The organism is Methylobacterium sp. J-090 (genome assembly GCF_022829345.1).
GTDB lineage: Bacteria > Pseudomonadota > Alphaproteobacteria > Rhizobiales > Beijerinckiaceae > Methylobacterium.
Map to the genome: position 1 here is coordinate 279,593 of NZ_JAKSXV010000106.1, position 54,155 is coordinate 333,747.

The window sequence follows — 54,155 nt, forward strand, 5'->3', positions numbered from 1 at the left end:
GCTCCAGCGCGAGCATCGGCTCTACCAGGGCGACTGGCTGCTGCGGTATTATGGTTTCACGCCGGACGACGTGGCCGACGCCACGGAGGACGGCATGTTCGCCCTCGACGTCGATCCGAAGCTCGCCTGGGCCCTCAAGCACCGTTCCCACTTTCCCCTCGACGTGAACCGGGCCGACCGGGAATGGTTGCTGCGGGTGCCGGGCCTCGGGGCGCGCGCCGTGGACAAGATCGTGCGGGCCCGGCGCCACACCCGCCTGCGCTTGGAGGATGTGGCCCGCCTCACCTCCGGCCTCAAGCGCGCCCGGCCGTTCCTCATCGCGGAGGATTACCATCCCAGCGGCGGCCTCACCGACCGCCTCGATCTGCGCGCCCGGCTCGCCGACCCGCCGAAGCAATTGAGCCTGTTCTGAGCATGGAGTCGGGCGGCGACCTGTTCGGAACCGGGCCGCAGGCGGTGTTCCTCGGCCCCGGCGCGGACGGGACCGGGTTCCGTGCCGCCGTCCGGCGTCTGGCCGCCGCTGCGGTCCCGCCCGAGCGTGTTGCCTGGTCCGTCGGCGAGGCGCCCGGCCTGTTCGGAGCCTCGGCTGAGACGACGGACGCCCCGCCGCTGGCCCTGCCGCGCGGCGTCGCCGACCTCGTCGCCCGCGTGGTGCCGCACCGCGACCCCGAACGCTACGCCCTGCTCTACACCTTGGTTTGGCGCGTCCTCCACGGCGAGCGCCGCCTGCTCGAAGTGTCGAGTGATCCCCTGGTCCATCGCCTGGAACGCATGGCCAAGGCCATCGCCCGCGATCTGCACAAGATGCACGCGTTCCTGCGCTTCCGCCGCGTGGAGGGGGCGGAGCCCGAACGGTTCGTCGCCTGGTTCGAGCCCGATCACCACATCCTGGAGGCGGCCGCGCCCTTCTTCGTCGGCCGGTTCCGGGGGCTGCACTGGACGATCCTCACCCCCGAGGGCTCGGTCCGGTGGGATACGGAGACGCTCAGCTTCGGCCCATCCGGACGGCGCGAGGACGCGCCGCCAAGCGACGGGTTCGAGGCAGGCTGGCGCGATTACTACGAGAGCACCTTCAACCCCGCCCGCACCAATCTCGCCGCCATGCGGGCCGAGATGCCGAAGAAGTACTGGCGCAACATGCCCGAGACCGCCGCGATTCCGGGCCTCGTCCGGGCGGCGGCCTCGCGCACGGAGACGATGATCGAGCGGGCGCCGCGGAAGGCGATCAAGCGCGACCCCGTCCGGGCCGTCGCCGCCATGGTGGATCAGGCCCCGGACTCCCTCGACGCCCTGAACGCCATCATCCGCCGTTCCGAGCCCCTGGTGCCGGGCGCGACGCAGGCGGTGCTGGGCGAAGGACGGGTGGGCGCCGCCATCGCCTTCGTCGGTGAGCAACCGGGCGATCACGAGGACCGCCAGGGCCGCCCCTTCGTCGGGCCGGCGGGCCAGCTCCTCAGCCGAGCCATGGCGGAAGCCGGGATCGTGCGCGGCGACGCCTACCTCACCAATGCGGTCAAGCATTTCAAGTTCGAGCAGCGCGGCCAGCGCCGCATTCACCAGAACCCCACCGCCGGCGAGGTCAGCCATTACCGCTGGTGGCTGGAACGCGAGCTCGACTTCGTCGCCCCCCGCCTCGTGGTGGCACTCGGCGCCACCGCCGTCCTGGCCCTCGCCGGCCGGGCGATCCCCGTCACCCGGGCACGCGGGCCGGCGGAGTTCGGCAAGGGTTACGCGGGGTTCATCACCGTGCACCCGTCCTACCTGCTGCGTCTGCCGCATGGGGCGAAGGACGAGGCCTACGCGGCCTTCGTCGCGGATCTGCGGCGGGTCGGCGAATTCGCGACGACTCTGGCCGCCTGAGGCTGCCGTCTCACCGCCGCCGCGTCAGCCCGAACAGCGCGAACCCCGCCAGGGCCGCGAGTCCGAGTGCGAGGCCGCGATTGGTGTTGACCGCCGCCACGACGGAATCGCCCGTCCGGCGCAGGTCGTCGGCGAGCGGCGAGCCGGTGAGGATGCGCTCGGCCCGGGCCTTGTTCTCGGGGCGGGTGTTGATGGCGACGGAGAAGTCGTCGTCGTGGCGGATGATGTCGATGCTGTTGCGGGCGAACCCCGCCCGCGCGAGGCGGTCGCGCGCCGAACGGGCGAGGCCAAGGGAGGGAAAGGCAACCGAGGCAAGCACGCTGTCCGACATGAATTTTCTTCTCCGCTGAGTTCGAGCGAAACACGGTGGCGTGAGGGGGAGTTCCGTGGGGCCGCCTTAAGGCCTCTGCAACCCGGGGTGCTTAGGCCCGGTTCGAGCCCGACCGGACGGCCGTCACAGGAGATGCCCGCCTTGCGCGATCCCTTCGTTCCCGACGCCCTGGCCGAGCGCCTGCGCGCCAAGCGGCGCAACATCCGGCCGGTGGAAGCCCTCGCCTACGAGCCCGCTAAGCCCCTCTTCGCCGAATTGCTGGATGGACGCGGCCATGGCACGGGGCAGTTCGTGCGCCTGTCGCAGGGGATGGTCGAGCGCATCACCCGGGTGGTGCGCGGCAGCGAATAAGCGGGCCGCACCGTCCCGGTATTCCGCATCCGCGCGAAGCGCCGTAGAGACCGGCGATGGAGCTCAGACCCTACCAGCGTGCCAGCCTCGACGCCCTCTACGCGTCCTGGCGCAGCGAGACCGGCGACGGCCTCATCGTCCTGCCCACGGGGGCCGGCAAGGCCTTCGTCATCGCGGCCCTGGTGCGGGAAACGATCGCCCGCGAGGCCGGCGCGCGGATCGCCATCGTCACCCACACCCGCGAGCTCATCGCCCAGAACCACCGCGAACTCCTCGCGTATTGGCCGGACGCCCCGGCCGGCATCTACTCGGCCGGCCTCAATCGGCGCGAGACGGCCACGCAGATTCTGTTCTGCGGCATCCAGTCGGTCTGGAACCGGACCGAGGCCATCGGCGCCTTCGACCTCGTGGTGGTGGACGAGGCCCACCTGATTCCGCGTGCCGCCGAGACCCGCTACGGCCGCTTCCTCGCCGCCCTGCGGGCCGCCCGGCCCGACCTGCGCGTCGTCGGGCTGACCGCCACGCCCTACCGCCTCGACAGCGGCCGCCTCGACGAGGGCGCTGGCCGGCTGTTCGAGCGCATCGTCTACGAGGCGAATGTCGGTGATCTCATCCACCAGGGCTACCTCGCGCCCCTGATCTGCAAGGCCACCGCCACGGCGCTCGACGTCTCGGGCGTGGGCAAGCGCGGCGGCGACTACATCCCGAGCGCCCTGGAGGCGGCGGTGAACCAGGACTGGATCACCCGCGCCGCCGTGGAGGAGATGGCCGGCTACGGCCGTGACCGCCGGGCTTGGCTCGCCTTCTGCGCCGGCGTCGCCCACGCGGAGGCCGTGCGCGACGCCGTGCGGGCGGAGGGCTTTTCCTGCGAGATGGTGACGGGCGAGACGGGCAAGCGCGAGCGCGACCGGATCGTGCGCGACTTTCGCGCCGGGCGGGTGCGCTGCCTCACCTCCGTGGGCGTGCTCGCAACGGGCTTCAATGTGCCGCGCGTCGATCTCATCGCGCTCCTGCGCCCGACCCAGAGCACGGGGCTCTACGTTCAGCAGGTCGGTCGGGCGCTCCGCACCGCGCCGCGCAAGACCGACGCCCTCATCCTCGACTATGCCGGGCTGGTGCGGATGCACGGGCCCGTCGACATCGTCACGGCCCGAAGTGCCGCCCTCATCAAGGGCCGCGAGGGGGAGGTGCGGGCGAAAGCCTGCCCCGGCTGCGGCGCCCTCATTCCGCTCAACGCCAGCACCTGCGAGGGTTGCTGGGTCGAGCCGGAGGACGAGGCCGACGACGGCCCGAGCCACGAGGCGGCGGCCGAGGACGAGCACCCGATCCTGTCGCGGGCCGTGCCGGTCTGGCGCGGCGTCCGGGGCTGGCAGCTCGCCCGCCACATCGCTTCCGGCAGCCTCGACGTGGTGTTCCGCACGGAGGACGGGCTGATCCACCGGGTCCGGATCGGCCTCGAACAGACGGGATATCCCCGCGAGAAGGCGGTGCAGTGGTGGCGCCAGTTCGGCGGCGGGCGCGACGTCCCCATGAGCGTCGCCGAGGCCCTCGACCGGGCCGACGACCTCACCCGCCCCGCCGCGATCCTGATCCGCACCAACGGCCGCCTGTCCGAGAGCGTGATCTACCGCTTCGCCGATGGGCGCACCTTCGTCGACACGCGGCGCCTCGACGGGGCCGGCGCCTGATTTCGGAATCGGTGATTTCCGGGAACACGCGCGGCCTGGCCACGGTTGCACCGTTCGGCTCCCCATGGACCTCACTGAGCATGGGACCACAACGAGGACCATGATGCGAGATCCGTCGGCGAAAGGTGTTGGCGCCCTGTTGGGCGACAGTGTGCGCCATGCCGCCGATCTCGTCGGCGGTGAATTCAAGCTCCTGCGCCGCGAGACCGACGGCAACATCCGGGCGATCCTCGGCCTCGTCGCCGCGTTCGGCACGGCCGCGCTCCTCGTCCTCGCCGCCCTGATGCTCTTCGTCGTCTTCCTGGTGAAGGGACTCGGCGCCCTGCTCGGCTCGGAGATCGCCGGGGCCCTCGTCGTCGGCGGGCCGTTCGCCCTCGCGGCCCTCGCCCTCTTGGTGCTGGGGATGCGGCGCATGTCCCGCGACAATCTCGCGCCGCGCCGGTTCGAGCGGCAGGTGGCCCGCGACGCCGGTATGGCGACCCGCCCGCGCGGCTGAGAGGTCGAGGAACCGGCTCGTCTTGAATCGAAGACCCGGGAGCGGTACCGCTCCCGGCGATGCCGGATTCGCGCGACGGGGTTACACGCCATGACCGAGATTCGCCCCCGCCGCAGCGTACTGTCCATGCCGGGCTCCAATGCCAGGGCCCTGGAGAAAGCGGCGAGCCTCCCCACCGACGTGGTGATGATCGACCTCGAGGACGCGGTGGCGCCCGAGGCGAAGGACGAATCCCGCCGGGCCGTGGCGGGGGCCGTGGGCCAAGGGCGATTCGGCCGGCGCGAGGTGGTGGTCCGGATCAATCCCCTCGACACACCGTGGGGCGAGACGGATCTTGCGGCCATCGCACCGGCGGGCCCTGACGCCATCCTGGTCCCGAAGGTCACCGGCCCCGACGCCCTCGTGGCCGTCGGCTCCCGCCTGCGCCGCCTCGGGGCGCCCGAGCGCACCCGCGTGTGGGCGATGATCGAGAGCCCGATGGCGCTCCTGCACATCGCCGAGATCGCGAGTTCGGCCCGCGACGTCGACACCCGGCTCGCCTGCCTCATCGTCGGTCCCAACGACCTGGCCAAGGCCAGTCGCGTCCGCCTCGGCGTGCCGGGTCGCCCGGCCCTGATGCCGTGGCTGATGAACGTGGTCGCCGCCGCCCGCGCCTACGAGATCGACGTCATCGACGGCATCTACAACGCGTTCCGCGACGCTGCCGGGTTCCTGGCCGAGTGCGAGCAGGGCCGCGATTGCGGCTTCGACGGCAAGATGCTGATCCACCCGGGCCAGATCGACCCCGCCAACGCGGTGTTCGGACCCACGATGGAGGCCATCGCCGAGGCCCGCGCCATCCTGGCGGTCTTCGCCGATCCCGCCAACGCCCGGCGCGGCGTGGTCGATTTCGAGGGGCGGATGATCGAGCGCCTGCACGCCGTGGAGGCCGCCCGCGTTGTGGCCATGGCCGACGCCATCGCGGCGCGGGCGGCGTGAGTGCGCCGCCCGAACTCGCCGTCGATCTGCGCCTGCTCGACGATCGCCTGACCGGCTGGGGTTTCCCCCACTGGGGCTCGGCCGGGGCCGCCGGCCTCGACCTCCACGCCTGCCTCGACGCGCCCCTGACCCTGGCGTCGCAGGACCCGGCGGTCCTGATTCCGGCGGGGTTCGCCCTGGTGATCCGCGATCCGTCCTGGTGCGGGCTGATCTACCCGCGCTCGGGGCTCGGCCACCGCGACGGCCTCGTGCTCGGCAACGGCGTCGGGGTCATCGACGCCGACTACACCGGCCCGCTGATGATCTCGGCCTGGAACCGCAATCCTGCGCCCGGGGCGCCCCTGGTGATCGCGCCGGGCGATCGCATCGCCCAGCTCGTCTTCACCCGCATCACCCGCCCCGGCTTCACCGTCGTGGACGGACCGGCGGAGGCCGGGTCCGGGCGCGGCGCCGGGGGGTTCGGCTCGACGGGGGTGGGGATCGGACGGACCCAAACGCCCTGAGCCGTGTTCACCCCTCGGACAAGAGCTGAGCGAGGTATACCCATGGCATTCGTATCGCAGACGGTGATGGAAGAGGGCTTGGCCGCCAAGCGCGCCGGCCAGTCCGACGAGGCCAACCCGTATCCGGCCGGTTCGCAGAACAGCGCCGACTGGCTCGAAGGCTACACGGCCGACGAGGTGGAGCAGAACGTCGACCGGCCGGAATCGGAAGCCTGACGACACCGGACGGGGGAGCCCCCAGGGGCGCCCCCTACAGGCGCTGCTGGCCCGACGGCAGGCCCGCTTGCGTGACCTCAATGCGGATCGTCGCCCGGCGGACCTCGCCCTCGGCGGTCTCGACCTCGATCTGGACCTCGTCGGGGCCGCTGTAGCTGGTGTTGGCCTGATAGACCACGACCTGTCCGGACACCTTCTGATCCGGACAGCGGTTCTTCTTGCCCGTGGCGATCTCGGCCGTGGTGGCGATGACCCGGCCGTGCTTCGGCAGGCCCGGCACGCGCAGGGTCGGCGCCGCGCCCGGGCTGCAATCGCGCTTCAAGGGGTTGAGCACGGCGATCTGCACCGGCTTGCCGGGGGCGACGCTCACCTGGGATTTGACGGAATCCGGGTTGTCGGCGCCCTGGCCGAGGGCGGCCGGCGCGGCGAGGAGAGCGGCGGCGAGAGTGAGACGCTTGGCGCGACGGGCGGCGATGCCGGGCATACGGGTCTCCGGTCGGGCACCCCGAAGGCGGGGCGACGGGAACGGACCCTATCGCGGGTCGGCCATTGAATGAAGGTCCCTAGATCTCACCGCGCCGCGACGGCATTCACCGCCGCAGCATCGCGATCCAGGACGAGACCGGATCGACCACGTAGGCGGCCATGGAGGCGGCCCATTCCCGGGCACGCGTCGCCATGGTCCGATTGCCGTCGCCGGCCGCGCGCTCGGCCATGAGGGCGGCGACGTAGGCGTCCTCGCGCTCCTTGCAGGCATCGAGGGCATTCCGCTGGGCGCCGGCCTTGCCCTGGATCGCCGGCTGCTCGGCGAAGGACTCGCGCACGCACGCCGTCCAGGCCCGCTCCAGGGCCGGCACGTCGGGGGCGGCCACCGCCTCGCCGAGGGGCAGGCAGAGGACCAGGCTGAGAACGAGTCGCGCGCGGATTCGCATGGCACCGATATCGCCGATTCGGCCGGTCCCTGACAAGGCAAGGCGGGAGCCTGCAACCGCCCCGCCCCGCGGCACGTTGCAGTGGCGCCTTGCGGACGTAACGCCGCGATTTCCAGGAGTCCGAACCCACGGATGACCCTTCAGGGCCTGCCCATCCGGCGCGAGCTGGTCTTCCTCGCCCTCGCCATACTCCTCGCGTTCGGGGCGGCGGGCGCCTTCTACGTCTCCCGCGCCACCACCCTGACGGTAGCCGTGGCCCCCAGCGACGGCACCGAGCCCGCCCTGATCCGGGCCTATGCCGACGCCCTGAAGGCGGGCCACAAGGAGATCCGCCTCAAGGTTCTGCCCTTCGACGATGTGCGCGATTCCGCCGCCGCCCTGCAGACGGGCAAGGCGGATCTCGCCGTGGTGCGCCCCGACGTCGCCCTGCCGGAGAACGGCCTGACCCTCGCGATCCTGCGCGATCAGGCGATGATCATCGCCTCCCCCGAGCCGTCGGGCATCACGGAGTTTGCCGGCCTCGATCGAAAACGCCTCGCCATCCTGGCCCATCGGGATGCCGACCACACCCTGATCAAGGGCCTGGTGGAGCATTACGGCCTCACTCTCCTCGACGACGCTTCCGATGGCCCCGTGCCAGCCCGCCACGTCGCCCTGGTGCAGTTGGAGGAGAAGGACCTCGCCCAGGCCTTCGCGAGGAAGCGGGTCGATGCCGTCGTCTCCGTCATCGCGCCGGCGGCACCGACGGCGCTCCGCATCGTCGGGATCGTCCAGGCGGCGAGCCGCACCCGCAAGGTCGCGTTCATCGATGTGGCCGACGGCACCGCCATCATCGAGCGCATGCCCCGCCTTCAGGCGGTGACGATCCCGGCGGGTTTGTTCGGCGGTGCTCCGAAGGTGCCGGCCGAGGATGTCCGCACCATCGGGGCGTCCTACCGCCTCATGGCCCGGGCCGGCCTGTCGCGCACGGTGGCGGCGGATGTGACCCAGCACCTGTTCGAACTGCGCAGCGGCCTCTCCAACGCCACGCCGGCAGCCGATTACATGCTGGCCCCGAGCTACGAGACCACGGCCGCCGCCACCAGCGCGCGCCTGCCGATCCATCCCGGCGCCATCGACTTCTTCGAGCGCGAGCAGCAGGGCTTCATCGAGCGCTACGAGACCTGGATCTACCTCGTCGCCTTCCTCGGCGGCGGCTTCGGCTCGGCGCTGGCCTGGATTCGCCAGCGCCTGTCGCGGGTGCGCCGCGAACGCGTCGAGGAGGCCACCGACCGGCTCCTCGCCATCCGCGCCGGGGTGCGGGATGCGCCCGACCGGAGGAGCCTCGACGCCCTCGCCGCCGAGATCGACGATCTCGCCGGTGAGATCGCCCGCCATGCCCTGGAGCGGCCGACGGAGGCGCGCACCATGAGTGCAGCCGCCATCGCCATCGATGCCGCCCGCTCGACGGTGCGGCGCGCCACCCGGACGGGTCCGCCGGAGGTGCGGGCGGCGGAGTGATCCGGGGACGGCCCGTTTCCTGCTGAGCCGGCCGGGGGTCCGGTGTCGGTCCGGCGTGAATCGGCGTAGGACGCCGGGACCGGCCCCCTGTCGCCCGAACGGACCCCGAGCCGATGATCAGCGCCTTCGACCTCTTCAAGATCGGGATCGGCCCCTCGAGCTCGCATACCGTCGGGCCGATGGTCGCGGCGCGCCGGTTCCGCGAATGGGTCCGGGGCGGAGTGGGCGCGGCGCGCATCCGCGCCGAGATCTTCGGGTCGCTCGCCTGGACCGGGCGCGGCCACGGCACCGATGTCGCCATCGTCCTCGGGCTGCTCGGCCATGCGCCGGCCACCGTCGATCCCGACGCCGTCGAGGGACTGGTCGCGGATCTGAGGCGTGACAAGCGCCTGTGGCTCGGTGGCCCGGCCTTCGACCCGGACCACGATCTCGTCTTCAACTTCACCGAGGTCCTGCCGCTGCACACCAACGGCATGCGGTTCACCGCCCTCGACGCAGCGGGCGGCATCCGCGACACCCAGGTGTTCTACTCCGTCGGAGGGGGGTTCGTGGTATCGGAGGCGGGACCCGAGCCGGGGCCGGAGGCGGCGTTTCCGCTACCCTATGCGAGTGCCGCCGAACTCCTCGCCGTCTGTGCCCGCACGGGCCTGTCCATCGCCGCCGTGCAGCGGGCCAACGAGGGCGCCACCCGCGGCCCGGAAGCGGTGGATCAGGGTCTTGACGCCATCGCGGAGGCCATGTTCGCCTGCATCGAGCGGGGCCTGCGCCAGGGCGGCGAACTGCCGGGCGGCCTCAAGGTCCGGCGCCGGGCGCGGCGTCTGTACGAGGACCTGACGGCCGGGCGCCTGCGCAACGCGCGCCCGGCCCACGAGGTCGTCGATTGGATCAGCCTCTACGCACTCGCCGTCAACGAGGAGAACGCGTCCGGCGGCCGCGTGGTCACGGCGCCCACCAACGGAGCGGCCGGCATCGTGCCGGCGGTCCTGCGCTACGCCCGCGACTTCTGCCCCGACTGGTCGGAGGCGCGCGGGCGCGACTACCTGCTCACGGCCGCCGCCGTCGGGGGCCTCATCAAGACCCGCGCCTCGATCTCGGGGGCCGAGGTCGGCTGCCAGGGCGAGGTCGGCTCGGCCGCCGCCATGGCGGCCGCCGGGTTCGCCGCCTTCCTCGGCGGCACGCCGGCCCAGGTCGAGAACGCCGCCGAGATCGCCATGGAGCACCATCTCGGCATGACCTGCGACCCCATCGGCGGCCTGGTGCAGATCCCCTGCATCGAGCGCAACGCCTTCGGGGCCAACAAGGCTGTGGTGGCCGCCTCCTTGGCGCTGCGCGGCGACGGCATCCACCGCGTCTCCCTCGACGAGGTCATCGAGACCATGCGCCAGACCGGCGCCGACATGCAGGACAAGTACAAGGAGACCTCGCTCGGCGGTCTCGCGGTGAACGTGGCCGCTTGCTGAGGGTCGGCTACGCGACGCGGATCGGCTCGGCCTTGCGCAGCGCGCCGCCGAGGTCGATGTGAAGGGTGAAGACCGCGCCGTCCCGCGAGGCCGGAACCTCGAAATGCTTCGGCTTGCGCTTGGCCTCGCCGATCGGCGTGTAGCCGGCCTCGCGTGCGGTGGCGAGGGCGGCTTCGGGATCGACTGGAGCATGATCGGGCTGCTCGGGCTTGGCCGGCCAGGCGATGGGGCGGGCCGTGCCGTCGCCGCGGGTGAGGCTTCTCACCTTGACCTCGGTGGGCTTCCGGTCACCGTCACCGTGTCGCCGGGCGTCAGGGTCAGGCCTTTGGCCCCTTCGGGACCGAGATCGGCGAGGAACCGCCCCTGCGGTCCCTCGACGGCGAAGCGGTGGCCGAACACGGCCCAGACGGTGCCGGTGGCGGTTTGAAGCTCTTTCATATGGATGTCCTGACGGTCTCGGAAGCGCCCTTTCGGGCTGGGACCGATTTACGGGATGGCTCCGGACCGGAACTGAACGGGGCGGTTCAGTCCCGGTTCAACGGTCCGGGCCCGGTCGGCGTCCCCCCTGTCACGGCCGCCGGTTTGCGAGCACCCGTGGCTGTGCCATGTCTCGGGCGGGACATATGCCGAGGGGAATCGATCGTGAGCGTGGGACTTCTGGCACTTCTCGACGATGTCGCGGCCCTCGCCCGGGTGGCGGCGGCCTCCCTCGACGACGTGGTGGCCCAAGCCGGCAAGGCCGGCACCAAGGCGCTCGGCATCGTCATCGACGACGCCGCCGTGACTCCACGCTACGTCGTGGGCTTCGCCGCCGCGCGCGAACTGCCCATCGTCTGGCGCATCGCCGTCGGGTCGCTGAAGAACAAGCTCCTGTTCCTGCTGCCGGGGGCGCTGTTGCTGAGCTATCTCGTGCCGTGGGTGATCACGCCCCTGCTCATGCTCGGCGGTCTCTATCTCTGCTACGAGGGGGCCGAGAAGATCCTCCATGCCCTCGTGCCCGCCCCCGCGCATGCCCCCGAGGCGGCGGTCGCCACCGGCCCGCAGGATGCGCAGGCCCAGGAAGACCAGCGGGTGCGCGGCGCGATCCAGACCGACTTCATCCTCTCGGCCGAGGTGATGGCCCTGACGCTCGCCTCCCTCACCACGGAGTCGACGGTGACCCAGGCGGCGATCCTCGCCGTGGTCGGCATCGGCGTGACCCTCTTCGTCTACGGCGTCGTCGCCCTCATCGTGAAGGCGGACGATGCCGGCGTGGCGCTCGCCGGCAACGACCGCCCGGCTTCCACCCTCCTCGGCCTGCGCGACGACACGCCGGGGGCGGCGGCTTCCGGCACGGATCGGGCCCTGCGCCCCGTGACCCAGGGCTTCGGACGGGCGCTGGTCGTCGGCATGCCGTACTTCCTCAGCGGCCTCGCCATCCTGGGCACGGCCGCGATGCTGTGGGTCGGCGGCGGCATCCTGCTGCACGGCCTGGAGCATTTCGGCGTCACCGCCCCGGCCCATCTCGTCCACGATGCCGCGAAAGGGATGGCGGCGGCGGTTCCGAGCCTAACGGGCGCCGCCGAATGGCTCACCACCGCGACCCTGTCGGGCCTCGGCGGGCTCGTGGTCGGCGGCCTGACGATCCCGGTGGTGCAGTTCGTCCTGGCGCCGATCACCCGGCGGGTCCGGGCCCTGTTCGGCTCGACTAAGGCGCAGGCGGCACCCGCTGGACACTGATAGATGCGCCGTTGCCTCAGGCCGGTGTGGCGTGGCCGGCGCGTGCGAGGGCCCGCTCGAAGCGTGCGCGCGTCGTGGCCTCGAGCCGCGACAGGCCCAGGGCGCGCGCCATGAGGCGGACCCGGTCGGCCTCCTGGGTTCGGGCGGGGAGCGTTTCGGCGAGGCCCACGAGTTCGGGCATCGGCGTCTCGGCGTGGCTGCGCACGCCAGGGTCGGCGGGACGATGGGGGCGGCTCGCGCATGGTGCCTCGCCCGGGGGCCACAGCAGGGCGCGCCCCTCGTCGTCCGTGCGGGCGATGGCCGGATCGACCCCGTCGAGGATCGCATCGCGGACGGGCGGGCTGACGCGCGCGATCCCGTGGGCGCGACTGACGCGGCGCACCAGGATCTCCTCGTAGATCGGCGCCTCGACGGCGAGGACGTGCGCGATCATCGCGGCGAGGACCGGCCGGTACGCGGCTTCGTGGAATCGCGCCGGTTCGAGGGACACGCCGAGATCGGCCGGGTCGGCCAAGCGGTAGCCGGACGGCACCGGGACCGCGGCCGTGACGGGCGCCGCCGCGAGGTCGGCATAGGGCCGCGCCGGTTCGACAGCCTGGGGTTGTTCGGGCAGCGGATCGTTGGCGGACTCGGGGCTGGGTTCCTCGGCCGGTGGCTCCGCATCCGCCGGGCCGATCTCGGGCGGGATGATGGGGGCGGCGTCCTTCGTCTCGACGGCCTGCCGGCGGTCCGTCTCCAGATCCTCGCGCAGACGTCCGTCGAGCTTGTCGAGGGCATGGCCCGCGTCCATCCACCAGTCCGTGCTCCAGACCCGGCGGATGCGCCAGCCGAGATCGACGAGCACCTGTTCGCGCAGGCGGTCGCGGTCCCGCGCCGTGGCGGAGCGGTGGTAGGTGGCGCCGTCGCACTCGATGCCGGCGAGGTAGCGGCCCGGCGCGTCGGGATGGACGATGCCGAGGTCGATGCGAAAGCCCGAGACGCCGATCTGCGTGTGGACGCTCCAGCCCCTGGCCTCCAGGGCCGCCATCACGGCGGCCTCGAACGGCGATTCCACGTCGCCGCCCGTGGGCGCGAACGCCTCGGCGAGGGCCCGGGGCCCACGCTCGGCGAATTCGAGGAAGTGCTTGAAGTCGCGTACCCCGCGCGATCCCGTGCGGCCGAGGTCGATCTGCTCCGGCCGGAGCGAGGCGAACACCACGAGTTCGCGCCGGGCCCGGGTGATGGCGACGTTCAGGCGCCGGTAGCCGCCCTCCTTGTTGAGGGACGACACGGTGCCGCCCACCCGCCCGGTGGCGTCGGGTCCCACCGCCACGGAGAACAGGATGGCGTCGCGCTCGTCGCCCTGCACGTTCTCGAGATTCTTGACGAAGACCGGCTCGTGCCAGTGCGTCCGGTCGAAGTACGGCTCCAGCTCCGGATGGGCGCGGCGCTGCTCGTCCAGCAGGTTCTCGATGAGGTGCTGCTGCTCGCCGTTGAAGGTGACGATGCCGAGCGACCGGCGCTCCCCGGCGAAAGCGGGCTCGCGCAGGCGCCGCACGATCTCCGTCACGACGGCCCGCGCCTCGGGCCGCTTCACCCGTCCCGCGCCGCGCTCGTAGAGTCCGTCACGCACCAGGGTGAGACGGACCGCCCGGTCGTCCGTAACGGGGGAGGGGAACGTCACGAGCCGCCCGCCGTAATAGCGCGCGTTCGAGAACGCGATCAGACTCTCGTGGCGGCTGCGGTAGTGCCAGTCGAGGTTGCGCCGGGGGATGTTGGCGGCGAGGCACTCGTCGAGGATCGATTCCTGATCGGCCACGTCCGACCCGTCCTCGATGGCGTCGACGCCGCGGTCGCCGACATTGGTCGGCGGCAATTGCTCGGGGTCGCCGACGATGACGACCTGTTTGCCGCGCGCGATGGCGCCGATGGCATCCCAGGGCGAGATCTGCGAGGCCTCGTCGAAGATCACCACGTCGAACGGCGTCGAATCCGGCGGCAGGTACTGGGCGATGGAGAGCGGGCTCATCATCACGCAGGGCGTCAGCCGGGTCAGGGCCGACGGCATCCGGGCGAACAGCTTGCGGAGCGGCAGGTGCGCCGTCTTCTTCGTCAGCTCGCGCGACAGGGTGCCCCATTCGGGATCGGCCCCGAAGGCGGTGGGAGCCGGGACGCCGCCGCCGAGGCGGGCGCGCACCACGCGCTTGGAGAGTTCGGACACCCGGATGTCGGCGGCGCGGAAGCGCGCGATGGAATCCTCGTGGCGCTCGGGCAGGAAGCGGGCGAGCACGGGATCGTCGGAGACGACCCGGTCGATCCACCACCGCGCATACGCCGCCTCGAACGCCGCCTCGGCCCGTTCGGGGGCGACGCGGCCCGCCTCCAGGCCGGCGATGAGCGGCCCGAGGCCGGCGTCGCGGGCGGTCCGGACGGCGGCCTGCCACGCGCACCAGGCCTGTGCGCGGCCAAGGCCCGCGGTCCAGCCGCCGATCCGCTCCAGGCTCCCGGCGATCCAGTCCGGGCCCGGTTCGATGGGCTCCTGCGGATCGTCGCGGCCGGCGAGGCACGCCAGTGCCGCTCCGGTCTCGGTGACGGCGGCGCGGTCGCGACTGAAGCGCCCGTAGGCGCGTGCGATGTGTCCACCCTCGGCGAGGGCCCGCCCCTCGGTCCGGACGAGGCGGACGAGGTGGTCGCGCAAGGTGTCGGTCCCCAGCGTCTGGGGGGCGAGGATGGCGACGAGTTTTTCGATTTTCTCGGCCCAGTCGAGGGGCGCCCGGAAGGGGTCCCCTCCGGTCTCGGGCAGGTTCCAGGGCGCGCCGAGGCTGGCGAGCCGCGCGTCCTCCGGACAACCGGCCCGGATGTGGCGGGCGACCTCGATGAGACCGATGAGGTCCGGGCCGAGATCGGCGGGCGCCGGTCCCTCGACGTAGGGCTGGACCCGGGCCTGGACCCGTTTGAGCCGGCCGCCGCGCACGAGGAAGTTCGCGCCCTGCGCGGCGACCCATTCGGCAAGCAGGGCGGGGAGATCCTGATCGAGCAGGCTCGCCCGGTAGCGGCCGGCGAGGCGGGCGAGCCCTTCGTCCCGGACGGTGCGGAAGCGCTCGCGCGCCGCCACCGCCCGGCGCAGGTCGCCGGCGGTGTCGGCGAGGAAGGCGGTGCCGCAAGGGGCTTCCGGTCGCACGAGATAGGCGTCGAGCACCACGAGGCCCCGCGTCCCGGCCGGGGTCGCGAGCAGATCGCCGAGGCCGATGGCGTCCGCGAAGGCCCGGCCGCTGGCGCGGAGGGCGGTGAGCGCGTCCGCGTGCGCCGCGATGGCCGCCGCCATTCCGGCGCGCCAGACCGGCGACCACTGCGTCGCCGCGATCCCCCGCAGCGGATGATCGACGGGTGAGCCGAGGGCGGCCAGGACCGGGCGCAGGTCGCGGCAGGCGGCCCGCAGCCGCGCGAGGGTGCCGGCATCGTGGGCGCTGTGGTCGGGCCACGCCAGGGCGATGGCCGGCTCCGTGGCCCCGGCGGCGACCACGTGGCCGAACCCCTCGTAGGCGCTCATCCCGTTCTCGCGCCGGCGATGCAGGGCGGTGACGAGGCGGTTGAGCTCGTCGCGCAGGGCCGCGAGGTCGCCCGCGGCCTCGTGCCAATCCGCCTGCGGCGGGCTTGCGCGCTCGTGCCACGCCTTGCGCAGCTGGGCGAGCACGCTCGACTTCTGCGCCTTGGTCGAATGCACTTCGAGGCAGTGATCGCCGAGCCCGATCTCGTTCAGGCGGCGCTGCACCACCTCCAGGGCGGCAGTCTTCTGCGAGACGAACAGCACCGTGCGCCCCTGCGCCAGGCATTGGGCGATCATGTTGCCGATGGTCTGGCTCTTGCCCGTGCCGGGCGGCCCGAACAGCACGAAGTCCTTGCCCGCCCCCGCCGCGATGACGGCCGAGAGCTGTGAGGAATCCGCCGAGAGCGGCGCGAACACCGTCTCGGGCGGGTGCTCGGCGTCGAGGCGGCCGGGCTCCGGGAAGGGCGCACCGTCGCCGTAGGCGTGCTTGGGCGTCTCGATGAGGTGGCGCACCACCGGGTTGCGCTTCAGGAGGTCGGCCCGATCGACCAGATCCTTCCACATCAGGTACTTGGTGAAGGAGAAGGCCGAGAGGACGATGTCGGGCACCACCTCCCAGCCCCTGAGGTCGCGGACATGGCCGCGCACGATGCGAAAGATGCCCTCGACGTCGATGCCGGAGGCGTCGCGGGGCAACTCGCCCTCGAGTTCGGGCAGCCGGAGGCGAAAATCCTCCCGCAGCAATTCCAGCAGGGTCGGGTTGATGCGGATCTCGTCGTCGTGGAGGGCGAGGCGGAAACCGGCGCGCACGCTCGACCGCTGGAGGGCGACGGGGATGAGGAGGAGGGGCGCGCGGTGGATGGCCTCGCCGGGCTTTCGCGTCCACGACAGGAAGCCGACGGCGAGGAACAGGATGTTGGCCCCGCCCTCCTCGAAGCCGTTGCGGGCGAGCCGGTAGAGGTCGAGGAGGCGGCGGTCGAGCTCCCCTTCCGTCGCCGTCGTGTGCACCTCGCCGCGGGCCAGCGCGGCGGCGAGGTCCCGGCGCCGGACGTCGTCGAGGGGGCGCCGGGCAAGGAAGTCGCCGCTGCGAACCTCCGCCCCGTCCGGCCCATCGGATGACGGGAGCAGGCGGAACGCGTGTCCGGCCGCGAGCCGGTCCTCCAGGGCGCCGGCCTCGCTGCAGTCGAGGATCACCGAGCCCTTGCCGGGTTTGAAGTTCAGGAGCTTGTTGCGCAGGGTCAGGTCGAGAAGCTTGCGTTTCCACGTCTCGAGACGGTCGACGGGCCCGGCCACCGGGGGCTCCACCCGGCCGACCTCCTCGTCCTGGAACCGGGGCGGGACCGACAGGCCCTGGTCGAGGGAGGCCGTCTCGGCGGGCGCCAGCGCCGTCGGGCCGGCATTGCCGAGATCCAGCGGGCGGATGCCGCGCCGGCGACAGCGCCGGACATCGATGGCGACGTCGAGGGCGGCGGGGGCCGTCTCCTCGACCTGGGCGCCGCCTTGGCTCGTGGCCGCCGCGAACAGGGCCGGCGGCGTGTGGGTGAGCAGCGTCGTCTCGACGAGGATCACGTCCTCGAGGTCGCGGCGCTTGCGCAGGGTCTGCATGTCGTCGATGAGGGCGCTCGTCCCATCTTCGTCCTTGAGCCATAGGCCGACGAAGGCGTGTCCCGTCGTGAGCACGAGGAGCGGGTGGAGGCCGGCCTGTTCGAGGCACGCGGCGTAGAGGAGCGAGAGGTCGAGGCAGGTGCCGACCCGGCGTTCCAGCACGTCGGACGGCCCCCGAACCTTCTGGCCGGTCTGCTCGAAGCTCGCCGGTGGCAGCACGTAGGCGATGCGGCGGTCGGCGAGCGCCGCCCAGATCGCCTCGGCGAGCTCCCAGACCCGCGTCTTGGTGCCCGTCGTGTAACCGTCGAGGCCGGTCGCGCGGCCGGCCTGCGCGAGCTTGGTCGCGGCGTCGCGCAGGATCACATCGACGGCCGGGTCGTTGGGCCGGACGAAGGCGGCGAGCAGTTCCGGGGCGCTGCGGCCGCCGCCCCAATGCGAGGGCGGCAGCAGGCGCAACGCGGCCACGGTCTCGGCCCGTGCCCCGCCCGCCTCCGTCAGGGTCACGGCGAGGTCGAGGCGACTCGCCTCGGTGAAGCCGGCGAGAACCGCCGCATCGAGGCGCAGGTCCGGCGTGGCGATGTGGTGGCTGGCGCCGGCCGCGATCCGGTCGAGGCGCAGGGTGAGAGCCCGCACCGCCGGCGGCCGGCTCTCGATCCGCACCGCGACGTCGCGCAGCTCCGCCGCCGACCCGTTGCGGATGACGATCTCCCGGACCACGGGAGTCGCGTTCTCGTGGTAGGCGAGGCTGACGTGCTCGGTCGCCTCGCAACCGATCTCGATGGTCCCGTCCCGCACCGTCCGCCCCCTCGCCGGGGAAACCTTAGGGGCTCACCTTCAGGTTGCGCAAGCGGCGCCGGATGTCCGGCTTTGACGAACCGGGGGTTTCGAGACCGTCGCCCCTGCGAGGCATGTCGGAAACAGTTTGGATAGTATTCTAGCTTTAAAGGCAGGCCTATTCATTGGATATTTACATATATAAGATAAATTCCTCATATGTGGATTGCTAAGAAGTATCTGTATGACGATCGTGGCGCGGTGGCCGTCGAATTCGCCATCGTTTCGCTGGTCGCGATCCTGGTGATCGTCTTCACCCTGAGCGCCGGCCTGGTCCTCTATCTCAATCAGGCCCTCGACTACGCGACGGCCCAGGCATCACGGCAGATCATCACCGGATCCGCGCAAGCCACGTCCCTGAACAGTTCGAATTTCAGGACCAGCCTATGCGGTTATCTTCCAAAGGCGATGATCTGCGACAACGTCGTGATCAATTTGTACGTCGTTCCGAAAGCCGCGGGTCCGGCCGGCTACTATGCCTTCGCGAATGCGGACATGAGCGGGTTGGCGATTCCGGATCTGTCCAGTGGTTCGGGGCGATACACGCTCGGCATCAGAGGCGACTTCCAGTACCTGCAGGTCATCTATCCGATCACGCTCCCGCCCGCGGCGATCATGTCCTGGCTGAGCGGCAGGGCGACGTACAAGGGTGTGCCGGCCTACCTCGCCGTCTCGACGGCGGCGTTCCGCAACGAACAATTCTGATGACCCGCCGGGTGCCATCGCTCGCGCGACGCTTCCTCCGCGATGGGCGGGGCGTCTCCGCCGTCGAGCTCGCGGTCATCCTGCCGGCTTTCCTGGCCCTGATGGCCGGCGGCATCCAGCTGGTCGCCTACATCAACGCAACGCGAAAAATCGACCTCGTGGCGAATTCGATCAGCCAGATGATCTCCCAGGCCGTACCGCCCCAGGGTTCGACGGTCGCCACGGTCAACAGCCTCGATCTGCATTTCAGCTACGATTCGGCCCTCGTCCTGTTCCCCTACCTCATGAAGGACGGTCCCCGGCAGGGCCTGCAATGGTGGCAGGACATCTCCATCAACTTCGCGAGCATCGCCTTCACGCCGAAGATTCCGGCCTGCGGGAGCAATGCGGCCCCGGCAGACTGCTACCTGGCCACCGTCGCCTGGACGAGCGTGGGAACCTACGGTGGGAACGCCCGCCCCTGCCTGACCCCGCAGAGCCCTGCGGCCGACACGGCTGCCCCCACCCGGTTCACCCTGCCGCGTTCCGCCTACGGACCCGGCTCCGTCATCGTGGTCGACGTCGTGTTCCTGTTCAAGCCGACCTTCGGCTCGGCGTTCGTCTCGCCCATACGGATCGCGCGCTCCGTCTACCTGCAGCCGCGCTACGCCACGCTGATCACCTACGACACCACGAACGACGATGGGATCGCAGCGAAATGTCTCGGCTTCTGAACAGGCTCCGCGCACAGGCGGCCGCCCTTCGCGCGTCGCGCCGGGGCAGCATCCCCCTCCTGTTCGGTCTCAGCCTGATCCCCCTCATCGGCATGATCGGACTGGCGGTTGATTACGGGATCGCGACGACCAACAAGACCAAGCTCGACCTGGCCGCCGACGCCGCCGCCATCGCCGCGGTCGTCACGGCCAAGGCCTACATTTCCGACAATGCCGGCCAGACCAACGTCTCGGCCAACGCCCTCGCGGCCGGAAGCGCCAAGGCCATCAACGCCTTCAACGTCAACACCGGGAGCATCACCTTCGGACAGGTCACCCTGGCGACGCCGCAGGTGACCCGCACCGCTCAGACGCTGACGGCGGTCGTGAGCTACAGCGCCACCGTGAAGAACACCTTCGGCCCGATCTTCGGCTCGCCCACGACAGTGCTTTCCAATTCGGTCACGGCTTCGGCCGACGTGGCCGGATATCTCGACTTCTACCTCATGGTCGATGTCTCGGGCTCCATGGGCCTGCCGTCGACGCCGAGCGCCATGAACGATTTGGCGAAGCTGAACTTCGACATGTTTTCCGACTATAAGCAGGGTTGCCAGTTCGCCTGCCACTTCCCGGCTACTCGCGATATGCCGGCTTCTAAAGGGTGGAGCACCGCCGTCCAGTACAAGATACCGCTGCGTTCCGACGCCGTGAACGCGGCGGTGTGTTCTCTTATCCAGAGGGCCTCCACGCCGGTGGTGCCGAACCAGTACAGGATCGGGATCTATCCGTTCATCAATCAGCTCGCGACGCTGGTCGGCATGACGAGCAGCATCGCCAGCCTGCGCACGGCCGCCCAATGCGCGTCGAACCCGCCCCTCGCCTTCACGAACCTGCTCGACACCGGTGTCACGCAGCTTTCGGTCAACGGCGACCCGAGCACGGGCACCGGAAGCGGGGGCACGCATTTCGAAACCGCTATGCCGACGATGAAGGCGACGATCACGAGTTTTGGGGACGGTTCCTCCGCCCTCACGCCGAAGCCTTTCGTATTTCTCGTAACGGATGGAATGCAAAACAGTCAGTATTTTTATAATATCGATAAAGGAAGAAATGACTACACTGGGTATCCGTCGAAGTTCAATGGCTATGCGAGCTCGAACTGGAGCGCCGGTGGGTCGAAGCCCGCGGCCATGGACCCTTCCTCTTGTGAGAAACTTAAAAGTTCAGGGGCAATCGTTTCAGTCCTGTACATTCCCTATAACCTCATCGCCTTCGAAGACAAGGGTGGCGGGATTGCGTATGAGAACAATGTCGTCAACAGGTTAAGCCCTGACCTTGCGACGCCGTTGAGAACCTGCGCTTCCCCGGGCTTCTTCTACACCGCGAACGCCCCCGCCGACATCACAGCGTCGCTCAACGCGATGTTCGATCAGGCCCTGCGGGTGGCCCGCCTGACCCAGTGAAACGGGACGGGGGGCCGTGACGCCCATGGGTCCCCGCTGTGCCATCGTGACCGATCCCCTCCGTCGGTTGACGTCGGATTGATCCGGCCTGTCCGGAGGTCTCGGCCATCGGCAACGCTTCCCGGGCGGCGGACGTTTCCCGTGCCAACTGATCAATGGGGAGGGACGTCGGTGGACACCAGGCTCGCGAAAGACATGGCGCGCGCGGCCGACCACGCACGGCGTCGGGCGTCGGCTTTCCCCGGCTCCGTCAGCGGGGACGCTCTGCCCTGGGCGGTGGTCGAGGCCTTCGACGCCGAGATCCGGGGCCATGTCGAGCGCGACCGGCGCATCGAGGAGGAGCGCGACCGCGTCCTGATCGCGGCGGTCGGACTGGCTGAGACCCGGCCCGAGGACGGGCCTGAGGCCCTCGCGGCCGCACGGACCCATCTCGCGGACGCCATCGATTATCTCGAACAGGCGGTCCTGCGCTTCGGCATCGTGAATCGACGGGGGGCGCAGCGCGGGCTCGGCGAGTCCGGCCAGCACGTCACCGCCAAGGTATGACCCGGCACAAGGCGTGACCGGGTCGAGGGCGGCACGAGGCCGCCCCCGGGCCTTCAGCCGACGACCTTCAGGTCGTCGACGGACACGTCGCCGTTCTGGCTGGAGAAGCGCGGGGCGCTGCCGTTGGACTGCTGGACGCCGGAGATCCGGTGGTCGCCGCTGTCGTAGGTGGTGAGCTTGCCGTCGGTCTCCACGAGGAGGCGATGGGCGTCGGGGAAGAAGGCGTAGCGCATCCCGTTCTGGGAACCCGTGGTGGAGGGCTGGCCGAGCTCCTGCGGCCACCAGGGCTCGGAGCCCTTCATCGGTTCCATGGGCTTCATCGGTTCCATGGGCTTCATCGGCTTCATCGGTTCCATGAGGGGGCGTCTCCGCGCGTCGGGGAATGAGTCGGGGCTACGCCCGAACGCCGCGATGGTTGCGCCGCTCGGCGGCCGGCATTGAATTCCTTGCCCCCCACGCGCATATCGCGCGCATCCAGCGAAAAAACCTTCGGAGGCGGACCCTTGAGCGACACCGTGGAGCGGCACGAATTCGGTGCCGAGGTCGGGCGCCTGTTGGACCTCGTGGTCCACGCCCTCTATTCCGACCGCGAGATCTTTTTGCGGGAACTGGTGGCGAATTCCGCCGATGCCATGGACCGGCGCCGCTTCGAGGCCCTGACCGACCAGGCCTCCGCCCTTCCGCCCGACGCCAAGGTCCGCATCACCCCCGACAAGGCGGCGCGCACCCTGACCCTGTCGGATGCCGGCATCGGCATGACCAAGGCCGAACTCGCCCAGAATCTCGGCACCATCGCCCGCTCCGGCACCCGCGCCTTCAGCCAGTCCCTGAGCGACGCCAAGCCGGAGGACAAGCCGAGCCTCATCGGCCAGTTCGGCGTCGGCTTCTACTCCGCCTTCATGGTCGCCGACCGGGTCACCGTCACCTCGCGCCGCGCCGGGTCCGACGAGGCCTGGACCTGGGCGTCCGAAGGCCAGGGCAGCTACACCCTGGAGCCGGCGACGCGGCCCGAGCCCGGCACCGACATCGTGCTCTACCTCAAGGAGGATGCCGGCGAGTACCTCGAGGGCTACCGCCTCGATCACGTCGTGCGCAAATGGGCCGACCACATCACCGTTCCCATCGCGCTGGTCGAGGACGGCAAGGAGGAGGCGGTCAATCAGGGCACCGCCCTGTGGCGGAAGTCCAAATCCGAGATCACGCCGGAGCAGTACACGGCGTTCTACCGGCACGTCGGCATGAACTTCGACGAGCCGTGGGCGACCCTGCACTGGCGGGCCGAAGGTGCGCTCGAGTTCTCGGCGCTGCTGTTCGTGCCCGGCATGAAGCCGTTCCAGGCGGTGGAGAACGAGCGCGCCAGCAAGGTGCGGCTCCACGTGCGGCGCATGTTCATCACCGACGAGGCCGAGCTGCTGCCGACCTGGCTGCGCTTCGTGCAAGGTGTGGTCGACACCGAGGACCTGCCGCTCAACGTCTCCCGCGAGATGCTGCAGGCGACGCCCGTCCTCACCAAGATCCGCCGGGCGGTGACCGGCCGGGTGCTCACCGAGCTCACCAACCGGGCCAAGGACGAGACAAGCTACACCCCGTTCTGGGAGAATTTCGGCCCCGTCCTCAAGGAGGGTATCTACGAGGACCACGAGCGCCGGGCCGAGATCGCCCCGCTCCTGCGCTTCCACTCCTCGGCCGTGGAGGGCTGGACTTCGCTCTCCGACTACGTTGCGCGGATGAAGGACGGACAGGAGGCGATCTACTACCTCGTCGCCGACGATGCCGACGCCCTGAGGAGCTCGCCCCAGCTCGAGGGATTCCGCGCTCGCGGTGTCGAGGTCCTGCTGCTGTCCGACCACGTCGATGCGTTCTGGCCCGAGACGCTGGGGCGTTTCGACGACAAGCCCCTGCGCTCGATCACGCAAGGGACCATCGACCTCGCGAAGGTCGCGGGCGAGGCCGACGGCGCGGACGCTCCGGCCTCCGTCGAGGCTCTGGTCGTTGCCCTGAAGTCCGCGCTCGCGGCGGACGTCTCCGACATCCGCGCCACGGACCGCCTCGTCGAGAGCGCCGTGGTGCTGTCCGCGCCCAGCGGCGGGCCGGACCTGCAGATGCAGCGCCTCCTGCGCCGGGCCGGGCGCGGCGGCGCCAGCCTGCCGGTGTTGGAGATCAACCCGCGTCATCCCCTGATCCGCTCCCTCGCCGATCAAGTCGAGGCGGGGGCGGATATCGCGGAATCCGCCGGTATCCTCGTCGACCTCGCCCGGGTCCAGGACGGCGACACCCCGCGCGACCCCGTGGCCTTCGCCCGCAAGGTCGCCGCCGCCCTGGCCGTCGCCCCGGCCACCGACGCGTGAGTGCTGCCCGCGTCCCGGTCCGCATCCCCGTGCGGGCCGGGACACCATGAAGATCCTGCTGCCCACCCTCTACGACACAAGCGGCGGCTCGACCCGGGTGCTGCTCGCCGCCGCCGAGGCCCTGGCGCCCGTCCACGCCGTCACGGTCCGGGCGCCTCTGGCCGAGGCCGACGAGCCCGTCCCCGCCCTGTTCCCGTCCCGTCCGCTCACGAGCCTGGGGCGCAAGCTCGCCGTGCTGCCGCGCCTCGTCCGTCTCCTCGCCCGCGAGACGGTGGCCCTGCGCCGCCTGAGGCCGGACCTGATCCACGTCCACGACGAGCCGTCCCTCTACGTCTACGGCCTCGCCGCCCGGGCGTTGCGCCCGCGCCCGTTCGTGCTCTGGCACCTGCACGCCGACGCGGGGGCGGGGCGCATTGCCCGCCTGCGCGTGGCGCTGGCGGATGCCTGCATCCTCATCAGCCCGCACGTGACCCCGCCGCGCGGCCTGCCCGCGACCCTGATCCCGAACCCGCTCCCGGCCCTCGCGCCGCTGCCCGTCCCCGATGGCGATCCCCTCGGCGCCGATCCTCTGGCCGCCATGGCGGTGGTCGGCGCCGTGGTGCCGCGCAAGGGCCAGGATCTCGCCGTCGCGGCCCTGGCGCTCGTGCGCGCCCGCCACCCCACGGCCCACCTCACCCTCGTCGGCCCGGAACTCGATCCCGCCTACGCCGCCGCCCTGCGGGCCCGGATCGCCGCCCTCGGCCTCGACGACGCGGTGCGGTTCGCCGGCGCCCGCCCGGCCGCGACGGTGTTCTCCGGCATCGCCCTCGCGGTCTGCCCGTCCCGGGCCGAGGCGCAGCCCTTGGCCCTGGCCGAGGCGCTGGCCCGTGGTCTCCGCATCGCCGCGACCGACATCCCCGCCCACCGCGCCATGCTGGAGGCGATCGACGCCGACCCCGCGACCCTCGCCGCTCCGACCCCCGCCGCCCTCGCGTCCGCCATCCTCTCCGCCGCCCGCACCCCACCCATTCCGGGCCTCGCCACACGTACCCGCCACATCCACGACCCCAACCGCTTCACGGCGGCCCTGCGCGCCTCCATCGATACCCTGGCCCGGCCCCCACCGTGAGCCGCCCACTTTTCTCCTAGGGCCGGCTTGTGAGACCGCCCTACCCCATGCTAAGCCGCGCTCGTCTCATCGAGGCCCCCGCGGAGAGGTGGCAGAGCGGTTGAATGCACCGCACTCGAAATGCGGCATGCCTGCAAGGGCATCGGGGGTTCGAATCCCCCCCTCTCCGCCAGTTGTCTAGCCTAGGCGCCTGTTAATTAAGCAATATTTAGCTTGGCGTGTTTGGCCAGCCCCCAGTTTTATACCACATTTTGTAGCGGCTTGTAGCGCACCCTGTCGAACCTTGCTGGATGACTGCCGTGCCGGTGAACGGCATCGCTATGGACAAACGCTTTCGATATACGCCGCTCGGCCGAGCTCACTCGGCCACCCCAGTTTAAGAGTGCGGCAACGATCTCGTCCTCTCACGTATCGTCGGTACGGCGGGCGGGGGACCCTCCAAACCGACGATGCACTAACTTTGAACTGGGACCACCGCGTGGGGCCGATCAGTTGTAGCGATGGAACGCCGTGTCAGAGACGACCGTCTCGGCTTCGACTGTGACGTCGAACAGCGGGGCGAGGCTGGCGATCCAGGCGCGGCGGCGGCGGCCGTCCTCGGCGATGTGCCCGAACCGATGATCCAGGATCACCGGGAAGGCGACGTCGAGTGAGAATGGTCGCGGCGCCGTTCATCGGCACGTCGTCGCCAACGCAAACAAACGACGGCTCTGGCCGGCATCCCGCCTCGCCCAGGCCAGCCGACTCAGGTCGTCGGCGCTGAAGTCACACGCAGTGGCACGCAAGCCGATATGGCAAACCCTCCTGATCCGCCTCATCGAATCACGACGGTCGCGCCGAATAAGCCCCGTGAGTCGCTCTCACCGCCGAGTGGTAGGAGGCTTCGATTGACCCCATGGCGAAGGACGGGCAGAGGGGCGGCGGTCCGAGCCCACCACCGCCCCGCCGCGCCGCCCCCCTAAGAGGATAGCCCGCCATGACCGAGCCGCGCGGCTTTCCGACACCCTGGCTCGTCGTCGAGAAGGTGGAGAGCTTCTGCGTCGAGGACGCCGTCGGCATCGCCGTCGCCTGGACCTACTTCTCCGAGGACGCGACCGCGCGGGCGGCGCGGGGCCTGATGACCCGCGACGAGGCGCATCGGATCGCCAAGGCGGTGGCGATGATCCCGGAGATGCGGACCATCATCCGCACCCTGCAGGACGGCCTGTCCGAGGCCGGGGCGTCGGAGGGCTGATGCGGGTCAGCCGCCCGCGAGCACCAGGGCCCAGAAGCGCTTGTAACGGGTGCCCGGCGCGTCGACCCGGGCGATGCCGACGCGTTTGAGCTGCGGCATCAGCATGTTCTTGTTGTGCTCCGGCGACGCCTTCCAGCGCGCCAGGACCTCGTCGAAGGTGTTCGAGCCCGCACTGAGGTTCTCCGCCGCGTAGGCGCGGCCGAACCCGGCCTCCGCCATGCGCGCATTGAAGGTTCCGCCGATCTCGTGGCTCAGGCGGCCGGCCTTGGCGTTGGAGGCGGCCTGATACGAGGCGGCGCGGATCAGGCTCGTGTCGATCGCCACCGGCCCGAGGCCGTGCTGCGCCCGGTACCGTGAGATGGCGACCGCCGCTGCCTGCTCGTCGAGGATGACGACCTGAGTTGATGTCTCGGGGGTGAAGAGGCTCGGGCTTCCGCAACCGGCGAGGATCAGCGTCAGGACGGTGGCGCAGACACCGGCGGCGGATCGAGGATGGGCGTGCATGGGCTCGGGCGTCCGGAGCGGTCTGAAATCGTCCCAGCCCATCCGGGCCCGATGCGGCAAAAACGCGGCATCCCCGCATGGCGGGTCCGGTTCGTCCCCTCGCGTGGCGGACGGGCCACGCCTCGGCTTGAAGCTCCACTTGCGCGGACCGGGAGCGGGACGGGACGGGGAATTTGGTGAGGCACCCTTCGCCCGCCTTCGGTCCTTCGGGGCGCATGGCAGACGGCGTGGAGCCAGGGCATCCCATACCCCAAGCGTTCGTGAAAGTCGCGACACCACCATTTTGGACCAGGAAATCGGGTTCAATGCGGATCTGAAGACCGCACAGGCGGCTTACCAGCCGGGCTTTCTCCTCACCGAGGCCATATCGGAATCAAGGAGAAGGCGCCCGTCGAGGCGCCCTTTGAGGTTCAGCACGAACTCGAAGGCTTCATCCATGTGCGAGCGCATCCGCTCGCGAACCAGCTCGGCGTCGCCGGCGCGCGCGGCTTCCAGAATACCCGTGTGACAGCGAACGTTCGCGCACCCGAATCGCGCATGCTCATCGTGCGGCGTATCCGTGCTGTATATGACAAGTTTTCGCAGGAGCGCGTTGATGAACTCACAGTTGAAACGAAGAAATTCATTCGGGTTTGCCGACGCCAGGATGTCGTGAAAATCCAGATCCGTCTGCCTCTGGCTGACGATCGTTTCGATCCCCTCGGAATGAGAACTGCACGCCGCGATGTTCCGGTCCAGGAGTCGGAAATGCTCATCCGTCAGGTAAGGGACGGCGCCAGCCGCCAGTTCCGGTTCGAGCAGACGACGCGAGGCGTAGATGCCGCGCATGTCGACATTCTTGAAGAACAGATAATTCTGAACGAACTGAACCGTTCGGTTCAAAGGGACCTCGACCAGCGTCGCGCCGCCCCGCGGCCCGGTGCTGATCCGGACCAGACCTTGGACTTCGAGGGACTTGAGCGCCTCGCGGATCGTGCCTTTGCTGACGATGAAATGGTCCTGCAGTTCACGCTCCGTCGGCAATCGGTCGCCGACACTCAGGTTCTTCTGCGTCATCAGCAGTTTGATATCCTCGGCGACCATGTCGGCCCGCTTCTGCGTCCGTACACGTCGGCCGCCGGGCTGAAGGTCTGCTTTTTCACTCATCGAACATCTTTCACGCCTGCAGATCGTATCGTTCGGGATCACCCGCTCACGCGGCCTAGCTGAAGCTTCCGAGGCTGCCTGGCAACAGCGCCAGTCCATAGGCCTGCCGAGAACATAGGCATCGTGCCACCGAAATCGACTTGCTCAGTCTATTTATAATGATAAATATGAAAAATACCGATTCGGCCTTGAAACGGGCGAACCGCTTTCGGCTCAGATCATCCAGGTGCACCGATGGTTGATGTTTCCTCCGAGGGGGTTCCGGTCTGGGCGGCGATCCATACGCCGTTCACGAAGACCGGCGCCGTCGACAACCCCGGGATTCGCTCCAACGTCCGTCGCTACATCGAACTCGGCTTGGCCGGCATCTTCTGTAACGGCCTGATCGGCGAGGTCTGGGCGCTCACGGTCGCGGAACGCCGGCACGTTCTCGAGACGATCCTCGACGAGGCCTCGGGGCGGCTCAAGGTGTCCGTCGTCGTGACGGCGACCTCGATCCCGGAGACGCTGGAATTCGGGGCGCATGCCAGGTCGGTCGGCGCCGACAGCGCCGTCCTCATGGTCCCGACCTCGGGGCCCCGCTCCTCCCTCCAGCAGGTTGCCTATTTCGAGTATGTCTGTCCTCGCCTGGAGATGCCGGTGGTGCTCTTCAACGCCGCGACGGCGGCCGGCAGTGCCCTCGATCCCGCCGCCTTCGCGCGCATCTCCACCCTGCCCAATCTGACGCTTCTGAAGACGACCGCATCGGCGGCGGAGAACAATGCCCTGCGCAACGTCGCACGGAGGGGCGTCGCGGTGTCCGATCCGCTCGAGGAGAATTTCTTCGGCAATTATCGCGACTTCGGGCAACGCGTGCTGTTCGCGGATCCCGAGCCCTACCTCTACCAGGTCGGGACGGCGCGACCGATCGCGGACTACATCGCTCTCCTGGCCAGCGGCCGGACGGAGGAGGCCGAAGCTATGGCCGCGCGTCTCTCCGACATCCGCGCTGTCTTCAACGCCTGGATCATGGACCCGCTGCGGCGGGGCCACATGCCCGGAGCCGCCGTGAAGGTCTGGTGCGACCTGATCGGCATGGCGGGTGGCTCGGTCCGTGCTCCCCTGACACCCCTGACCGAGTCCGAGCGCGGCCGCCTCAGGGCGGATCTCGACCGCTGCGGTCTGCTCACTGCCTGATCCCATCCAGGGCCTGAACACCGTGCGTCCGGCACGCTCCGCGCGCGCATCCCGTCCGTTTCGACATCGCAGGAGAGCCCTATGACCCATCGGATCGATCGCCGTGATCTTCTCGCGCTTCTGGGCGCCGCCGGCACCGCGACCTGGCTGGGAGCCGGGCGCGCCCTCGCCGCCGAGACGCCGATCACGGTCGGCATCCTCTACTCGGGATCGAAGCAGGATTACGGCTACAACCAGTCGCATGCGAACGCGGCGGCGGCCCTGCGCAAGCTGCCGGGCGTGAAGGTCATCGAGGAGGAGCGCGTGCCCGAGACCATCGCGGCCCAGCGCTCGATGGAAGGCATGATCAATCAGGACGGCGCGAAGCTCATCATCGCGACGTCCTTCGGCTACTTCGATCCCCACGTGCTGAAGATCGCCGCGAAGTATCCGGACGTCACCTTCGCCCATTGCGGCGGCATCTGGAAGCCGGGCATGCCGGAGAACGTCGGGACGTTCTACGGCTATATTTTCAGCGCCCAGTACCTGTCCGGCATCCTGGCCGGCCATATGAGCAAGTCGAAGAAGCTCGGTGTGGTCGCGGCCAAGCCCACCCCCAACCTCATCCGCAGCATCAATGCGTTCGCGCTCGCTGCCCGCTCCGTCGATCCGGGCATCACCGTCCAGGTGATCTTCACCGGCGAGTGGACGAACCCGGTCCGCGAAGCGGAATCGGCGACCTCGCTGATCGATCAGGGCGCCGACGTCATCGCCTGCCATGTCGACAGCCCGAAGGTCGTCGTCGAGACGGCCGAGAAGCGCGGTGTGATGTCCTGCGGCTACCATTCGAGTCAGGCCGAGCTCGCGCCGAAGGGCTACCTGACCGGGGCCGAGTGGAACTGGGTGGTGCCCTACACCGACTTCCTCGATCGTACGCGCGCCAGGCAGCCGCTCGAGCACTATCTGCGCGGCGGCCTCGCTGCCGATTTCGTCAAGACCGGCCCGATCGGCGCGGTTGTCACCCCCGCGGCCCGCGCGGCGCTGGAGCAGACGCGTGCCAAGCTGATCTCGGGTGAGACCGTGATCTTCTCCGGGCCGCTCAAGGACAACAAAGGCAACGTCGTCATCCCGGCCGGCACCGTCCACAAGGAGAACGACCGGGCACTCGACCCGATCAACTACCTCGTCGACGGCGTCACCGGTCAGGCCTGAGACGAGCCATGAGCGCGACCGCCACCAGCCCCCCGGCCTCCGGGGGCCTTGCCCTCGGCAGAGCCGCCTACGCGGTGCTCCTGCCGGTCGCCGCGATCCTGGTCGCGGCCGCCGCCTTCGCGATCTTCGTCGCGCTCTACGGCAGGAATCCCGTCGAAGTCTTCACCACCATCTATCTCGGCGGCTTCGCCAGCACCTTCGCATGGCAGAACACCCTGTCGCGGGCCGCGCCGCTGATCCTGGCCGGCCTCGCGGTGGCGATCCCCGCACGCGCCGGCATGATCATCATCGGCGGCGAGGGGGCACTGGCCTTCGGCGGGCTCGCCGCCGCGGCGACCTATCTGGCGCTGCCCGCTCCGCCGCTGGTGGTCCAGGCTGCGATGATGTTCGCGGCCGTCCTGACCGGCGGCCTGCTCATCGGTCTCGCCGGCTGGCTTCGGCAGTATCGCGGGATCAACGAGACGATCTCGAGCCTCCTGCTGTCATACCTCGCCCTCGCGGTGTTCCACCAGCTCGTGGAGGGGCCGCTCCGAGACCCCGGGAGCCTCGACAAGCCGGCGACCGCTCCGCTTGCTCCAGAGGTCATGTTGCCCGCGATACCCGGCACCGACATCCACATCGGCCTCGCGATCAGCATCGCCGTGGCGCTGCTCGCCTTCGCCTTCATCCGCTACACCGTCTGGGGCTTCACACTCCGAGTCGTCGGCGGCAGCGCCAAGGTCGGCCGCATGATCGGCCTTCCGGTGAACCGCTGGATCACGGGCGCCGCATTCGCCGGCGGAGCAATGGCGGGGCTCGCCGGCGCGGTGGAGGTCGCTGCGGTGCAAGGCACGGCCAGCTCATCCCTCATCGCCGGCTACGGCACCAGTGGCATCCTCGTCGCCTTCCTTTCGCGGCAGAGCCCGCTCGCGATCATCCCGGTGGCAATCCTGATGGGTGGCCTGCAGGCGAGCGGGAGCCTGCTGCAGCGGCGGCTCGATCTGCCCGATGCCTCGATCCTGGTCTTTCAGGGCCTCCTCTTCGTGGCCGTCCTCGTGGCCGACGCCCTCGGCCAGAGCTTCAGGGACAAGAACGGAGGCGGGCGATGACATCCGTCGACACGCTCGGCTGGCTCGCGCTGCCCCTCGCCCTCCTGGGCGGCGTCATCCGAACCGCGACGCCCTTCATCTTCGTGAGTCTCGGCGAGTGCATCACGGAGCGCTCGGGCCGGATCAACCTCGGCCTCGAAGGCAACCTCGTGCTCGGCGCGATGTGCGCCTACGCGGCGTCCTATCTCTTCGGCTCGCCCTGGATCGGCGTCCTGGCGGCGGGGCTCGTCGGCCTCCTGTTCTCCGCCCTGCACGGCGTGATCTGCAGCGTGCGCCGGGTGAACGACACCGCTGCGGGTATCAGCCTCCTGATCCTCGGCACCGGCCTCGCCTTTTTTGCCGGCAAGCCGTTCATCGAGCCGCAGGCGCCCCAACTCCCGAACATCCCGCTCGGGTCTTGGTCGACGCTGCCGCAGGTCCGCGCTGCGCTGGACGTGAACCCGCTGTTCTTTCTCGGCATCGCGGCGGCGTTCGCGCTCCACGTCTTCTTCAAGCGCACCGGCCTCGGCCTGATGGTCCGCACGGTCGGCGACACGGAGGACGGCGCGCGCGCCCTCGGCTTCCCCGTCATCCCGACCCGCATCCTGGCGACCATGGCGGGCGGGTTCATGGCCGGCATCGGCGGCAGTTTCCTGTCGCTGTCCTATCCGGGGAGCTGGAGCGAGGGCCTGTCGAGCGGCCAGGGCATCATGGCGGTGGCCCTGGTGATCTTCGCCCGCTGGAGTCCGCTCCGGGCCCTGGGCGCCTCGATCCTGTTCGGTGCCGCCGGGGCGATCGGCCCCGCCCTGCAGGGGATCGGCGTGACCGGCTACTACTACCTCTTCAACGCCGCCCCCTACCTCCTCACCCTCGTCGTCCTGATCGTGTCCTCCTCGCCCACCCGGCCCTCCGCCGACGTCCCGGGCGAGCTGAAGCTGAACCGGTGATCCGCGATGGCACGACTGGCTCAACCCACTCCCACGGATCCGCAGGACGGCCTCAGGCTTGAGATCGTCGGGCTGACCAAGCAGTTCGGCGCGCTCCGTGCCCTGGACGATGTCTCGATCAAGGTGCCGGCCGGCAGCTTCCATGCCCTGCTCGGCGAGAACGGCGCCGGCAAGAGCACCCTCGTGAAGTGCCTCGTCGGTTACTACAAGCCGGATGCCGGACACATCGTCATCGACGAGGGTGAAGCCAGCATCGCTTCGCCCAAGGACGCGGACGCCGCCGGCATTGGCATGGTCTACCAGCACTTCACCCTGGTGCCGTCGATGACGGTCGCCGAGAATCTCGTCGTCAGCGGCGGCACGCTGCCGGGCCTGATCAACTGGCGGCGCGAGCGCGAGCGGCTGAAGGGCCTGTTGGCGACGCTTCCCTTTGCGATCGATCTCGACGCGCGGTGCGCCCATCTCTCGGCGGGTGAGAAGCAGAAGATCGAGATCGTCAAGCAGCTCTACCTGCGCCGGCGGCTTCTCATCCTCGACGAACCGACTTCGGTCCTGACCCCGGCGGAAGCCAAGCAGCTGCTCGGCTACGTTCAAGAACTGACCCGGACCGGCCGCCTCACGGCGATCATGATCACGCACAAATTCTCCGAGGTCACGGCCTTCGCCGACACGGTGAGCGTCTTGCGCCGCGGACGCTGCGTCCGGTCCGGGGCGGTCGCCGACCTGTCCGTGGCCGAACTCGGCGAGGCGATGGTGGGCGCACCCGTCGCCGCGAGCACGGGCCGCCGGCAGCGTGCCACATGCGCGCGACCGGAGCTTCGCTTGTCCCTGCGCGACGTCACCGTCGCGGGCGATCATGGACCCGCCGCCGTTTCGGGCCTGTCGCTCGATGTCTTCGCCGGCGAGATCGTCGGTATCGCGGGCGTCTCCGGCAACGGCCAGAAGGAACTCGTCGAGGCGCTGATGGGCCAGCGCGCCTGTTCCGGTGTCGTGACGGTGGACGGCGAGGCGTTCGGCGGGACGCGCGCCGAGATCGCCCGGCACCAGATCTACGGGCTGCCGCAGGAGCCCCTGAAGAACGCTTCCGTGCCGGATCTTTCGCTCGCCGAGAACATGGCCCTGCGCAACTACGATCAGGCCCCCCTCCGGCGCGGCATCTTCCTCGATCGCCGCGCCATGGCGCGGCAGGCGGAGAACTTCGTCACGGAGTTCCGGGTGAAGGCGTCCGGGCTCGGAGCCAAGATGGCGACCCTGTCCGGCGGCAATGTCCAGCGGGCGGTGCTGGCCCGCGAGTTGAGCCACCCGGTCCGGGTGCTGATCGCCTCGAACCCGACCTTCGGCCTCGACTTCGTCGCCTGCCAGGAAACCCACGCCCGAATCCTCGCGACCCGGAACCAAGGGGCGGGGGTGCTCCTGCTTTCGGAGGATCTCGACGAACTGCTCGAACTCGTGGACCGCATCGCGGTGATCAGCGAGGGACGCATCGTCTACACTGTCGCGGCCGAGACGGCCGAGAAGGCCGAACTCGGGCGTCACATGGCCGGTGGCTGAGGCAATCGCCCGCCGCGCGCGGGCTTCGCCATCCGGACGATGGCCGGGAACGCGGTGTCGCCTCCCGGATTCGTCGATGTAGAGCAGAGACTTGGACCATCGTCCCGGATCTGGGTCCGGGACGATTCTGGCGCCGTTCGGTCGACCACGACGGGGCGCTCCACCGACCGCCCCCCAAACAAGGAAGATTCCATGCCGCTGATGCGTTTCGATATCCTGGAAGGCCGTACTGATTCCGAGATCAAGTCTCTGCTCGACGCCGCGCACGAGGCGATGCTGGAGGCCTTCGCCGTGCCGCCGGGCGACCGTTACCAGATCGTCACCGAGCACAAGCCGTCGCGGATGATCGTCGAGGACACCGGCCTCGACATCCCGCGCACCAGGGACGTGGTGGTGGTGCAGATGATCACTCGCCCGCGCGGCAAGGAGAGGAAGGAACTGTTCTACCGGCTGCTCACCGAGAAGCTGGAGGCGGCCTGCGGCATCGCGCCCGCCGACGTGATGGTGTCGACGGTGGAGAACACGGACGAGGATTGGTCGTTCGGCCACGGCCGGGCCCAGTTTCTCACCGGCGAACTATAGCCTGGCTGCCGATTTGAGGGGCTTCTCCCCAATTCATGAGGCTCTTTCCGCCAGTATGAATCCATCAATGGCGGCTCAGGACCAAGATCCATCCTGACCTGTCCGGGGTTGGGGGCGATCCGAACGAGTATCAGGCCGCCGAGGCGCGTTCGGGGTCCGATGCGGCGAGACCGTGCCATGACCTGCAGGGCCGGTCCGGTTCGCCTCCTGACGCAGCGGGCCACGACCAGGTTCGGTCTCTCTCGCAAAGCTCCCGTGGCACGATCGTACCCGGCGCGAAATCTGGCCTCGACCGGGAATTCTGGCAGCGACTGTCAGATTCGGGTGCCTGGGTCTCGCAGGGGAGCACCGCAGCGCCAGCCGGTGATGCGGTAATCCGGGTGCGTCCCGACCCAGCGCGCCAATTGCGGCTGAGCCACGTGCTGGCAGGCGCGCGCATCGACGACATCGAGGGCGAGGCGCCGCGCTTGGCACGTGTCCGGCGCGTTGGTCATGCAAGCCGTGAAGTACAGGAAGAAGAACCCCGGCATCGTCCACCCTCCGCGTGCTGCGTGCGAACGAGCTTAGGATTCCCGAAAGCGAAAGCGAGCCGGCGAAGCGACGCCGATTGCCGCACGGACCGGATTCAGGACGTCAAGTCCTTGTTCCGCAACACCACCGATGCAGGACTAAAAATGGCGCGGGCGACGGGACTCGAACCCGCGACCTCCGGCGTGACAGGCCGGCACTCTAACCAACTGAGCTACGCCCGCGTGGCGTCGAAGACCATCTGCTCGGGGCGGACGTTGCCGCCGGGCAGAACCGGACCTTCGGAATGTCGTGTGATAAGTGGCGCGGGCGACGGGACTCGAACCCGCGACCTCCGGCGTGACAGGCCGGCACTCTAACCAACTGAGCTACGCCCGCGTGGCGTCCCGCCTCGTCTCCGCTGCGGTGTCGGGGGTTTAGGTTCGACCACGGGGGCTGTCAAGCAGGCTGCGGCGGCATTCCCGCAGATCGGTTTTGCGGGGCGCACCCCCGCAAAACCGCCCGAGCCCACGATGCCCGCGAAGCGACGACGGGAACACCCAGCGGGCGAGACGGCTTGTCCGGTCATCTGTCCTGCGGGGAGGGGGCCCATGTTTCGTGTCCTGCGCACACTCGGCCTCGCCTTGGGGGTCCTCGCCGGCATCGTTGGCGCGCAAGGTCCGGAATTCGCCCAGCAATACGGCCAGCGCCTCGCCGGGACCGTTGATGAGCTGCGCCGCGTTGTGGCCGGGTTCGAGGCCGATGCCACGGCGACGGGGCACACGCGCGACAGCGCCATCGCCCGCCTGCGCGGCGATCCCGATGCTCTCGTTGCCCGGCGCGGCGCGGCGGCGCGCGCCAATCTCGATCGCCTCGCCGGCCTGACGGCGCGGCAGGCGGCCCTCGACACGGCCGGGGGCCCCCTCGGTCGGCTCGCCGCCCTGATCCGCGACCCCGACCTCGGCCTCGCGCGGGCGACGTATGAGGATTACCGTCCCGCGGTGCCGACGACGGCCGACGGTCTCGTCGCCGGGTTCCTCGGCTTCCTCTCGGCTTGGGCGGGATGGCGGCTCCTGTGCGACCTCGGCCGACGCCTGCTTCGCCGCCGGCCCAATGCTGTGACCGCCTGAAGCGTGTCCGCCGGGGCACAGGTGTTGCACGGCATCTACAGCCCGACCCTGATGAGTGCACTACGACTGGCGCCGTAGCGCGCGGGTGAACTCGCGGCGCCGGTCAACGGCTGACAGTCGCAATCATGGTGCGTGCGTCCCATCCTTCCGTCGATCCGGCCGTCGACGCCGCCGCGCTCCTGCGGCGCGTCGGGTTCTTCGGCCTGTTCGTCCTCGTGCCGGTGACGGCGCAGATGGGCCGGCGCGCGGCGGTGATCCTGGCGCCCATCGCGGTGGTGCTGCTCGTTCTGGCCAGCGCCATCGACGGCAAGTCCGGACCGTGGCGGCCCGCCGCCCTCCGCCTTCTGCGAAATCCGGCCTTCCTCGCCGGACTCCTCGTCGTCCTGTGGGCAGCCCTGTCCCTGGTGTGGACGCCGTTTCTGGACCTCGCCGCCGAGCGGTTGCTCAACCTGATCGCGACGATTCTCCTGACCGTAGCCGGCTACCTCGCCCTGCCGGAGCGGATGCGCTCGGCCAACCTCTACCTCCTGCCCGTGGGTACGGCCGCCGCCGCCCTCGTGGCGATCCTGCTCGGCCTGTTCGGGCACCGCCTCCCCGGCACGCCGGGGGACATCGACGGGACCCTCGACCGGGGCCTGACGCTCCTCGCGCTCCTCGTCTGGCCGGCCGTGGCCTGGCTGCGCTCCCGCGGGCGTGACCTTGAATCCCTCGGACTCGCGGTCCTCACGGCGGCCGCCCTCGTGATCTCGCCCAACGCCCTCCACCTCGCGGCGCTGGCGGTGGGCGCGGCCGGCTTTGCCCTCACGAGCCTGCGGCCCGCCCTCGGTGTGCGCGTGGCGAGCGTCGGCGCGGCGGCCCTCCTCGTGGCGGCGCCCCTGCTGCCGTTCCTGGCGCGGCCCGTGGCCTCGGCCCTGTTCGGCCCGACCTCGCCCGGTGCCCTGTCCCTCAAGGCGTGGCAGAAGATCGTCGCCGGCGAACCCATGCGCCTCGTGACCGGACACGGGTTCGAGACCGCCCTGCGCGGGCGCATCGTCAACCTGCTGCCGGCCAACGCCCCCACCACCCTGCTGTTCGAGCTATGGTACGAACTCGGGGTCGTCGGCGCCTTCGCGGCGGCCTTCGCCCTCCGAGCCGCGATCCGGCGCGGCGGGCGCGGTACGCCCGTCCTCGTCCCCGGTGCCATGGCGGCGTTCGCCGCCGCCTTCACCATCGCGTGCATCGGCGTCGGCCTGACGGTGATGTGGTGGCTGACCACCCTGACGGTGGCGATCCTCGCCTTCGTCGCCGTCGCGCGTGGGCAGTTCCGCACCCGGCGCCCCAAGGCGAGCCAACTCGCCCGGCACGAAGCGCCCTGACGGCATCATCGGGGTCTCAGCCGTCGGCGCGGGCCTCGATGGCGGTCATGTCGCCATCCGACAGGCCGAAATGGTGCCCGATCTCGTGGACGAGGACATGGGTGACGAGGTGCCCGAGGGTCTCCTCGTGTTCGGCCCAGTAATCGAGCAGGGGTCGTCGGTAGAGCCAGACCTGATTCGGCATCTGGCCGGTGGTGAACTCGCCGCCCTGCGCCAGTCCGATCCCGCGGAACAGGCCGAGGAGGTCAAATTCGCTGTCGCACGCCATCTCCGCCAGGGTGTCGTCGTCGGGGAAGTCCATGACGTGGATGATCACCCCCGGGCACAGGGCGCGAAACTCCGGGGGCAGGCCGGCGAACGCCGCGTGGGCCAGAGCCTCGATGTCATCGAGGGAGGGAGCGTGGCGCCCGGCCCAGTCGTCCTCGGGGCCGTCGCCCCCGTACGGCACGCTCACCGGACCACCGGCAGCACCCGCTCGGCGAGGAAGCCGGCGAGATCGCTGGTGATATGATCGATATGCGCTTCCTGGACCGCCGCCTGCTCGAACGCTTCCCGGAACGGATCGAGGGTGCGGGGCACCACCAGCACCGTCGCCATGCCGATCTCGTGGGGCACGACGAGGTTGCGGGCGATGTCCTCGAACAGGGCCGAGCGCCGTGGATCGACGCCATGGCGCAGGAGGAAGCGCTCGTAGGTCGAGCGTTCGGGCTTCGGCACGAAATCCGCGTCGGCGATGTCGAACACATCCTCGAAATGATCGAGGATGCCGAGCTTGGCGGCCACGCTCTCGGCATGTCGCCGCGACCCGTTGGTGAGGATCAGCTTGCGGCCGGGCAGGCCCTCGATGGCGGTTCCGAGGGCTGGGTCGAGGCTGATGGTCGAGTGGTCGATGTCGTGGGCGAAGTCGAGGAAGTCGTGCGGATCGATCGCCGCCTCGGTCATCAGCGCCTTCAGGGTCGTGCCGTAGCGGTGATAGAAATATTTCTGCAGGGCTCGGGCCGAGAGGCCATCGAGGCCGTAGAGGCGCATCACGTAGAGGGTGATGCGCTCGTCCACCTGCGGCCAGACCCGCGCGTCACTCGGGTAGAGCGTGTTGTCGAGGTCGAACACCCAGGTGTCGACCTGATCGAACCCACGGGACCGGACGGAGGTGAAGTGGCTTTCGCCGGGAAGGAACAAGGCGCTTCGACTTCGATGCGGGCCGGACGATCCGGCCGGGCTGCCTAAGATGGGACACGAAATCGAAAAGGGAAGCTTTACGGTTCCGTATCATACCGGGCTCACCGCCTTCGGTGCTTGGGTCGCCCCGGGTGAAACGAGGCGCTGCGCGTTCGGGAAACGGTCATGCGCGCGCCCGGGTGTGGACGTCAGCCTTATACTGCAGCTCACTTGCATATGTTTTCGTCAAAATTGGGCAGAATTTGCGCAGCATTCGTGCGCTGCTGTGCTGGGTTGCAATTTCTTTCACCGAATCGTGAACAGATAAAGAGCCTTCGACATTTAACGTCCCGTACATGATCTGCGGGTTATTCAAACTCGCTCGGTCTGCTAAGGTTGCGCGACCGGGAGCTACCGCAAGCCGGGAGAGATCCGTTGCTCGCCCAAGACTTCAAGCATTTCTTCGACACCTCCCGACGTCAGGGGGTGATCCTGTCCTTCGGCGGCGACCTGTCGGAGAACGTCCTGTTCTCCCTGGGCGAGGTACTGAAGCTCCGCATGAATCAGGACGCGACGGATTCGAGCGTCACCAAGCGGGTGTTCGGAATCTTCGTCGAGCAGGCGCAGAACATCATCCGCTACTCCGCCGACAAGGTCTCGGAGCGGTCCGCTTCCGGCGGCATGATCAGCGCCGGCATGATCGTCGTGGGCGTCGATGCCGGCCGCTTCTACGTCGTGTGCGGCAACGAGGTGCCGGATTCCGACGTGCCGACCCTGCGCGCGCGCCTCGACCATCTGGCGACACTGACAGGTGACGAATTGAAAGCGTTCTACCGGGAGAAACTGCGCCAGCCGCCCGACGAGGGCAGCCTCGGCGGCAGCATCGGCCTCATCGAGATCGCCCGCCGGTCCAGCGCGCCCGTCGAGTACGACTTCCAGGAACTCAGCTGCGGGCGGAGCTTCTTCTGCCTCAAAGCCTACATTTGAGTGGCGCCGGACCGATGGACACCATCAGCCTTCCCGCCACCGACCGGTCGCCGCGCGTCGATTTCGATTTCGATGGTGGCCGCCTCGCCCTGCGCGGCGAATCCTACCCCGAGGATGCCGCCGCCTTCTACGGGCCCCTGCTGCAGGCTCTCAAAGGGTACCTCGCCACGGTCACCACCGATCCCATCGTGTTCGAGGTTGGTCTGGCCTACTTCAATTCCTCCAGCGCCAAGGCGCTCATGAACCTGTTCATGCCCCTGGAGGACGCCGCCGCCGAGGGCCGTCGGGTGACGATCCGCTGGTTCTACGCCGATGGCGACGAGACCATCGCGGAGGCCGGCGAGGACTTCGCCGCCGACTTCTCCCACGCCCGCTTCGAGATGGTGGAGGAGCCCGTATGAAAGCGGTGGCCAAATCCGAGGCCGAACCGGCTGCGGACGCCTTCAGCCTCTACGATGCCGAGGAGGCGGTGATCCTCCAGGCCGAGACCATGCTGGCGGGGCTCTCGAATGCCGCCGCCGGCGTCAACGCCCTGGCCGACGCCTACCGCCGCGGCTACCGCGAGCAACGCCGGCTCGTCCGCATGAGCGACCGGATGCAGCTCGATCTGCAGAAGGCCAACCATTGCCTCGCCGAGCAGCGCCGCGATCTTCAGGCCCTCAACGAGGCCCTGTCGAAGGAGATCGAGCATCGGACGCGCCTCGAGGCCGAGTTGCGCCGGCTCGCCGACACCGACAGCCTGACCGGCGCCCTGGCCCGGCGCCGGTTCATGGAGATCAGCGCCCGCGAGTGGGCGCGGCATCAGGAGGGGACCGCACCGATCTGCGTGCTGATGCTCGACCTCGACCGGTTCAAGCTCGTCAACGACAGCTTCGGCCATGCCGTGGGCGACGCCGCTCTCGTTGCGAGCGTGGCGGCCTGCCGGGCGAACCTGCGCCCGCGCGACATCATCGGGCGCACGGGCGGCGAGGAGTTCGCCGTCCTGCTGCCGGAGACCGGCCTCGGACACGCCCTGGAGGTCGCCGAGCGCCTGCGGGACGCCGTGGCGTCGGCACCGGTGGAGGCGCAGGGCGGAACCGTAACCATGTCGGTCAGCATCGGGGTGTCGCAGGCGCGGCAGGGCGAATCCCTGGAAAGCGCCATGCAGCGCGCGGATGCGGCGCTCTACACGGCCAAGGATGACGGGCGCGACCGTGTCCGAAGCGCCCCCGGCGAGGGTTCGCCGTGACCCCCGAAGTCACGCCGACTGTCGATGGCCCTCCGGTACGGCGCGGCGGCTCCTTGCGGGGGGCGGGGCCGCGCCGGAGCAGCGATTTTCTCGATGCCGCCGGCTTCGCCGATGTTCCGCGGGCCGGAAACGTCGACGGCGCGACGATGCGGCCCGGCTCCCTGCGCGGCTCGGCTCGGGGCCGCGATCTCGACAGCCTCGCCCACACCCTGTTCCTGCGGATCTATCCCGTCATCGCCATCGTGGTTCTGGTCACCCAGATCGGCATCGCCTGGGTGAACTACAGCGACCAGATCCGGCTCTACACCGAGCGGGCGAATCTCCTTGCCGCCCTCACCGCCAGCGCCGTGGCGCGGCCGGACTGGAGCGCCCAGCCCGAGATCTACCGCCACCAGGTCCAGGCGCTCGCCCTTGATCCGACCTTCCGAGCGGTGATCCTCCGCGACGCGTCGGGAACCGTGGTCACGACACTCGGCGACATGCCGCGCGGCCGGGCCTGGGACCTCGTCATCGCGCAGGCCGATCTCGTCGCCGCGCCGGAGGCCAAGCCCGTCGGACACCTCACCCTGGCCATCTCCGCCGAGGCCCTGCGGGGCAACGCTGAGAAGCAGGCGCTGCTGGCCCTCGTCACCAGCATCATCCTGATGCTGGCTTTCGTCGTGACCCTCCATGCCAACGTGCGCAGGCACGTGCTCGCCCCCCTCAAGCGCCTGCTCGTGGCCATGCGCGAGGTCGAGCACAAGAGCTGGGTCACCGTCGAGACCGGCGTGCGCTTTCGCGCCAGCAACGAGATCGACGTGATCTCCCAGGCGTTCAACCGCATGGTCGAGGGCCTGCGCACGGGCGACGAGGCCAAGCAGCTCCTGAAGGAGCTCGAGACCGCCCACGCCAAGCTCGCCGAGGCCAACGGCCTCGTCATGGAGAGTATCGGTTACGCCCGCCGCATCCAGAGCTCGGTCCTGCCGGACCGCGCGGCCCTCGCCGGCACCGGCCTGGAGGTCGGTGTCCTGTGGGAGCCGCTCCATGTCGTCGGCGGCGATTACTTCTGGCTCGAGGAGGTCGACGGCCTCGGCATCGTGGTCGTGGCCGATTGCACCGGGCACGGCGTGCCGGGCGCGTTCCTGACCCTCATCGTCGCCACCGCCCTCGACCGGATCCTGCACGAGCGGCGCCTGCGCGACCCCGTCGAGATCCTGCGCGTCCTCGACGCCATGGTCCGGGTGCAGCTGCGTCAGGACGGCCGCGGGGCGGAATCCGACGACGGCCTCGATTGCGGCGTCTGCATATGGAACCGGGAGACGGCCGAACTGCACTTCGCGGGCGCCGGCCTGGCCCTCACCTGCATCACCGACGGGATCGCGACCCGCATCCGGGGGGCCAAGCGCGGTCTTGGCTATCCCCAGCGGCCGGGCGAGGTGTTCGCCGTGACCGAGACCGTCGTTCCGGTCTCTCGCGGGACGACGTTCTACCTGATGACCGACGGCATCACCGACCAGATGGGCGGACCGAAGCGGCAGCTTCTCGGCCATCGCGGTGTCGCCGACATCCTCGGCGCACACCGCGATATGCCGCTCTCCGCGCAGATGGCGGCCCTGGAACAGGCCTTGACCCGCTACCGCGCCGGTGAGGCGCGTCGCGACGACATGGCCCTGGTGGCGTTCCGTACGAGCCCCGCGACGGCGCCCCCGTGACCCGCCCCGCCGTCGCGGGCGGGCGGGCGGGCTACGCTGGTCAGGTCCTGCGGATCAGGGTGCCGGCACCGTAATCGGTGAACAGCTCCAGCAGCACCGCGTGGCTGACCTTGCCGTCGAGGATGACCACCGCCTCGACGCCCTGCTCCAGGGCGTAGATGCAGGTCTCGACCTTCGGGATCATGCCGCCCGTGATGGTGCCGTCGGCGATGAGCCGCCGGCAATCCTCCAGGGTGAGTTCGGGGATCAGTTTCTTGTCCTTGTCGAGCACCCCCGGCACGTCCGTCAGCAGCAGCAGGCGCTTGGCCCGCAGGGCCCCCGCGATGGCGCCCGCGAAGGTGTCGGCATTGACGTTGTAGGTCTGGCCGTCGGCTCCGAAGGCCACGGGGGCCAGCACCGGGATGAGTTCGGCCTTGAGCACCGCGTCGAGGACGCCGCGCTCGACGTGGTCCGGCTCGCCCACGAGGCCGAGATCGACCTCCTGCTCGGTCTGGCTCTCGGGGTCGATGATGGTGCGCGTGGCCTTCTTGGCCCGCACCATGTTGCCGTCCTTGCCGCACAGGCCGATGGCCCGCCCGCCCTCGGCCGAGATCCAGCCGACGATCTGCTTGTTGATGGAGCCGGCCAGCACCATCTCGACCACCTCGACGGTGGCCTCGTCGGTTACGCGCAGGCCGCCCTGGAACTCGGACTCGATGCCGAGGCGCCCAAGCATGCGGCCGATCTGCGGGCCGCCGCCATGGACCACGATGGGCTTGAGGCCGGACTGCTCGAGCAGCACGATGTCCTCGGCGAAATCCTCCGCCGCGGCGCGATCGCCCATGGCGTGGCCGCCATACTTGATCACCACGATTTCCTGATCGTAGCGCTGCATGTGCGGCAGGGCCTGGACCAGCACTTCGGCACGCACGTGCACGTTGGGCAACGGATCTTTCATCGTGGGGCTCGTTCCTCGATGCGTGCCGGGCGGTCGTGCGCGGCGCCGGCTTCTACCGCAGGCATGCGACCCTGCGAAGCATCCGGCGGCAATTTTTACGCCCGCCCGTTCTTCACGTCCGAACGCGCGGGGCCGGGCGAAGGCGTCAGATCACGGCCTCGATCAGCCCCAGGCGGCGGGCTTCCTCGGCCTCGAGGTACCAGTTCGACGGCGCGCGGGCGAGAACCTCGTCGAGGTTCACCGTCGATCCGATCACCAGATTGGCAAAGCCCTCGTTCTGGATCTCGATGGAGCATTCGAGTTCGTGAAGTGCTGCTTTCACCGTGGCGATGCAGGTGGTCAGCGGACCTTCGATGTTGAGCTTCTTGGAGATCTTGCGCTCGTGGATCATCAAGCGCGTGCCGCGCGTCAGGTAGCGGTTCGAGCGGGCGAAGAAGCTCATGAAGGTGGTGCCGGCCGAGTAGATCGCCGCCTTGCCGAGAAAGACGATGCGCCGCTGCGGATCGAGGTCACTGGCGAAGCGGATATCCTCGCCCATCATCCGCGCCACCTCGGGATCGCCCCCGAGGGTCGAAAGTTCGACGACGACGAAATCTCGGTCCGAGGCGGCGTCGAACTGGCTGCGGAAATCCTTGTACATCGCCTGATCCACCGGACCGGACAGCAGGATGGCGGGCGCCTTGAAGGCGGAAGCGGGAAGCGGCGTCGTGTCCATGATGTCCTTCGGGGGAGCGTAGCCGTCGCGGCGTCGCGGGATGCGGCTTGTGAGACGCGTGCCGCCGCCCCGAGGTTCCGATCCGCATCCCATGGAAGGGGCGGCCCCGTCCTCTGGACAGCCATGAACCCCGGAAAGCGACGCGGACCAGCCGGCCTCGGCGCATGATGATTTGCGAGAACTGATTTTCGTGCGCCTGCAGCATGCCTTTAAGAATCGATTAACCCTAATCCGCAATCCTGTGTCCTGCCGCTCAGGGACTAAGCCGATGCCGAACACCGATCCCGTCATCACTCGCCCGACTCTCACCAATCCCAGCCTGCTCGCCAGCGCCCTGCACCGGATCGGCACCGAGGCGGCCTCGACGGCCGAGATCTGGCGACGGCTCACCGAGCATTACATCGTCGATCTCGACGCCGTGGCGGCCCTCCTGCCGCGCGCCGAGCCCGAGCCGCTCTGGCTGACAAGCCGCAACTGAGCGTGGCGCGCGCGTCACATGCCCGCGCGACGCAGTTCTGAAATCTCGTCCTGGCATACAGCGTGCTTGACCAGGACGACCTGCATCTAAAATCAAGAACACGTCAGTCACGCTCCCGGGGAACGCTTCAGACAACGATCACGCGGCCGCTCGGACGCCAGAGCCAACCCGCGGACCTTCTTCGCCATTTCGAACAAGGGGTCCGTCATGTCCGAATTGCTGTCCGTCGCCCTCGTCTGCGCCTCGACGATGCTGGCCCAGAACTGCTCGCGGGCGACCGCCCTCGACGTCATCGTCTCCCCCGCCCGCACGCCGATGGAGTGCATGATGCACGGGCAGGCGGTTGCCGCCTCCGCCGGCCTTCCCGGCGGGGATGACCGCTACCTCAAGGTCACCTGCGAGCGGCGCCACGCCGATCTGCGCCATCTCAGGCGTGCCGGCTACGCCGCCGCCGTGGTTCTGGTGCGGCGCGACCCGATCTGAGCCGACGGATCGATGGGGGACGGCCCGCGCTCACGCGTATGCCGCCTCGACCGCGAGGCGATCGCCGATGTGAAGGGTGCCTCCCTCCACCACCTCGGCATAGACCCCGCAATCCGTGTGGCCGAGGTGGCGCGACAGGGCGTGGGGGATCGCGAGGTCGCGAATCCCCGTGACCGGATCGACATTGGTCGCCGCACACCGCTCGGTGCGTTTCAGAATGCGCAGGGTGACGCCGCCCGGCGTGGCGAGGGTACGCCCGACGAGGTCGAGTTCGGCCCACGGCGCCAATCCGGAGAGGTGGAGGTTGGCGCGAAACCGTAAGGGATCGACGGCGAAGCCCGTCATGGTTTCGATGGCCGCCACGCTGGCGAGATTCAGGAGCGAGACGAAGCCGCGCGGAGAATCGGTGAAACGGAAGCCTTCGGGTGCGGTGAGCACCTTGGGCGGTCCGCGCAGGGCCTTGGGCAGGTAGCCCGCGAGAAAATCCTCGATGGCGGCGCGTCCCTCCGCCGTGCCGAGGTCGCCCCGCGCGGCGATCTCGCCCCCGTTCCGGATCGTCAGGCTGTTCGCGCAGGCATCGTAGCGCGCATCGAGGCGGGCCAGGGCCTCGTGCCGCATCAGCATGAGGAATTTGATCTTCGGCTGGTGCACCGGGACCATCGGATCGAAGCCGGACGGGCCGTTCTCGACGGCGAACAGGCGGTCGCCGGGAAAGTATCGGCCCACGTCCAGATCCGCGCTGTCGAGCCTTTCGGGTGAGAGGCCTTTCACGGGATAGCGGTGGAGGGCGTCGAGGCGCAGATCGGTTGTCATCGGTGGAGCATGGCCCCGGGATCGCGGGGTGTGCAAGCGATCGCCTGACGCGTCCGTCGGCATCCATCGTCGGACCCCTTGTGGTGCGAAATTACAACACCACATCCGGGTTACCGGCGGCCACGAGGGCGCCGGGGTTCTCGCGGCACCAGCCGGGGAACGACGTCTCGGCAGGGCCGTGCCGCGTTATGCGGGCGGGATCGGACCGACACGGAGAGGTTGGACAGGCATGAATTTCGAGATCTACACCGAACGCGCGCGCGGCTTCGTCCAGTCGGCGCAGACCCTCGCCATGCGCGAGGGCCATCCGCAGTTGCAGCCGGGCCACCTCCTGAAGGTGCTGCTCGACGACCCCGAGGGTCTGTGCGCCGGTCTCATCGACCGCGCCGGCGGTCAGTCCCGCGTCGCCCTGGCGCAGGTGGAGACCTGGCTCGCCAAGCAGCCCAAGGTGTCGGGCAACGCGTCCCAGCCCCAGGCGACGCGCGAACTCGTGCGCCTGTTCGACACCGCCGAGAAGGCGGCCGAGAAGGCCGGCGATTCCTACGTCACCGTCGAACGCCTGCTGCTTGCGCTCGCCGTCGAGAAGGACACCGAGGCCGGCAAGGCACTCGCCGCCGCAGGCGTGACGCCGGCCTCGCTCAACGGCGCCATCAATGCGCTCCGCAAGGGCCGCACCGCCGACAACGCCACGGCGGAGAACGCCTACGACGCCCTGAAGAAATACGCCCGCGACCTCACGGAAGCGGCGCGCGAGGGCAAGCTCGACCCGGTGATCGGCCGCGACGAGGAGATCCGCCGCACCATCCAGGTCCTGTCCCGGCGCACCAAGAACAACCCTGTCCTCATCGGCGAGCCCGGTGTCGGCAAGACCGCCATCGTCGAGGGGCTGGCCCTGCGCATCGTCGACGGCGACGTGCCCGAGAGCCTGAAGGACAAGAGCCTGCTCGCCCTCGACATGGGCTCGCTGATTGCCGGCGCCAAGTATCGTGGCGAGTTCGAGGAGCGCCTGAAGGGCGTGCTCTCCGAGGTGACGGCGGCGAACGGCGGCATCATCCTGTTCATCGACGAGATGCACACCCTCGTGGGCGCCGGAAAAGCCGACGGGGCCATGGACGCCTCGAACCTCCTGAAGCCCGCGCTGGCGCGCGGCGAACTGCACTGCGTTGGCGCGACCACCCTCGACGAGTACCGCAAGCACGTCGAAAAGGACGCGGCCCTCGCCCGGCGCTTCCAGCCCGTCTTCGTGTCCGAGCCCACCGTCGAGGACACGGTCTCGATCCTGCGCGGGATCAAGGAGAAGTACGAGCAGCACCACGGCGTGCGCATCCAGGATGCTGCACTGGTGGCCGCCGCGACCCTGTCGAACCGCTACATCACCGACCGCTTCCTGCCCGACAAGGCCATCGACCTCATGGACGAGGCGGGCTCGCGCCTGCGCATGCAGGTGGATTCGAAGCCCGAGGAACTCGACAACATCGATCGTGAGATCGTGCGCCTGAAAATCGAGGGTGAAGCCCTGAAGAAGGAGACCGATTCCGCCTCCCGCGATCGCCTCGTGCGGCTGGAGAAGGAGTTGGCCGATCTCGAGGAGCAGTCGTCGGCCATCACCTCGCGGTGGAAAGCCGAGAAGGACAAGCTCGGCGCCGCGGCCGACCTCAAGAAGAAGCTCGACGAGGCGCGCACCGAACTCGCCAACGCCCAACGCCAGGGCCAGTACCAGCGTGCCGGCGAACTCGCCTACGGCGTGGTGCCGGGCCTGGAGAAGCAGCTCGCCGAGATCGAGGCGGCGGCCGAATCCGCCGTGAGCCGCGACGGCATGGTCGAGGAGGCGGTGACCCCGGCCCACATCGCCGGCGTGGTCTCGCGCTGGACCGGCGTGCCCGTGGACAAGATGCTGGAGGGCGAGCGCGAGAAGCTCCTCGCCATGGAGACGGCTTTGGCCAAGCGCGTCGTCGGCCAGCGCGAGGCGGTGGAGGCGGTGGCCACCGCCGTGCGCCGGGCGCGCGCCGGCCTGCAGGACCCGAACCGGCCCATCGGCTCGTTCATGTTCCTTGGGCCGACGGGCGTCGGCAAGACCGAGCTGACCAAGGCGCTGGCCGGCTTCCTGTTCGACGACGATACGGCGCTCGTGCGCATCGACATGTCGGAATACATGGAGAAGCACGCGGTGGCCCGCCTCATCGGCGCGCCGCCCGGCTATGTCGGCTACGAGGAGGGTGGCGCCCTCACCGAGGCCGTGCGGCGCCGGCCGTATCAGGTCGTGCTGTTCGACGAGGTCGAAAAGGCGCACCCGGACGTGTTCAACGTCCTCCTTCAGGTCCTCGACGACGGGCGCCTGACGGACGGGCAGGGGCGCACGGTCGATTTCCGCAACACCCTGCTCATCATGACCTCGAACCTCGGCTCCGAGTATCTCGTCAATCAGGCCGAGGGCGACGACACCGATGGGGTGCGCGACGAGGTGATGGGTGTGGTGCGCCAGCACTTCCGGCCGGAATTCCTGAACCGGATCGACGAGATCATCCTGTTCCATCGCCTCAAGCGATCGGAGATGGGGGCCATCGTCGATATCCAGCTCGGCCGGCTCCAGAAGCTCCTCGACGAGCGCAAGATCACCATCGACGTGGAGCCCGAGGCGCGCGACTGGCTCGCCGACAAGGGCTACGACCCGGCCTACGGGGCGCGTCCCCTGAAGCGGGTGATCCAGAAGGCGGTGCAGGACCGCCTCGCCGAACAGCTCCTGTCGGGCACGATCCACGACGGCGAGACAGTGCCCGTGCGGCTCGGTCCCCTGGGGCTGACCGTGGGCGATACCGTCTCGGCCGAATCCCGTCCGGCGAGCCTGCTGTTGAACTGACGCAGACGTGATCGGGCCGTCACCGCGGCGTGGCGGCTTGATCCGATCCAGCGGCGGGCCGCCGCGTTGGGCCATAGGGTTAGCGGTTTCTTAACGGGTGCGACCGAAGCCTCCGTCGAGAAACCGACGTCTCCCCGAGGGCTATCGCCGGACACAATCAGGCCTTAATCCTGACGGTCACGCTTCAACACGGACGAACGCCATGCGAGCCTGCGCCCTTCCCATCGTTCTGCTCCTCGCCGGGATGGCGCCGGCCGGTGCCGGCTCGCTTCCCGTGGACGAGACGACCTATGTCGAGCATTCCCTGAACCGTGACGGGCCCCTCGTCGTCGAGCACCGGCCCATCGCCCGCACACCGGGCGGGCGCCAGGGTGGTTCGTCGGCCGAACTCGCCGGCTTCTGCCACGAGGGCGGCATCATCCGCCGGAGGGACGAGTTCGGGCAGCCGGTGATCCTGCGCCAGCGCGAGGTCTGCGACAACGTCGCGCCGCGCACGCTTCATCCGGGCGAGGTCGATGCCCGTCCGACCTGGCCGGAAGAGCCCGGCGCGCGCCGCCGCGTCCTGCGCGTCAAGGGCTGAATCCGCCGGCTCAGCCGTAGCGGTGCAGGGTCGCTCCGTTGCGCTTGAGCCAGCGTTCCGCCTCGTCGACGTTGGGGCAGATGGAGCCGACGAGGTTCCAGAACCGGGGTGAGTGGTTCATCTCCCGAAGGTGCGCCATTTCGTGGGCGACGAGGTAGTCGAGCACCACGGGCGGGGCCAGGATCAGCCGCCACGAGAAATTGAGGGCGCCCTGCGCCGTGCAGGAACCCCAGCGGCTGCGGGTGTCGCGTACGGTGATCCGCGTCGGGGTCCGGCCGACGGCAGCCGCGTAGCTTTTCACCGCCGCCGTCAGGTCGCGGCGCGCCTCGCGTTCGAGGAAGTCGCCGATCCGCCGGGCGAGATGGGGGACCTCGCACGCCACGGAGATCACCGGATCGTCCGGGGTCGTCTCCACTCGCGTCAACCCACCGGTGCTGGCGCGATGCACGATCCGGTGGGGCACGCCGCGCAGGGGCAGGATCGCGCCGGCCTCGAAGGCAACGCGCTCCGGGAGCCGCGCCAACCGCATGGCGATCCATCCGCTGTGACCAACGGCGAATTTCCGTGCCACCGCCAGGGAGGTCCGGGCCGGCAGGGTCATCACCACCTCGCCGGTGGCGCTCGACACCCGCAGGGTCAGCCGCCGCGCCGTCGGCCGCCGACGCAGGGCGACGCGAAACGTCTCGCCTTCGTGGACGACGTCGAGGTGATCCGGGTCCGGCCCGCGCAGCAAAGCTAACCGCATGGTGAGAGCTTAGCGGCGTGTCCGCCGCGCCGCCATCGGCGCGAACGGATTTGCTGGGGGTGCTCAGGCCGCAGGGTCGTGCGCGATGGCGGGCCGGGCCTGCATGGCGCGGATGAATTCGGCGATGCGCGGCGCGATCACCGTGCGGTAGCGCGAGCCGTTGAACACCCCGTAATGCCCGACCCCCTGCTGGAGGTGATAGGCCTTGCGCTCGGGGGGTAGGTTGGGCGTGAGGTCGAGGGCCGCCTGCGTCTGCCCGACGCCGGAGATGTCGTCGTTCTCGCCCTCGATGGCGAGGATGGCGCAGGTGCGGATCGCCCCGAGATCGACGCGCGTGCCCGCATGCACCATCGTGCCATTCGGCAGGGCGTGATCGACGAAGACGGTCCTGACCGTTTGGAGGTAGAACTCCGCCGTCAGGTCCATCACCGCGAGGTACTCGTCGTAGAAGTCCCGGTGCTTCTCGGCCGAATCGCCGTCGCCGGTGACGAGGTGGTCGAACATCTCCGCATGGGCATTGACGTGGCGGTCGAGGTTCATCGCCATGAAACCCGAGAGCTGGAAGAAGCCCGGATAGACGCTGCGCCACGCCCCTGGATAGCCCGCCGGAACGGTGGTGATGCAGTTGCGCTCGAACCACTTGGTGCCGCGCTCCTGGGCGAGGCAGTTCACGGCGGTGGGCGAGCGGCGGGTGTCGATGGGGCCGCCCATCAGCGTCATGGAGGCCGGCACGGTGGCGTGCCCGCGCGCTTCCATCACGGCGATGGCGGCGAGAACCGGTACCGCCGGCTGGCACACGGCCATGACGTGCAGGTCCGGACCGAGTTCCGCGAACAGGTCGATGAGATAGTCGATGTAGGTGTCCAAATCGAAGCGCCCGGCACTGAGCGGCACCATGCGGGCATCGGTCCAGTCGGTGATGAACACCTGATGCTCCGGCAGCATCGCCTCCACGGTCCCGCGCAGGAGGGTGGCGTAATGCCCCGACATCGGGGCCACGATGAGGAGCTTCGGCTGCGGCGCGCTCGGCCCCTGCACGAAGCCCCGGTCGAAGGTGATGGCCCGGCAGAACGGGCGCTCCCAGACAATCCGCTCGCTCACCGGCACGCTGTAGCCATCGACCCAGGTGCCGGTGAACCCGAAGGCCGGCTTGGCGTAGCGCCGGGTCATCCGCTCGAACATCTCGCAGGCCGCCGCCATGCTGCGCGCGTAGGGACCGTAGGAGAGGGGATTGGCCGGATTCTGCAGGCTGTGCTTGACCATGTCGGCGGCCACCCGCGCCGGCGTCGTCATGATGCGTGCGGTCTCGTACCAGTAGTAGGACAGGTTCACGGTTGCCTCCCCCTCGTTCCATGATGGCGGCCCATCCCTGAGGGCACACGCACATCGAGCCCGGCCGTTCGGCCTGAGCCTGTCATCGACTTAGGGCGAAGCCTGCGGCGACAAGTCCTCGGACTTTCATTTGCGGCGCTTTCTTGCTCACGGGCGCTGGGCGGTGAGTTCGTCCCCGTCCCAGCGTGCGCTCGCGGACAAATCCGTACGAAACCGACGTTTCGCGGACGAATCTATTGTGCGCGATGGGGATGGACGCGGGGACGGCGAGCCCTATCGTTCCTGTGACATGATGGACATGAGCACCAACGGCTTCGCGCGTGACGCCCGGCACCTGCGGCTCGACACCTTCGTTCGTCTGCGCTGGCTCGCGATCACCGGCCAGAGCGCGGCCGTCGTCGGGGCGCAGTTCGGTCTCGGCCTGCCCCTGCCGTTCGGCTGGTGCTTCCTCGTCATCGCCGCCTCATCCTGGCTGAACCTGGCGCTCCGCATACGGTTTCCGGCGAGCTACCGCCTCAGCGACGATTCGGCGGCGCTGCTCCTCGCCTTCGACATCATTCAGTTGGCCGCCCTGCTGTTCCTCACGGGCGGCCTGCAGAATCCGTTCTCGCTCCTGTTCCTCGCCCCTGTCCTCATCTCGGCGACGGCACTGCCCCCGGAGCGGACCCTGGCGCTCGGGCTCCTCGCCATCGGCCTCGCGACCCTGCTGGCCCTGATCCACCGGCCGCTGCCGTGGTTCGCCGATGGGCGTCTCGAACTGCCGTTCCTCTACATTTCCGGGGTGTGGACCGCGATCCTCCTCGGCACCGCCTTCACCGGAGTCTATGCGTGGAAGGTCGCGGAAGAGACCCGCCTCCTCGCTCAGGCGCTGGCCGCCACCGAACTGGTCCTCGCCCGCGAGCAGCATTTGTCTCAGCTCGATGGTCTGGCGGCGGCGGCGGCACACGAACTCGGCACGCCCCTCGGCACCATCATGGTGGTGACCAAGGAGCTCAGCCGGCAACTGAGCCCCACGGCTTCGCCGGGGGTGCGCGAGGATCTCGCCCTCCTGCGCGATCAGGTCGATCGCTGTCGCGGCATCCTGTCGAAGCTCACCTCCCTCGATGGCGACGAGGGTGGCTTCCTCCAGACCGTGAGCCTGAGCCACCTCGTCGAGGAACTCGTGGCGCCCCAGCGCGCCATGGGCATCATCCTCGACGTCACGAGCCGGGGGGAGGGACCCGAACCCTCGTGTCGGCGCAATCCGGGCGTCCTGTTCGGGCTCGCCAACATCGTCGACAACGCCGTCGATTTCGCCGAGACCCGCGTGATCATCGAGGCCCGCTGGACCTACGAGCAGGTTTGGCTCGAGATGCGCGACGACGGCCCCGGCTTCTCCGGCGAAGTTCTGCTCCGGGCGGGCGAGCCCTACGTCACCACCCGCGGAAACGACCGGGCCCGATCGGGCGAGACGACGGGCGCCGGCCTCGGCCTCGGCCTGTTCATCGCCAAGACGCTCATCGAGCGCTCCGGCGCGCAGCTCACCCTGTCCAATGCGCCGGACCCGACGGCGACGGGCGCCGTCGTGCGCGTGTCCTGGGCGCGGCACATGTTCGAGCGCGGCATTGCCGTCGCCCGTCATGCGCAGAATGGAGAGCTGCCAACCCCTGATCAGAACCGCTCCAGCGCCTATATAAGCCCCTGAAGACTTACGAGAACATGGGAGACGCGTCGGATGCTGACGCAGACCGGTACGACGGCGCCCGGCGCCGACATCATTCCACTGGGCGATAACGATCCCCTGGCCGCGTTCACGGACCGCAGCCTTCTCATCGTCGATGACGACAAGCCGTTCTCCACGCGCCTCGCCCGTGCCATGGAGATGCGCGGCTACGAGGTCCACGTCGCGGAGAGCGTCGCCGAGGGCGTCTCCATGGTGGACGCCCGAGCGCCCGCCTTCGCCGTCATCGACATGCGGCTGGGCGACGGGAATGGCCTCGACGTCATCGCCCGGCTCAAGGAACGCCGCCCCGAGGCACGCGGCGTGATCCTCACGGGCTACGGCAACATCGCCACGGCGGTGACGGCGGTGAAGCTCGGTGCGTTCGACTACCTCGCCAAGCCCGCGGACGCCGACGAGATCCACGGCACCCTCATGGCTCAGCCGGGCGAGCGCGCCGATCCGCCGGAGAACCCGATGTCGGCGGACCGGGTGCGGTGGGAGCACATCCAGCGGGTCTACGAGCTGTGCAGCCGCAACGTGTCCGAGACGGCGCGGCGCCTCAACATGCACCGCCGTACACTGCAGCGCATCCTGGCCAAGCGCGCCCCGCGCTGACGCCGAGGCAGGGCGAAGTTGCGCGGTCCGGCCCGATCGCGCTACTTCGCTCGACCGCCCGCGCACAGGATCGCGCGGTGACGGAACGACAATCGGGACGCCACGCCAGTGAACACGCGCAACCTCATCACGATCGTCAGCATGATGGTGCTGGTGGGCACGGAAGTCTTCGCCGTCGCCATCGCGGCCGGCTGGGCGCTCGCGGGCATCTTCGAACTCGGAGACACCGTCGGCCACGTGCTGATGGCGGTGTTCAGCCTGTTCGCCGCCTGGGTGATGCTGCAGCTCTGGCGCCGCGCCACCAGCATCGAGCCCCTGCGCGCCGCGCCGGCCACGGCGCGCCGCTGAAGCGGACGGACCGGTCCGCGTTGCCAGGGCGGCGTTTCCCGATTATCGCGGGGGCGCCCCGCCACGCGCAGCCGAGTCCGCCCCCATGAAAGCACGCATCATCGTCACCCTGAAGACCGGCGTGCTCGATCCGCAGGGCAAGGCGATCGAGGCGGCGCTCACGTCGTTCGGGCTCTCGGGGGTCGACGGCGTGCGCCAGGGCAAGGTCTTCGACGTCGAGATCGCGGGCGACGAC

56 protein-coding genes and 3 tRNA genes (2 of these 59 running past the window's edge) are annotated in these 54,155 nt (G+C 69.5%); 39 read left to right on the forward strand and 20 right to left on the reverse strand.

Going from position 1 to position 54,155, the window contains the following annotated elements; all coding sequences use genetic code 11:
• Both MKK49_RS22695 and MKK49_RS22700 read left to right on the forward strand, forming a co-directional pair.
• Positions 1-412: the final stretch of a putative DNA modification/repair radical SAM protein gene (locus MKK49_RS22695; RefSeq protein WP_244032197.1), read on the forward strand. It extends 803 nt beyond the left edge of the window; only the last 412 of its 1,215 coding nucleotides appear in the window; the start codon falls outside the window, past its left edge; its stop codon occupies positions 410-412.
• Between the two features lie 2 nt (positions 413-414).
• Positions 415-1,860, forward strand: coding sequence for a UdgX family uracil-DNA binding protein (locus tag MKK49_RS22700; RefSeq protein ID WP_244032199.1), 1,446 nt, complete (start codon positions 415-417; stop codon positions 1,858-1,860).
• A 10-nt stretch (positions 1,861-1,870) separates the two neighbouring features.
• On the opposite strand, the gene MKK49_RS22705 is transcribed toward MKK49_RS22700, so the two are convergent.
• A complete protein-coding gene (locus tag MKK49_RS22705) occupies positions 1,871-2,191 on the reverse strand; it encodes a hypothetical protein (RefSeq protein ID WP_244032201.1) in 321 nt (106 codons plus the stop codon).
• A 132-nt stretch (positions 2,192-2,323) separates the two neighbouring features.
• Here MKK49_RS22705 and MKK49_RS22710 point away from each other — a divergent pair, with 132 nt between their 5' ends.
• The 6 genes from MKK49_RS22710 (at position 2,324) to MKK49_RS22735 (ending at position 6,423) form a co-directional block, all read left to right on the forward strand.
• A complete protein-coding gene (locus MKK49_RS22710) occupies positions 2,324-2,542 on the forward strand; it encodes a hypothetical protein (protein ID WP_244032203.1) in 219 nt (72 codons plus the stop codon).
• A 56-nt stretch (positions 2,543-2,598) separates the two neighbouring features.
• Positions 2,599-4,230: a DEAD/DEAH box helicase gene (locus MKK49_RS22715; protein WP_244032204.1), complete on the forward strand. Its 1,632-nt coding sequence runs from the start codon at positions 2,599-2,601 to the stop codon at positions 4,228-4,230.
• Positions 4,231-4,369: 139 nt separating this feature from the next.
• Positions 4,370-4,726: a phage holin family protein gene (locus tag MKK49_RS22720; RefSeq protein WP_244032205.1), complete on the forward strand. Its 357-nt coding sequence runs from the start codon at positions 4,370-4,372 to the stop codon at positions 4,724-4,726.
• A gap of 90 nt (positions 4,727-4,816) precedes the next feature.
• Positions 4,817-5,704, forward strand: a complete 888-nt coding sequence (locus MKK49_RS22725; RefSeq protein WP_244032206.1) for an HpcH/HpaI aldolase/citrate lyase family protein — start codon at positions 4,817-4,819, stop codon at positions 5,702-5,704.
• Positions 5,701-6,207: a dUTP diphosphatase gene (gene dut / locus MKK49_RS22730; protein ID WP_244032207.1), complete on the forward strand. Its 507-nt coding sequence runs from the start codon at positions 5,701-5,703 to the stop codon at positions 6,205-6,207. Before MKK49_RS22725 ends, dut begins: the two co-directional genes overlap by 4 nt.
• A 42-nt stretch (positions 6,208-6,249) precedes the next feature.
• Positions 6,250-6,423 (forward strand): hypothetical protein, encoded by a 174-nt coding sequence (locus MKK49_RS22735; RefSeq protein WP_244032208.1) that lies wholly within the window; start codon positions 6,250-6,252, stop codon positions 6,421-6,423.
• A gap of 34 nt (positions 6,424-6,457) precedes the next feature.
• Here MKK49_RS22735 and MKK49_RS22740 read toward each other — a convergent pair whose 3' ends face one another.
• Both MKK49_RS22740 and MKK49_RS22745 read right to left on the reverse strand, forming a co-directional pair.
• Positions 6,458-6,907, reverse strand: a complete 450-nt coding sequence (locus tag MKK49_RS22740; RefSeq protein ID WP_244032210.1) for a 4-aminobutyrate aminotransferase — start codon at positions 6,905-6,907, stop codon at positions 6,458-6,460.
• 106 nt (positions 6,908-7,013) lie between these two features.
• Positions 7,014-7,355 (reverse strand): hypothetical protein, encoded by a 342-nt coding sequence (locus MKK49_RS22745; RefSeq protein ID WP_244032212.1) that lies wholly within the window; start codon positions 7,353-7,355, stop codon positions 7,014-7,016.
• A 132-nt stretch (positions 7,356-7,487) separates the two neighbouring features.
• On the opposite strand from MKK49_RS22745, the gene MKK49_RS22750 reads away from it, so the two are divergent.
• Entirely contained in the window at positions 7,488-8,855 is a 1,368-nt protein-coding gene (locus MKK49_RS22750) for a TAXI family TRAP transporter solute-binding subunit (RefSeq protein WP_244032214.1), read from the forward strand.
• 113 nt (positions 8,856-8,968) lie between these two features.
• Positions 8,969-10,315 carry an L-serine ammonia-lyase gene (locus tag MKK49_RS22755; protein ID WP_244032216.1) on the forward strand — a complete coding sequence of 449 codons (1,347 nt, stop codon included), beginning with the start codon at positions 8,969-8,971 and terminating at the stop codon, positions 10,313-10,315.
• 7 nt (positions 10,316-10,322) lie between these two features.
• Here MKK49_RS22755 and MKK49_RS22760 read toward each other — a convergent pair whose 3' ends face one another.
• Both MKK49_RS22760 and MKK49_RS22765 read right to left on the reverse strand, forming a co-directional pair.
• Positions 10,323-10,580, reverse strand: a complete 258-nt coding sequence (locus MKK49_RS22760; RefSeq protein ID WP_244032218.1) for a hypothetical protein — start codon at positions 10,578-10,580, stop codon at positions 10,323-10,325.
• On the reverse strand, positions 10,577-10,753 hold the full coding sequence (locus MKK49_RS22765; protein ID WP_244032220.1) for a hypothetical protein: 177 nt from the start codon (positions 10,751-10,753) through the stop codon (positions 10,577-10,579). The genes MKK49_RS22760 and MKK49_RS22765 overlap by 4 nt, the downstream gene beginning before the upstream one ends.
• Positions 10,754-10,957: 204 nt before the next feature.
• On the opposite strand from MKK49_RS22765, the gene MKK49_RS22770 reads away from it, so the two are divergent.
• Positions 10,958-12,034, forward strand: coding sequence for a DUF808 domain-containing protein (locus tag MKK49_RS22770; RefSeq protein WP_244032222.1), 1,077 nt, complete (start codon positions 10,958-10,960; stop codon positions 12,032-12,034).
• Positions 12,035-12,050: 16 nt separating this feature from the next.
• On the opposite strand, the gene MKK49_RS22775 is transcribed toward MKK49_RS22770, so the two are convergent.
• The gene (locus MKK49_RS22775; RefSeq protein WP_244032223.1) at positions 12,051-17,960 is read right to left on the reverse strand and encodes a DUF3320 domain-containing protein; all 5,910 of its coding nucleotides are present in this window, start codon (positions 17,958-17,960) and stop codon (positions 12,051-12,053) included.
• Between the two features lie 198 nt (positions 17,961-18,158).
• Between MKK49_RS22775 and MKK49_RS22780 the strand changes: the two genes are divergently transcribed.
• From MKK49_RS22780 to MKK49_RS22795, 4 genes are all read left to right on the forward strand, one after another.
• On the forward strand, positions 18,159-18,704 hold the full coding sequence (locus MKK49_RS22780) for a TadE/TadG family type IV pilus assembly protein (protein WP_244032225.1): 546 nt from the start codon (positions 18,159-18,161) through the stop codon (positions 18,702-18,704).
• The gene (locus MKK49_RS22785; protein ID WP_244032226.1) at positions 18,704-19,417 is read left to right on the forward strand and encodes a TadE/TadG family type IV pilus assembly protein; all 714 of its coding nucleotides are present in this window, start codon (positions 18,704-18,706) and stop codon (positions 19,415-19,417) included. Before MKK49_RS22780 ends, MKK49_RS22785 begins: the two co-directional genes overlap by 1 nt.
• Complete coding sequence (locus MKK49_RS22790) at positions 19,402-20,859, forward strand: pilus assembly protein TadG-related protein (RefSeq protein ID WP_244032228.1); 1,458 nt, start codon at positions 19,402-19,404, stop codon at positions 20,857-20,859. The genes MKK49_RS22785 and MKK49_RS22790 overlap by 16 nt, the downstream gene beginning before the upstream one ends.
• 171 nt (positions 20,860-21,030) lie before the next feature.
• Positions 21,031-21,405 carry a hypothetical protein gene (locus tag MKK49_RS22795; protein WP_244032230.1) on the forward strand — a complete coding sequence of 125 codons (375 nt, stop codon included), beginning with the start codon at positions 21,031-21,033 and terminating at the stop codon, positions 21,403-21,405.
• Between the two features lie 53 nt (positions 21,406-21,458).
• Here the strand turns inward: MKK49_RS22795 and MKK49_RS22800 are convergent, their stop codons facing one another.
• Positions 21,459-21,761 carry a hypothetical protein gene (locus MKK49_RS22800; RefSeq protein WP_244032231.1) on the reverse strand — a complete coding sequence of 101 codons (303 nt, stop codon included), beginning with the start codon at positions 21,759-21,761 and terminating at the stop codon, positions 21,459-21,461.
• 147 nt (positions 21,762-21,908) lie between these two features.
• Here MKK49_RS22800 and htpG point away from each other — a divergent pair, with 147 nt between their 5' ends.
• The 3 genes from htpG (at position 21,909) to MKK49_RS22815 (ending at position 25,033) form a co-directional block, all read left to right on the forward strand.
• Positions 21,909-23,753: a molecular chaperone HtpG gene (gene htpG, locus MKK49_RS22805; RefSeq protein ID WP_244032232.1), complete on the forward strand. Its 1,845-nt coding sequence runs from the start codon at positions 21,909-21,911 to the stop codon at positions 23,751-23,753.
• A 46-nt stretch (positions 23,754-23,799) separates the two neighbouring features.
• The gene (locus MKK49_RS22810; protein ID WP_244032233.1) at positions 23,800-24,861 is read left to right on the forward strand and encodes a glycosyltransferase family 4 protein; all 1,062 of its coding nucleotides are present in this window, start codon (positions 23,800-23,802) and stop codon (positions 24,859-24,861) included.
• An 82-nt stretch (positions 24,862-24,943) separates the two neighbouring features.
• Positions 24,944-25,033 (forward strand) — tRNA-Ser (locus tag MKK49_RS22815).
• A 316-nt stretch (positions 25,034-25,349) separates the two neighbouring features.
• Here the strand turns inward: MKK49_RS22815 and MKK49_RS22820 are convergent.
• Positions 25,350-25,493 (reverse strand): hypothetical protein, encoded by a 144-nt coding sequence (locus tag MKK49_RS22820; protein ID WP_244032234.1) that lies wholly within the window; start codon positions 25,491-25,493, stop codon positions 25,350-25,352.
• A gap of 344 nt (positions 25,494-25,837) precedes the next feature.
• Between MKK49_RS22820 and MKK49_RS22825 the strand changes: the two genes are divergently transcribed.
• A complete protein-coding gene (locus MKK49_RS22825) occupies positions 25,838-26,095 on the forward strand; it encodes a hypothetical protein (protein WP_244032235.1) in 258 nt (85 codons plus the stop codon).
• Between the two features lie 6 nt (positions 26,096-26,101).
• Here MKK49_RS22825 and MKK49_RS22830 read toward each other — a convergent pair whose 3' ends face one another.
• Together MKK49_RS22830 and MKK49_RS22835 are read right to left on the reverse strand one after the other, a co-directional pair.
• Positions 26,102-26,599 carry a CAP domain-containing protein gene (locus tag MKK49_RS22830; protein ID WP_244032237.1) on the reverse strand — a complete coding sequence of 166 codons (498 nt, stop codon included), beginning with the start codon at positions 26,597-26,599 and terminating at the stop codon, positions 26,102-26,104.
• A gap of 333 nt (positions 26,600-26,932) precedes the next feature.
• On the reverse strand, positions 26,933-27,745 hold the full coding sequence (locus MKK49_RS22835) for a FadR/GntR family transcriptional regulator (protein WP_244032238.1): 813 nt from the start codon (positions 27,743-27,745) through the stop codon (positions 26,933-26,935).
• 234 nt (positions 27,746-27,979) lie between these two features.
• Here MKK49_RS22835 and MKK49_RS22840 point away from each other — a divergent pair, with 234 nt between their 5' ends.
• The 6 genes from MKK49_RS22840 (at position 27,980) to MKK49_RS22865 (ending at position 34,259) form a co-directional block, all read left to right on the forward strand.
• The gene (locus tag MKK49_RS22840) at positions 27,980-28,921 is read left to right on the forward strand and encodes a dihydrodipicolinate synthase family protein (protein WP_244032239.1); all 942 of its coding nucleotides are present in this window, start codon (positions 27,980-27,982) and stop codon (positions 28,919-28,921) included.
• 81 nt (positions 28,922-29,002) lie between these two features.
• Positions 29,003-30,112, forward strand: a complete 1,110-nt coding sequence (locus tag MKK49_RS22845; RefSeq protein ID WP_244032240.1) for a BMP family ABC transporter substrate-binding protein — start codon at positions 29,003-29,005, stop codon at positions 30,110-30,112.
• Between the two features lie 8 nt (positions 30,113-30,120).
• Positions 30,121-31,200, forward strand: coding sequence for an ABC transporter permease (locus MKK49_RS22850; protein WP_244032241.1), 1,080 nt, complete (start codon positions 30,121-30,123; stop codon positions 31,198-31,200).
• Positions 31,197-32,126 carry an ABC transporter permease gene (locus tag MKK49_RS22855; protein ID WP_244032242.1) on the forward strand — a complete coding sequence of 310 codons (930 nt, stop codon included), beginning with the start codon at positions 31,197-31,199 and terminating at the stop codon, positions 32,124-32,126. The genes MKK49_RS22850 and MKK49_RS22855 overlap by 4 nt, the downstream gene beginning before the upstream one ends.
• Positions 32,127-32,132: 6 nt before the next feature.
• Positions 32,133-33,677 (forward strand): ABC transporter ATP-binding protein, encoded by a 1,545-nt coding sequence (locus MKK49_RS22860; protein WP_244032243.1) that lies wholly within the window; start codon positions 32,133-32,135, stop codon positions 33,675-33,677.
• A gap of 192 nt (positions 33,678-33,869) precedes the next feature.
• On the forward strand, positions 33,870-34,259 hold the full coding sequence (locus MKK49_RS22865) for a tautomerase family protein (RefSeq protein WP_244032244.1): 390 nt from the start codon (positions 33,870-33,872) through the stop codon (positions 34,257-34,259).
• 314 nt (positions 34,260-34,573) lie between these two features.
• Here the strand turns inward: MKK49_RS22865 and MKK49_RS22870 are convergent, their stop codons facing one another.
• The 3 genes from MKK49_RS22870 to MKK49_RS22880 form a co-directional block, all read right to left on the reverse strand.
• Entirely contained in the window at positions 34,574-34,789 is a 216-nt protein-coding gene (locus MKK49_RS22870) for a hypothetical protein (protein ID WP_244032245.1), read from the reverse strand.
• Positions 34,790-34,934: 145 nt separating this feature from the next.
• Positions 34,935-35,011, reverse strand: a tRNA-Asp gene (locus MKK49_RS22875).
• 77 nt (positions 35,012-35,088) lie between these two features.
• Positions 35,089-35,165: transfer RNA gene (locus MKK49_RS22880), tRNA-Asp, on the reverse strand.
• A gap of 212 nt (positions 35,166-35,377) precedes the next feature.
• Between MKK49_RS22880 and MKK49_RS22885 the strand changes: the two genes are divergently transcribed.
• Complete coding sequence (locus tag MKK49_RS22885) at positions 35,378-35,896, forward strand: DUF2937 family protein (protein ID WP_244032246.1); 519 nt, start codon at positions 35,378-35,380, stop codon at positions 35,894-35,896.
• Positions 35,897-36,021: 125 nt separating this feature from the next.
• Positions 36,022-37,251, forward strand: coding sequence for a peptide ABC transporter permease (locus MKK49_RS22890; RefSeq protein WP_244032247.1), 1,230 nt, complete (start codon positions 36,022-36,024; stop codon positions 37,249-37,251).
• A gap of 16 nt (positions 37,252-37,267) precedes the next feature.
• Here the strand turns inward: MKK49_RS22890 and MKK49_RS22895 are convergent, their stop codons facing one another.
• The gene (locus MKK49_RS22895) at positions 37,268-37,705 is read right to left on the reverse strand and encodes a metallopeptidase family protein (protein WP_244032248.1); all 438 of its coding nucleotides are present in this window, start codon (positions 37,703-37,705) and stop codon (positions 37,268-37,270) included.
• On the reverse strand, positions 37,702-38,430 hold the full coding sequence (locus MKK49_RS22900; protein ID WP_244032250.1) for a pyrimidine 5'-nucleotidase: 729 nt from the start codon (positions 38,428-38,430) through the stop codon (positions 37,702-37,704). Before MKK49_RS22900 ends, MKK49_RS22895 begins: the two co-directional genes overlap by 4 nt.
• A gap of 414 nt (positions 38,431-38,844) precedes the next feature.
• Between MKK49_RS22900 and MKK49_RS22905 the strand changes: the two genes are divergently transcribed.
• Genes MKK49_RS22905 through MKK49_RS22920 form a run of 4 tightly spaced genes read left to right on the forward strand, consistent with a single transcriptional unit; the run spans position 38,845 to position 42,315 of the window.
• A complete protein-coding gene (locus MKK49_RS22905; protein ID WP_244032251.1) occupies positions 38,845-39,396 on the forward strand; it encodes a SiaB family protein kinase in 552 nt (183 codons plus the stop codon).
• Between the two features lie 14 nt (positions 39,397-39,410).
• Positions 39,411-39,797, forward strand: a complete 387-nt coding sequence (locus MKK49_RS22910) for a DUF1987 domain-containing protein (protein WP_244032252.1) — start codon at positions 39,411-39,413, stop codon at positions 39,795-39,797.
• Complete coding sequence (locus MKK49_RS22915; protein ID WP_244032253.1) at positions 39,794-40,624, forward strand: GGDEF domain-containing protein; 831 nt, start codon at positions 39,794-39,796, stop codon at positions 40,622-40,624. The genes MKK49_RS22910 and MKK49_RS22915 overlap by 4 nt, the downstream gene beginning before the upstream one ends.
• Positions 40,621-42,315, forward strand: coding sequence for a SpoIIE family protein phosphatase (locus MKK49_RS22920; protein WP_244032254.1), 1,695 nt, complete (start codon positions 40,621-40,623; stop codon positions 42,313-42,315). The genes MKK49_RS22915 and MKK49_RS22920 overlap by 4 nt, the downstream gene beginning before the upstream one ends.
• Before the next feature lie 40 nt (positions 42,316-42,355).
• Here the strand turns inward: MKK49_RS22920 and argB are convergent, their stop codons facing one another.
• A complete protein-coding gene (argB, locus tag MKK49_RS22925; RefSeq protein ID WP_244032255.1) occupies positions 42,356-43,252 on the reverse strand; it encodes an acetylglutamate kinase in 897 nt (298 codons plus the stop codon).
• 145 nt (positions 43,253-43,397) lie between these two features.
• On the reverse strand, positions 43,398-43,967 hold the full coding sequence (locus tag MKK49_RS22930) for a peptidase S14 (protein ID WP_244032256.1): 570 nt from the start codon (positions 43,965-43,967) through the stop codon (positions 43,398-43,400).
• 268 nt (positions 43,968-44,235) lie between these two features.
• Between MKK49_RS22930 and MKK49_RS22935 the strand changes: the two genes are divergently transcribed.
• Together MKK49_RS22935 and MKK49_RS22940 are read left to right on the forward strand one after the other, a co-directional pair.
• Positions 44,236-44,445 carry a hypothetical protein gene (locus MKK49_RS22935; protein ID WP_244032257.1) on the forward strand — a complete coding sequence of 70 codons (210 nt, stop codon included), beginning with the start codon at positions 44,236-44,238 and terminating at the stop codon, positions 44,443-44,445.
• Between the two features lie 207 nt (positions 44,446-44,652).
• Positions 44,653-44,928 carry a hypothetical protein gene (locus MKK49_RS22940; protein WP_244032258.1) on the forward strand — a complete coding sequence of 92 codons (276 nt, stop codon included), beginning with the start codon at positions 44,653-44,655 and terminating at the stop codon, positions 44,926-44,928.
• A gap of 30 nt (positions 44,929-44,958) precedes the next feature.
• Here MKK49_RS22940 and MKK49_RS22945 read toward each other — a convergent pair whose 3' ends face one another.
• Positions 44,959-45,741 carry an MOSC domain-containing protein gene (locus MKK49_RS22945; RefSeq protein ID WP_244032259.1) on the reverse strand — a complete coding sequence of 261 codons (783 nt, stop codon included), beginning with the start codon at positions 45,739-45,741 and terminating at the stop codon, positions 44,959-44,961.
• 229 nt (positions 45,742-45,970) lie between these two features.
• On the opposite strand from MKK49_RS22945, the gene clpB reads away from it, so the two are divergent.
• The gene (gene clpB, locus MKK49_RS22950) at positions 45,971-48,598 is read left to right on the forward strand and encodes an ATP-dependent chaperone ClpB (RefSeq protein WP_244032260.1); all 2,628 of its coding nucleotides are present in this window, start codon (positions 45,971-45,973) and stop codon (positions 48,596-48,598) included.
• A gap of 202 nt (positions 48,599-48,800) precedes the next feature.
• Positions 48,801-49,178, forward strand: a complete 378-nt coding sequence (locus tag MKK49_RS22955) for a hypothetical protein (RefSeq protein ID WP_244032261.1) — start codon at positions 48,801-48,803, stop codon at positions 49,176-49,178.
• 10 nt (positions 49,179-49,188) lie between these two features.
• On the opposite strand, the gene MKK49_RS22960 is transcribed toward MKK49_RS22955, so the two are convergent.
• Complete coding sequence (locus MKK49_RS22960) at positions 49,189-49,923, reverse strand: M48 family metallopeptidase (protein WP_244032262.1); 735 nt, start codon at positions 49,921-49,923, stop codon at positions 49,189-49,191.
• A 63-nt stretch (positions 49,924-49,986) separates the two neighbouring features.
• Entirely contained in the window at positions 49,987-51,255 is a 1,269-nt protein-coding gene (locus MKK49_RS22965) for a polyhydroxyalkanoate depolymerase (RefSeq protein WP_313899200.1), read from the reverse strand.
• Positions 51,256-51,544: 289 nt separating this feature from the next.
• On the opposite strand from MKK49_RS22965, the gene MKK49_RS22970 reads away from it, so the two are divergent.
• The 4 genes from MKK49_RS22970 to purS all read left to right on the forward strand — a co-directional run.
• Positions 51,545-52,939, forward strand: a complete 1,395-nt coding sequence (locus MKK49_RS22970) for an ActS/PrrB/RegB family redox-sensitive histidine kinase (protein WP_244032264.1) — start codon at positions 51,545-51,547, stop codon at positions 52,937-52,939.
• A 30-nt stretch (positions 52,940-52,969) separates the two neighbouring features.
• Complete coding sequence (locus tag MKK49_RS22975) at positions 52,970-53,572, forward strand: ActR/PrrA/RegA family redox response regulator transcription factor (protein ID WP_244032266.1); 603 nt, start codon at positions 52,970-52,972, stop codon at positions 53,570-53,572.
• Between the two features lie 108 nt (positions 53,573-53,680).
• Entirely contained in the window at positions 53,681-53,920 is a 240-nt protein-coding gene (locus tag MKK49_RS22980) for a hypothetical protein (RefSeq protein WP_244032268.1), read from the forward strand.
• A gap of 85 nt (positions 53,921-54,005) precedes the next feature.
• Positions 54,006-54,155: the 5' portion of a phosphoribosylformylglycinamidine synthase subunit PurS gene (gene purS / locus MKK49_RS22985; protein ID WP_244032269.1), read on the forward strand. Its footprint extends 90 nt past the window's final position; only the first 150 of its 240 coding nucleotides appear in the window; the start codon lies at positions 54,006-54,008; its stop codon lies off the right edge, out of view.

Excerpts from the sequence above, each read along its gene's own strand:
- MKK49_RS22970 (WP_244032264.1), top strand. The coding sequence starts at position 51,545 with ATGATGGACATGAGCACCAACGGCTTCGCGCGTGACGCCCGGCACCTG.
- MKK49_RS22850 (WP_244032241.1), top strand. The coding sequence starts at position 30,121 with ATGAGCGCGACCGCCACCAGCCCCCCGGCCTCCGGGGGCCTTGCCCTC.
- MKK49_RS22930 (WP_244032256.1), bottom strand. The coding sequence starts at position 43,967 with ATGGACACGACGCCGCTTCCCGCTTCCGCCTTCAAGGCGCCCGCCATC.
- clpB (WP_244032260.1), top strand. The coding sequence starts at position 45,971 with ATGAATTTCGAGATCTACACCGAACGCGCGCGCGGCTTCGTCCAGTCG.
- argB (WP_244032255.1), bottom strand. The coding sequence starts at position 43,252 with ATGAAAGATCCGTTGCCCAACGTGCACGTGCGTGCCGAAGTGCTGGTC.
- MKK49_RS22700 (WP_244032199.1), top strand. The coding sequence starts at position 415 with ATGGAGTCGGGCGGCGACCTGTTCGGAACCGGGCCGCAGGCGGTGTTC.
- MKK49_RS22715 (WP_244032204.1), top strand. The coding sequence starts at position 2,599 with ATGGAGCTCAGACCCTACCAGCGTGCCAGCCTCGACGCCCTCTACGCG.
- MKK49_RS22890 (WP_244032247.1), top strand. The coding sequence starts at position 36,022 with ATGGTGCGTGCGTCCCATCCTTCCGTCGATCCGGCCGTCGACGCCGCC.
- MKK49_RS22785 (WP_244032226.1), top strand. The coding sequence starts at position 18,704 with ATGACCCGCCGGGTGCCATCGCTCGCGCGACGCTTCCTCCGCGATGGG.
- MKK49_RS22945 (WP_244032259.1), bottom strand. The coding sequence starts at position 45,741 with ATGACAACCGATCTGCGCCTCGACGCCCTCCACCGCTATCCCGTGAAA.
- MKK49_RS22835 (WP_244032238.1), bottom strand. The coding sequence starts at position 27,745 with ATGAGTGAAAAAGCAGACCTTCAGCCCGGCGGCCGACGTGTACGGACG.
- MKK49_RS22910 (WP_244032252.1), top strand. The coding sequence starts at position 39,411 with ATGGACACCATCAGCCTTCCCGCCACCGACCGGTCGCCGCGCGTCGAT.
- MKK49_RS22735 (WP_244032208.1), top strand. The coding sequence starts at position 6,250 with ATGGCATTCGTATCGCAGACGGTGATGGAAGAGGGCTTGGCCGCCAAG.
- MKK49_RS22885 (WP_244032246.1), top strand. The coding sequence starts at position 35,378 with ATGTTTCGTGTCCTGCGCACACTCGGCCTCGCCTTGGGGGTCCTCGCC.
- MKK49_RS22960 (WP_244032262.1), bottom strand. The coding sequence starts at position 49,923 with ATGCGGTTAGCTTTGCTGCGCGGGCCGGACCCGGATCACCTCGACGTC.
- MKK49_RS22710 (WP_244032203.1), top strand. The coding sequence starts at position 2,324 with ATGCCCGCCTTGCGCGATCCCTTCGTTCCCGACGCCCTGGCCGAGCGC.
- MKK49_RS22780 (WP_244032225.1), top strand. The coding sequence starts at position 18,159 with ATGTGGATTGCTAAGAAGTATCTGTATGACGATCGTGGCGCGGTGGCC.
- MKK49_RS22940 (WP_244032258.1), top strand. The coding sequence starts at position 44,653 with ATGTCCGAATTGCTGTCCGTCGCCCTCGTCTGCGCCTCGACGATGCTG.
- MKK49_RS22860 (WP_244032243.1), top strand. The coding sequence starts at position 32,133 with ATGGCACGACTGGCTCAACCCACTCCCACGGATCCGCAGGACGGCCTC.
- MKK49_RS22830 (WP_244032237.1), bottom strand. The coding sequence starts at position 26,599 with ATGCACGCCCATCCTCGATCCGCCGCCGGTGTCTGCGCCACCGTCCTG.
- MKK49_RS22825 (WP_244032235.1), top strand. The coding sequence starts at position 25,838 with ATGACCGAGCCGCGCGGCTTTCCGACACCCTGGCTCGTCGTCGAGAAG.
- MKK49_RS22810 (WP_244032233.1), top strand. The coding sequence starts at position 23,800 with ATGAAGATCCTGCTGCCCACCCTCTACGACACAAGCGGCGGCTCGACC.
- MKK49_RS22865 (WP_244032244.1), top strand. The coding sequence starts at position 33,870 with ATGCCGCTGATGCGTTTCGATATCCTGGAAGGCCGTACTGATTCCGAG.
- MKK49_RS22840 (WP_244032239.1), top strand. The coding sequence starts at position 27,980 with ATGGTTGATGTTTCCTCCGAGGGGGTTCCGGTCTGGGCGGCGATCCAT.
- MKK49_RS22725 (WP_244032206.1), top strand. The coding sequence starts at position 4,817 with ATGACCGAGATTCGCCCCCGCCGCAGCGTACTGTCCATGCCGGGCTCC.
- MKK49_RS22800 (WP_244032231.1), bottom strand. The coding sequence starts at position 21,761 with ATGGAACCGATGAAGCCGATGAAGCCCATGGAACCGATGAAGCCCATG.
- MKK49_RS22870 (WP_244032245.1), bottom strand. The coding sequence starts at position 34,789 with ATGCCGGGGTTCTTCTTCCTGTACTTCACGGCTTGCATGACCAACGCG.
- MKK49_RS22740 (WP_244032210.1), bottom strand. The coding sequence starts at position 6,907 with ATGCCCGGCATCGCCGCCCGTCGCGCCAAGCGTCTCACTCTCGCCGCC.
- MKK49_RS22790 (WP_244032228.1), top strand. The coding sequence starts at position 19,402 with ATGTCTCGGCTTCTGAACAGGCTCCGCGCACAGGCGGCCGCCCTTCGC.
- MKK49_RS22955 (WP_244032261.1), top strand. The coding sequence starts at position 48,801 with ATGCGAGCCTGCGCCCTTCCCATCGTTCTGCTCCTCGCCGGGATGGCG.
- MKK49_RS22915 (WP_244032253.1), top strand. The coding sequence starts at position 39,794 with ATGAAAGCGGTGGCCAAATCCGAGGCCGAACCGGCTGCGGACGCCTTC.
- MKK49_RS22935 (WP_244032257.1), top strand. The coding sequence starts at position 44,236 with ATGCCGAACACCGATCCCGTCATCACTCGCCCGACTCTCACCAATCCC.
- MKK49_RS22745 (WP_244032212.1), bottom strand. The coding sequence starts at position 7,355 with ATGCGAATCCGCGCGCGACTCGTTCTCAGCCTGGTCCTCTGCCTGCCC.
- MKK49_RS22750 (WP_244032214.1), top strand. The coding sequence starts at position 7,488 with ATGACCCTTCAGGGCCTGCCCATCCGGCGCGAGCTGGTCTTCCTCGCC.
- MKK49_RS22975 (WP_244032266.1), top strand. The coding sequence starts at position 52,970 with ATGCTGACGCAGACCGGTACGACGGCGCCCGGCGCCGACATCATTCCA.
- MKK49_RS22765 (WP_244032220.1), bottom strand. The coding sequence starts at position 10,753 with ATGAAAGAGCTTCAAACCGCCACCGGCACCGTCTGGGCCGTGTTCGGC.
- MKK49_RS22845 (WP_244032240.1), top strand. The coding sequence starts at position 29,003 with ATGACCCATCGGATCGATCGCCGTGATCTTCTCGCGCTTCTGGGCGCC.
- MKK49_RS22755 (WP_244032216.1), top strand. The coding sequence starts at position 8,969 with ATGATCAGCGCCTTCGACCTCTTCAAGATCGGGATCGGCCCCTCGAGC.
- MKK49_RS22855 (WP_244032242.1), top strand. The coding sequence starts at position 31,197 with ATGACATCCGTCGACACGCTCGGCTGGCTCGCGCTGCCCCTCGCCCTC.
- MKK49_RS22705 (WP_244032201.1), bottom strand. The coding sequence starts at position 2,191 with ATGTCGGACAGCGTGCTTGCCTCGGTTGCCTTTCCCTCCCTTGGCCTC.